At 68.1% G+C, this 46,891-nt stretch carries 44 protein-coding genes; 22 read left to right on the forward strand and 22 right to left on the reverse strand.

The genetic code is table 11. From position 1 onward, the window contains the following. The first annotated feature begins 20 nt into the window (after positions 1 to 20). The 4 genes from J3476_RS13635 (at position 21) to J3476_RS13650 (ending at position 4,673) form a co-directional block, all read left to right on the forward strand. A complete protein-coding gene (locus tag J3476_RS13635) occupies positions 21 to 1,487 on the forward strand; it encodes a glycine hydroxymethyltransferase (RefSeq protein ID WP_152518328.1) in 1,467 nt (488 codons plus the stop codon). Between the two features lie 63 nt (positions 1,488 to 1,550). Then, positions 1,551 to 2,378, forward strand: a complete 828-nt coding sequence (locus tag J3476_RS13640) for an acyl-ACP desaturase (protein WP_207066982.1) — start codon at positions 1,551 to 1,553, stop codon at positions 2,376 to 2,378. A 223-nt stretch (positions 2,379 to 2,601) separates the two neighbouring features. Continuing rightward, positions 2,602 to 3,900, forward strand: a complete 1,299-nt coding sequence (locus J3476_RS13645) for a PhoH family protein (RefSeq protein ID WP_207066983.1) — start codon at positions 2,602 to 2,604, stop codon at positions 3,898 to 3,900. 104 nt (positions 3,901 to 4,004) lie between these two features. Next, positions 4,005 to 4,673 carry a polysaccharide deacetylase family protein gene (locus J3476_RS13650; RefSeq protein ID WP_207067020.1) on the forward strand — a complete coding sequence of 223 codons (669 nt, stop codon included), beginning with the start codon at positions 4,005 to 4,007 and terminating at the stop codon, positions 4,671 to 4,673. A gap of 5 nt (positions 4,674 to 4,678) precedes the next feature. Here the strand turns inward: J3476_RS13650 and J3476_RS13655 are convergent, their stop codons facing one another. The 4 genes from J3476_RS13655 to glpX form a co-directional block, all read right to left on the reverse strand. After that, a complete protein-coding gene (locus J3476_RS13655) occupies positions 4,679 to 5,992 on the reverse strand; it encodes an Nramp family divalent metal transporter (protein ID WP_207066984.1) in 1,314 nt (437 codons plus the stop codon). Positions 5,993 to 6,208: 216 nt separating this feature from the next. After that, a complete protein-coding gene (locus J3476_RS13660) occupies positions 6,209 to 6,385 on the reverse strand; it encodes a hypothetical protein (RefSeq protein ID WP_207066985.1) in 177 nt (58 codons plus the stop codon). 221 nt (positions 6,386 to 6,606) lie between these two features. After that, on the reverse strand, positions 6,607 to 8,016 hold the full coding sequence (locus J3476_RS13665) for a class II fumarate hydratase (protein WP_207066986.1): 1,410 nt from the start codon (positions 8,014 to 8,016) through the stop codon (positions 6,607 to 6,609). Between the two features lie 82 nt (positions 8,017 to 8,098). Further along, positions 8,099 to 9,130 (reverse strand): class II fructose-bisphosphatase, encoded by a 1,032-nt coding sequence (gene glpX / locus J3476_RS13670; RefSeq protein WP_207066987.1) that lies wholly within the window; start codon positions 9,128 to 9,130, stop codon positions 8,099 to 8,101. A gap of 54 nt (positions 9,131 to 9,184) precedes the next feature. Between glpX and J3476_RS13675 the strand changes: the two genes are divergently transcribed. Next, entirely contained in the window at positions 9,185 to 9,919 is a 735-nt protein-coding gene (locus J3476_RS13675; RefSeq protein WP_207066988.1) for a DUF4245 domain-containing protein, read from the forward strand. A 22-nt stretch (positions 9,920 to 9,941) separates the two neighbouring features. Next, complete coding sequence (locus tag J3476_RS13680; protein WP_207066989.1) at positions 9,942 to 10,739, forward strand: dienelactone hydrolase family protein; 798 nt, start codon at positions 9,942 to 9,944, stop codon at positions 10,737 to 10,739. On the opposite strand, the gene J3476_RS13685 is transcribed toward J3476_RS13680, so the two are convergent. Genes J3476_RS13685 through J3476_RS13695 form a run of 3 tightly spaced genes read right to left on the reverse strand, consistent with a single transcriptional unit; the run spans position 10,720 to position 13,610 of the window. Continuing rightward, the gene (locus tag J3476_RS13685) at positions 10,720 to 11,970 is read right to left on the reverse strand and encodes an AI-2E family transporter (protein WP_207066990.1); all 1,251 of its coding nucleotides are present in this window, start codon (positions 11,968 to 11,970) and stop codon (positions 10,720 to 10,722) included. The two genes, J3476_RS13680 and J3476_RS13685, sit on opposite strands and share 20 nt — an antisense overlap. Positions 11,971 to 12,000: 30 nt before the next feature. Then, a complete protein-coding gene (locus J3476_RS13690; RefSeq protein ID WP_207066991.1) occupies positions 12,001 to 12,840 on the reverse strand; it encodes an SDR family oxidoreductase in 840 nt (279 codons plus the stop codon). Further along, entirely contained in the window at positions 12,837 to 13,610 is a 774-nt protein-coding gene (locus J3476_RS13695) for an SDR family NAD(P)-dependent oxidoreductase (protein WP_207066992.1), read from the reverse strand. The genes J3476_RS13690 and J3476_RS13695 overlap by 4 nt, the downstream gene beginning before the upstream one ends. Positions 13,611 to 13,728: 118 nt before the next feature. On the opposite strand from J3476_RS13695, the gene J3476_RS13700 reads away from it, so the two are divergent. Then, positions 13,729 to 14,193, forward strand: a complete 465-nt coding sequence (locus J3476_RS13700; protein ID WP_207066993.1) for an SRPBCC family protein — start codon at positions 13,729 to 13,731, stop codon at positions 14,191 to 14,193. 19 nt (positions 14,194 to 14,212) lie between these two features. On the opposite strand, the gene J3476_RS13705 is transcribed toward J3476_RS13700, so the two are convergent. The 3 genes from J3476_RS13705 to J3476_RS13715 form a co-directional block, all read right to left on the reverse strand. After that, positions 14,213 to 15,100 (reverse strand): formylglycine-generating enzyme family protein, encoded by an 888-nt coding sequence (locus J3476_RS13705; RefSeq protein WP_207066994.1) that lies wholly within the window; start codon positions 15,098 to 15,100, stop codon positions 14,213 to 14,215. An 86-nt stretch (positions 15,101 to 15,186) separates the two neighbouring features. After that, positions 15,187 to 16,092 (reverse strand): HAD family phosphatase, encoded by a 906-nt coding sequence (locus J3476_RS13710; RefSeq protein WP_207066995.1) that lies wholly within the window; start codon positions 16,090 to 16,092, stop codon positions 15,187 to 15,189. Positions 16,093 to 16,123: 31 nt separating this feature from the next. Beyond that, a complete protein-coding gene (locus J3476_RS13715) occupies positions 16,124 to 17,668 on the reverse strand; it encodes an arylsulfatase (RefSeq protein WP_207066996.1) in 1,545 nt (514 codons plus the stop codon). 274 nt (positions 17,669 to 17,942) lie between these two features. Here J3476_RS13715 and J3476_RS13720 point away from each other — a divergent pair, with 274 nt between their 5' ends. Further along, complete coding sequence (locus tag J3476_RS13720; protein ID WP_207066997.1) at positions 17,943 to 20,330, forward strand: arylsulfatase; 2,388 nt, start codon at positions 17,943 to 17,945, stop codon at positions 20,328 to 20,330. Between the two features lie 52 nt (positions 20,331 to 20,382). Beyond that, positions 20,383 to 22,749 (forward strand): arylsulfatase, encoded by a 2,367-nt coding sequence (locus J3476_RS13725; RefSeq protein ID WP_207066998.1) that lies wholly within the window; start codon positions 20,383 to 20,385, stop codon positions 22,747 to 22,749. A gap of 1 nt (position 22,750) precedes the next feature. Here J3476_RS13725 and J3476_RS13730 read toward each other — a convergent pair whose 3' ends face one another. From J3476_RS13730 to J3476_RS13745, 4 genes are all read right to left on the reverse strand, one after another. Beyond that, positions 22,751 to 23,863, reverse strand: a complete 1,113-nt coding sequence (locus J3476_RS13730) for an NAD-dependent epimerase/dehydratase family protein (RefSeq protein WP_207066999.1) — start codon at positions 23,861 to 23,863, stop codon at positions 22,751 to 22,753. Between the two features lie 64 nt (positions 23,864 to 23,927). Then, on the reverse strand, positions 23,928 to 24,140 hold the full coding sequence (locus J3476_RS13735; protein ID WP_163678137.1) for an exodeoxyribonuclease VII small subunit: 213 nt from the start codon (positions 24,138 to 24,140) through the stop codon (positions 23,928 to 23,930). Beyond that, complete coding sequence (gene xseA / locus J3476_RS13740; protein WP_207067000.1) at positions 24,127 to 25,395, reverse strand: exodeoxyribonuclease VII large subunit; 1,269 nt, start codon at positions 25,393 to 25,395, stop codon at positions 24,127 to 24,129. The genes J3476_RS13735 and xseA overlap by 14 nt, the downstream gene beginning before the upstream one ends. A 22-nt stretch (positions 25,396 to 25,417) precedes the next feature. Beyond that, a complete protein-coding gene (locus J3476_RS13745) occupies positions 25,418 to 25,990 on the reverse strand; it encodes a lipid droplet-associated protein (protein ID WP_207067001.1) in 573 nt (190 codons plus the stop codon). Positions 25,991 to 26,043: 53 nt separating this feature from the next. Here J3476_RS13745 and J3476_RS13750 point away from each other — a divergent pair, with 53 nt between their 5' ends. Then, a complete protein-coding gene (locus J3476_RS13750) occupies positions 26,044 to 27,060 on the forward strand; it encodes a 4-hydroxy-3-methylbut-2-enyl diphosphate reductase (RefSeq protein WP_207067002.1) in 1,017 nt (338 codons plus the stop codon). A gap of 100 nt (positions 27,061 to 27,160) precedes the next feature. Continuing rightward, positions 27,161 to 28,906: a penicillin-binding transpeptidase domain-containing protein gene (locus J3476_RS13755; protein WP_207067003.1), complete on the forward strand. Its 1,746-nt coding sequence runs from the start codon at positions 27,161 to 27,163 to the stop codon at positions 28,904 to 28,906. On the opposite strand, the gene J3476_RS13760 is transcribed toward J3476_RS13755, so the two are convergent. Then, on the reverse strand, positions 28,903 to 30,060 hold the full coding sequence (locus tag J3476_RS13760; protein WP_207067004.1) for a DUF6542 domain-containing protein: 1,158 nt from the start codon (positions 30,058 to 30,060) through the stop codon (positions 28,903 to 28,905). The genes J3476_RS13755 and J3476_RS13760 overlap by 4 nt on opposite strands. Positions 30,061 to 30,142: 82 nt before the next feature. On the opposite strand from J3476_RS13760, the gene ychF reads away from it, so the two are divergent. Next, positions 30,143 to 31,216 (forward strand): redox-regulated ATPase YchF, encoded by a 1,074-nt coding sequence (gene ychF / locus J3476_RS13765; protein ID WP_207067005.1) that lies wholly within the window; start codon positions 30,143 to 30,145, stop codon positions 31,214 to 31,216. 104 nt (positions 31,217 to 31,320) lie between these two features. Further along, complete coding sequence (locus J3476_RS13770) at positions 31,321 to 31,719, forward strand: VOC family protein (RefSeq protein ID WP_207067006.1); 399 nt, start codon at positions 31,321 to 31,323, stop codon at positions 31,717 to 31,719. A 126-nt stretch (positions 31,720 to 31,845) separates the two neighbouring features. Here the strand turns inward: J3476_RS13770 and J3476_RS13775 are convergent, their stop codons facing one another. From J3476_RS13775 to J3476_RS13785, 3 genes are all read right to left on the reverse strand, one after another. Next, positions 31,846 to 32,103, reverse strand: a complete 258-nt coding sequence (locus tag J3476_RS13775) for a hypothetical protein (RefSeq protein ID WP_207067007.1) — start codon at positions 32,101 to 32,103, stop codon at positions 31,846 to 31,848. Positions 32,104 to 32,159: 56 nt separating this feature from the next. Then, the gene (locus J3476_RS13780; RefSeq protein WP_207067008.1) at positions 32,160 to 32,792 is read right to left on the reverse strand and encodes a hypothetical protein; all 633 of its coding nucleotides are present in this window, start codon (positions 32,790 to 32,792) and stop codon (positions 32,160 to 32,162) included. Positions 32,793 to 32,907: 115 nt separating this feature from the next. Further along, positions 32,908 to 33,585 (reverse strand): guanylate cyclase, encoded by a 678-nt coding sequence (locus tag J3476_RS13785; RefSeq protein WP_207067021.1) that lies wholly within the window; start codon positions 33,583 to 33,585, stop codon positions 32,908 to 32,910. 41 nt (positions 33,586 to 33,626) lie between these two features. Between J3476_RS13785 and J3476_RS13790 the strand changes: the two genes are divergently transcribed. After that, the gene (locus J3476_RS13790; protein ID WP_207067009.1) at positions 33,627 to 33,800 is read left to right on the forward strand and encodes a hypothetical protein; all 174 of its coding nucleotides are present in this window, start codon (positions 33,627 to 33,629) and stop codon (positions 33,798 to 33,800) included. Here J3476_RS13790 and J3476_RS13795 read toward each other — a convergent pair. After that, a complete protein-coding gene (locus J3476_RS13795) occupies positions 33,797 to 34,579 on the reverse strand; it encodes an adenylate/guanylate cyclase domain-containing protein (protein WP_207067010.1) in 783 nt (260 codons plus the stop codon). The genes J3476_RS13790 and J3476_RS13795 overlap by 4 nt on opposite strands. Here J3476_RS13795 and J3476_RS13800 point away from each other — a divergent pair. After that, complete coding sequence (locus tag J3476_RS13800) at positions 34,578 to 35,543, forward strand: hypothetical protein (protein WP_207067011.1); 966 nt, start codon at positions 34,578 to 34,580, stop codon at positions 35,541 to 35,543. The two genes, J3476_RS13795 and J3476_RS13800, sit on opposite strands and share 2 nt — an antisense overlap. On the opposite strand, the gene J3476_RS13805 is transcribed toward J3476_RS13800, so the two are convergent. Then, positions 35,540 to 38,497: an aminotransferase gene (locus J3476_RS13805; RefSeq protein ID WP_207067012.1), complete on the reverse strand. Its 2,958-nt coding sequence runs from the start codon at positions 38,495 to 38,497 to the stop codon at positions 35,540 to 35,542. The genes J3476_RS13800 and J3476_RS13805 overlap by 4 nt on opposite strands. Continuing rightward, the gene (locus J3476_RS13810) at positions 38,494 to 39,360 is read right to left on the reverse strand and encodes an alpha/beta fold hydrolase (protein ID WP_207067013.1); all 867 of its coding nucleotides are present in this window, start codon (positions 39,358 to 39,360) and stop codon (positions 38,494 to 38,496) included. The genes J3476_RS13805 and J3476_RS13810 overlap by 4 nt, the downstream gene beginning before the upstream one ends. 100 nt (positions 39,361 to 39,460) lie before the next feature. On the opposite strand from J3476_RS13810, the gene J3476_RS13815 reads away from it, so the two are divergent. Then, on the forward strand, positions 39,461 to 40,066 hold the full coding sequence (locus J3476_RS13815; RefSeq protein ID WP_207067014.1) for a TetR/AcrR family transcriptional regulator: 606 nt from the start codon (positions 39,461 to 39,463) through the stop codon (positions 40,064 to 40,066). Between the two features lie 76 nt (positions 40,067 to 40,142). After that, positions 40,143 to 40,619 (forward strand): VOC family protein, encoded by a 477-nt coding sequence (locus J3476_RS13820; protein WP_207067015.1) that lies wholly within the window; start codon positions 40,143 to 40,145, stop codon positions 40,617 to 40,619. A gap of 12 nt (positions 40,620 to 40,631) precedes the next feature. On the opposite strand, the gene J3476_RS13825 is transcribed toward J3476_RS13820, so the two are convergent. Continuing rightward, the gene (locus J3476_RS13825; RefSeq protein ID WP_207067016.1) at positions 40,632 to 41,207 is read right to left on the reverse strand and encodes a TetR/AcrR family transcriptional regulator; all 576 of its coding nucleotides are present in this window, start codon (positions 41,205 to 41,207) and stop codon (positions 40,632 to 40,634) included. 302 nt (positions 41,208 to 41,509) lie between these two features. Here J3476_RS13825 and J3476_RS13830 point away from each other — a divergent pair, with 302 nt between their 5' ends. From J3476_RS13830 to J3476_RS13850, 5 genes are all read left to right on the forward strand, one after another. Then, the gene (locus tag J3476_RS13830) at positions 41,510 to 42,277 is read left to right on the forward strand and encodes an ABC transporter permease (protein ID WP_207067017.1); all 768 of its coding nucleotides are present in this window, start codon (positions 41,510 to 41,512) and stop codon (positions 42,275 to 42,277) included. Next, positions 42,274 to 43,128 (forward strand): ABC transporter permease, encoded by an 855-nt coding sequence (locus J3476_RS13835; protein ID WP_152518289.1) that lies wholly within the window; start codon positions 42,274 to 42,276, stop codon positions 43,126 to 43,128. Before J3476_RS13830 ends, J3476_RS13835 begins: the two co-directional genes overlap by 4 nt. Positions 43,129 to 43,131: 3 nt before the next feature. Further along, positions 43,132 to 44,595 (forward strand): MCE family protein, encoded by a 1,464-nt coding sequence (locus tag J3476_RS13840; protein ID WP_152518288.1) that lies wholly within the window; start codon positions 43,132 to 43,134, stop codon positions 44,593 to 44,595. A gap of 29 nt (positions 44,596 to 44,624) precedes the next feature. After that, entirely contained in the window at positions 44,625 to 45,656 is a 1,032-nt protein-coding gene (locus J3476_RS13845) for a virulence factor Mce family protein (protein ID WP_207067018.1), read from the forward strand. Then, positions 45,653 to 46,891, forward strand: a 1,239-nt coding sequence (locus tag J3476_RS13850) for an MCE family protein (RefSeq protein ID WP_207067019.1), incomplete at its 3' end; no start/stop codon positions are given. The genes J3476_RS13845 and J3476_RS13850, both read left to right, overlap by 4 nt.

Consider the following 46,891-nt stretch of genomic DNA (forward strand, 5'->3'; position numbering starts at 1 on the left):
CCCCGACTAGGCTCGAGGGCATGAGTGCTGAGTCCATCACCGCCGGTCTGGGTGCCGAGTACGCCGCCACCGCGAGCGAGGCCTACCGGGCTGCGCTGCAGGTCATCGAGAGCGTGGAACCGCGTATCGCCGACGCGACCCGCAAAGAGCTTGCCGACCAACGCGACTCACTGAAGCTGATCGCCAGCGAGAACTACGCCTCACCGGCCGTGCTGCTGACGATGGGGACCTGGTTCTCGGACAAGTACGCCGAGGGCACCATCGGTCACCGCTTCTATGCGGCCTGCCAGAACGTCGATACCGTCGAAGCGCTGGCCGCCGAGCATGCCCGCGAGCTGTTCGGCGCCCCGTACGCCTACGTGCAGCCACACTCGGGCATCGACGCCAACCTGGTCGCCTACTGGGCGATCCTGGCGACCCGGATCGAGGCTCCGGGCCTGGCCGAGATGGGCGCCAAGCACGTCAACGATCTGTCCGAAGCGGACTGGGAGACGCTGCGCAACTCGATGGGCAACCAGCGGCTGATGGGGATGTCGCTGGACACCGGCGGACATCTGACCCACGGATTCCGCCCGAACATCTCGGGCAAGATGTTCCATCAGCGCCAGTACGGAACGGACCCCACCACGGGGTTCATCGACTACGACGCGGTCGCCGCGGCAGTGCGCGAATTCAAGCCGCTGGTGCTGGTCGCGGGTTACTCGGCCTACCCCCGACGGGTCAACTTCGCCAAGATGCGTGAGATCGCCGACGAGGTGGGTGCCACCTTCATGGTCGACATGGCGCATTTCGCCGGTCTGGTCGCGGGCAAGGTGTTCACCGGCGACGAGGATCCGGTGCCGCACGCCCACGTCGTGACGACGACGACGCACAAGTCGCTGCGCGGCCCGCGGGGCGGTCTGGTGCTGGCCACCGAGGAGTACGCACCGGCGGTCGACAAGGGCTGCCCGATGGTGCTCGGCGGCCCGCTGTCGCACGTGATGGCCGCCAAGGCCGTCGCGCTGGCCGAAGCCCGCCAACCGGCCTTCCGGCAGTACGCCCAGGCCGTCGCCGACAACGCACAGGCTCTCGCCGACGGGTTCGTCAAGCGGGACGCCGGCCTGGTCACCGGCGGCACCGACAACCACATCGTGCTGCTGGACGTCACATCGTTCGGTCTCACCGGAAGGCAGGCCGAGTCGGCGCTGCTGGATTCGGGCATCGTCACCAACCGCAACGCCATCCCGGCCGACCCCAACGGCGCCTGGTACACCAGCGGCATCCGGTTCGGCTCGCCCGCGCTGACCACCCGCGGGTTCGGCGCTGACGAGTTCGATCGGGTCGCCGAGCTCGTCGTCGAGGTGCTGAGCAACACCCAGCCGGCGGCGGGGCCCAACGGCCCGTCCAAGGCGAAGTACATCCTGGGCGAGGGCACGGCCGATCGGGTGCGCGCCGCGGCGGCCGAGCTGCTCGACGCCAACCCGCTGTACCCCGGCCTGACCCTCTGAGGCGCGCCGCGACACGACTGCGGGAATTTTACGATTCCCACAGAATTGGGTTACTGTAACTGCATGGCACAGAAACCTGTCGCTAACGCGTTGACCCTGGAACTCGAGCCTGTCGTTCTGCAGGAGTTGCGGCGGCACCTCGACACCGAGGACATCTGGTACGCCCATGACTACGTGCCCTTCGACAAGGGCGAGAACTTCGCGTTCCTCGACGGCAAGGACTGGGACCCGTCCCAGGTCACGCTGCCCAAGCACGTCACCGACGCCCTCGAGATCCTGCTCATCACCAAGGACAACCTCGCCGGCTACCACCGCGAACTCGTCGAGCACTTCATCCTCGAGGACAAGTGGGGCCGCTGGCTGGGGCGCTGGACCGCCGAGGAGCACCTCCACGCCATCGCGTTGCGCAACTACCTGGTGGTGACCCGCGAGGTCGATCCGGCCGCCAACGAGGACGTGCGCGTGGAGCACGTGATGAAGGGCTACCGCGCGGACTCCTACAGCCAGATCGAGACTCTGGTCTTCATGGCCTACTACGAGCGCGCCCACGCGGTGTTCTGCCGCAACCTGCAGGCGCAGCTCTCCGAACCGGTGCTGGCGGGGCTGGTCGGGCGGATCGCCAAGGACGAGGAACGTCACGAGGAGTTCTTCGCCAACCTGGTCGCACACTGCCTGACCTACAGCCGGGACGAGACGATCGATGCCATCGCGGCGCGCGCCGCGGCGTTGGACGTCGTGGGCGGAGACATCGATGCCTACCGCGACAAGATCGAGGTCGTCGCCGAGGCCGGCATCTTCGACAAGGCGGCGCTGGCCCGCGTCATCGCCGACCGGATCGCTGCGTGGGGACTGGCCGACGAACCGCGTCTGGCACAGTTCATCAGCTCGTAACGCGCACGCCGTTTCGTCTCGGCGCGCCTGTCGGGCGCGGGTGACGCACCGGGAGTAGCGTCGGTTCCGATGGCTAGCGAAATGCTCTGCTGTCCGGGCGGTCCACATCGTTTCGACACGACTTCGACACGACAAGGGACCGGCCCCGGTCCTGAGGCCGCTGTGTGTCCACCGGATGAGTTCGTGTGGGGTCACATGAACATGGATGCCCCAGGAGCGTTCCGTGACTGATCGCCGGACCTATGTGCTCGATACCTCTGTGCTGCTGTCCGATCCCTGGGCAATCATGCGGTTCGCCGAACACGAGGTGGTGGTTCCGCTCGTCGTGATCAGCGAGCTCGAGGCCAAGCGGCACCATCACGAACTGGGCTGGTTCGCCCGGCAGGCGCTGCGGCTGTTCGACGACCTGCGCCTCGAGCACGGCCGTCTCGACCAGCCGATCCCGGTGGGGGACGACGGCGGCACCCTGCACGTCGAGCTCAACCACAGTGACCCCTCGGTGTTGCCTGCCGGCTTCCGCAACGAGACCAACGACTCGCGCATCCTGACCTGTGCGGCCAACCTGGCGGCCGAGGGTAAGCGGGTCACGTTGGTGAGCAAGGACATTCCGCTGCGCGTCAAGGCCGGCGCGGTGGGTCTGGCGGCTGACGAGTACCACGCTCAGGACGTCGTCACCTCCGGGTGGACCGGTATGGCCGAACTGGACGTCGCCAGCGAGGACATCGACGGGTTGTTCGCCGACGGCGACGTCGACCTCGAAGCCGCCCGCGATCTGCCTTGCCACACCGGAGTCCGGTTGTTGGGCACCAACTCTCACGCTCTGGGGCGTGTCAACGCCGACAAGCGCGTGCAGGTGGTCCGCGGTGACCGCGAAGCCTTCGGCCTGCGCGGGCGTTCCGCCGAGCAGCGGGTCGCGCTCGATCTGCTGCTGGACGAATCCGTGGGCATCGTGTCGCTGGGCGGCAAGGCCGGCACCGGCAAGTCGGCGCTGGCCTTGTGCGCCGGTCTCGAGGCGGTGCTGGAACGGCGCACTCAACGCAAGGTCGTCGTCTTCCGCCCGCTGTACGCCGTCGGCGGGCAGGACCTGGGCTACCTGCCCGGCAGTGAGAGCGACAAGATGGGGCCATGGGCCCAAGCCGTGTTCGACACCCTGGAAGGTCTGGCCAGCCCGGCGGTGCTGGAGGAGGTCCTGTCCCGCGGGATGCTCGAGGTATTGCCGCTGACCCACATCCGCGGTCGTTCGCTGCACGACTCGTTCGTCATCGTCGACGAAGCGCAGTCGCTGGAGCGCAACGTGCTGCTGACGGTGTTGTCGCGGCTGGGGACCGGTTCGCGCGTGGTGCTGACCCACGACGTGGCGCAGCGCGACAACCTGCGCGTGGGCCGGCACGACGGGGTGGCCGCGGTGATCGAGAAGCTCAAGGGGCACCCACTGTTCGCGCACATCACGCTGCTGCGCAGCGAGCGTTCGCCGATCGCGGCGCTGGTGACGGAGATGCTCGAGGAGATCGGGCTGCCCTGAGCGGCGAATCCGGCGCGAAACGCGACACCGTGGGTGCCTGGGCGCGCCGGATTCGCAGAGGGTTGCTCGCCGTGGCGCTCGCGGCGGCGGTCGCGCCGGCCCCGATGGCGGCGGCCCAGCCCGTCGACTGTGCGGCGGTCAAGTGTGTGGCGCTGACGTTCGACGACGGGCCGGGCCCCTACACCGACCGGTTGCTGCAGATCCTTGGCGAGCACCACGCTCGGGCGACGTTCTTCCTGATCGGGGACAAGGTGGCCGCCGATCCGGCCGCGGCGGCGCGGATCGCCGGGGCGGGGATGGAGATCGGCAACCACACCTGGTCGCACCCCGACATGACGACGTTGCCGCCGCAGGAGATCGCCGCGCAATTCGCGGGCACCAGCGACGCCATCGAGGCGACCACGGGGCAGCGGCCCACGCTGGCCCGCACCGGCGGCGGCACCACCGACGACGCGGTGCTCGCCGAGGCGAAACGGCAGGGGCTGGCCGTGATCAATTGGGACGTCGTGCCGTTCGACTGGATCAACGACGCCGATGTCTCAGCCACCCGCGAAGTCCTGCTGCGTCAGATCAGGCCCAACTCGGTGGTACTGCTGCACGACACGTTCGCCACCACGGTCGACGTGGTAGCCGAATTCCTCCCGGTTCTCGAGGCGAACGGCTACCACCTGGTGACGGTCACCGAGATGCTCGGTCCGCGCCCGCCGGGCAGCCTCTACGGGGGCCGGGACAACGGCCCGCCGGCCGACGAACTCGTCGACACCGCGGGCTAGCGCAGTCAGCCTGCGCCGGGAAGCAACGGTTTCACCCGGTTGACGAGCTCGTTGATCGACAGCGCCACAAACAGCAGCGCGCACAAGGCCAGCAGCGAGTTCGACAGCCAGCCGTTGCGCCAGCGGGCCGGCACCTCGGTGTGCGGCAGCGCACCGTCGCGGCGCTTGTTCAACAGCACCAGCAAGGTGATGGCGAGAAACGGCATGAACAGCGCGCCGAGAACGCCGTAGGTGATCACCAGCGCCTGCGGCTCGTCGAGGAACAGCAGCACCATCGGCGGGAACGTGAGCCACAGCAGGTAGGACTTGAACAGCTTTCCGCCCGTGCGGGTGTCGGGGTGGCCCGACGGCAGTCCCCGCAAATTGCCGACGAAGTCGGCGAACAGCAGGCTCACCCCGCTCCAGACCCCGATGAGCGACGAGAACGACGCCGACCAGAAGCCCAGCAGGAACACCTTGCCGAACCAGTCGCCGTAGCGGTCGTCGAGGACGTTGGCCAGGTCCAGCAGGCCGCGGTCGCCGGTGGCGACCGCGACGTTGGCCGAGTACAACAACTCGGCCCCCACGATGAGCATCGCGACCACGAAGATGCCGGTGACCAGGTAGGCCACGCCGTTGTCGATGCGCATCACCTTCATGAATCGTGGTGCATACCAGCCTTTTTCCCGCAGCCAGTAGCCGTAGGCGGCGAGCGTGATCGTGCCGCCCACGCCGCCGGCGAGCGCCAGCGCGTAGAGCACCGAACCCTCCGGAAGGATCGGGCGCAGCCCCAGCAGGATCTGACCGACGTTGGGCACCGCGACGATCGCCGCGCCGACGACGGTGACGAACATGACGCCGACCAGCACCGCGATGACCTTCTCGAAGGCCAGGTAGCTGCCGAACCACACCATCGCCAGACCGATGAGGCCCGAGATCATCGCGACCCAACGCAACTCCAGACCGGGGAACAGCGTGATGATCGGCAGCGCCGACGACGACATCGCGGTGGCGCCGTAGACGAACCCCCAGATGACGATGTACGGCGCGAAATACCAGGTGGTCCAGCGGCCCAGGCTGCGCCAGCCCTCGAAGATGCTGCGCTCGGTCGCCAGCGAGTAGCGGCCGGCCGCCTCGACGAGGATCACCTTGAGGATCGCCCCCAGGACCGCGACCCACAGCAGCGCGTAGCCGTAGCGGGCGCCGGCGACCAACGTCGCCACCAGGTCGGCGGCCCCCACACCGGTGGCGGCGACCACCAGCCCAGGGCCGACGAACCGCCACCTCGGTCGCACCTGTGCGTCGTCGGTAGCGACGTGCACCGGTTGGTCACCACCCATGGATCTGCCCCCCGCCCTCTGGTATCGCACCAAAGTAGCGGCTGGGGCCAGTCGTCCGGGTCAGGACGCTCAGACCGGACCCCGACCGCGACCCCGAACGGTCAGTGACACCGAACGGTCAGTGACACCGAACCGTCACTGGCGCGGAACGGTCAGTGACGCGAAACGGTCAATGACACCGGTCAGTGGCGCGGAACGGTCAATGGCGCGCAACGGTCAGTGGCGCCGGCGAGACTCGACCAGATACCAGCCCGCCGCCGCGGCCCCTGACATCGCCAGCACCCGGTCGGCGCCTGCTCCGTGTCTGCCCTTGGACAGGTCGAGCAGCGAAGCCAGCCCCAGCATCACGAACCCCGTGCGCAGCGCGGGCTGGCTGGTCGCAGTGGTGACCAATGCGCCAGAAGTCGCCGCTGTGCCAGAAGCGGCTGTTGCGGCGGATGTGGACGTTGTGGCAGCAATGTCGTGCGGAGCGGGCACCGAGCCTCCTCGAGCGATTCGGGACCACTCGACGCTAGGCCGCAAGGACCCCACGTCGAATCGGGTGTTTCCCTAATTCTGTTGCGGTCCCGGCGATCCGTCAGCCGTTTTGCGCGATTTGGCGAGGGCGATCCGCGTCAGCGGTGGTCGTCTTTCACCTTCGCCATCGCCAGCACGTCGAGACGTTTGTCGAGCTCCTCCTCGGAGAGCTTGTCGCCGATCAGGCCCCGGTCGATGACCGCCTGACGGATCGTCTTGCGGTCCTTCAGCGCCTCCTTGGCGACCTTGGCGGCCTCCTCGTAGCCGATCGCCGAGTTCAGCGGCGTGACGATCGAGGGGGAGGACTCGGCCAGTTCGCGCAGCCGCTGGTCATTGGCCACCAGCCCGTCGATGCACTTGGCGGCGAACAGCTTCGAGACGTTGGACAGCAGGGTGAACGACTCGAGCACGTTGCGCGCCATCATCGGGATGTAGACATTGAGCTCGAAAGCGCCTGACAGGCCACCTACGGTCACCGCGGCGTCGTTGCCGATCACCTGGGCGGCGACCTGCGTGACGGCCTCGGGGATGACGGGGTTGACCTTCCCGGGCATGATCGAGCTGCCGGGCTGCAGGTCGGGCAGCTGCAGTTCGCCCAGGCCGGTCAGCGGACCCGAGCCCATCCAGCGGATGTCGTTGGCGATCTTGGTCAGCGACACCGCGATCGTCTTCAGCGCGCCGGACGCCTCCACCAAGCCGTCGCGCGCCGCCTGGGCCTCGAAAGAGTCCACCGCGGTGCGCAGTTCGGCGATGCCGGTCTGGTCTTTGAGCACCTCCACGACCTTCTCGCCGAAGCCGTCGGGCGCGTTGAGACCGGTACCCACCGCCGTGCCGCCGATGGCCAGCTCGCCGAGCCGGGGCAGGGTGGCCTTGACTCGCTCGATGCCGGCCTGGATCTGGCGGGCGTACCCGCCGAACTCCTGGCCCAGCGTCACCGGCACCGCGTCCATCAGGTGGGTGCGCCCGGACTTCACCGCGGTGTGCCACTGCCCGGCCTTGGAGGTCAGCGACTCGTGCAGCGTCTCCAGCGCCGGAATCAGGTGACGCACAGCGGCTTCGGTGGCTGCGATGTGCGTCGCCGTCGGGAAGGTGTCGTTGGAGCTCTGCGACATGTTCACGTGGTCGTTGGGGTGCACGGTGACCCCGTTCGCCGCGCAGATCGAGGCGATGACCTCGTTGGTGTTCATGTTCGAACTGGTGCCCGAGCCGGTCTGGAACACATCGATCGGGAACTGGTCGTCATGCTGGCCGTCGGCGATCTCGGCGGCGGCGGCGATGATGGCGTCGGCCTTCTCCGCGTCGAGCAGGCCGAGGTCCTTGTTCACCTGCGCGCATGCCCCTTTGAGCAGCCCCAGGGCGCGGATCTGCGTGCGCTCCAAGGGCCGGAACGAGATCGGGAAGTTCTCCACCGCCCGCTGGGTCTGCGCGCGCCACAACGCGTTCTTGGGCACCCGCACCTCGCCCATCGTGTCGTGCTCGATCCGGTACTCGACGTCCTTGTCGGTCATGTGCTCCCTGTTCGTCTCGGTGGGGGTCGGTGACTGGGTCGGTCTCAGGGGTCCAGAGCTGAAGGGTCCAGAGCTGAGGGGTCTAGGGCAGGGGGTAGGCGGCGGAGATGTCGCCGGTGAAGTTGACTGCAGAATATTCGTTGAGCTTCGAGAGGCGGTGGTAGGCCTCGACCATCCGGACCGTGCCCGACTTCGATCGCATCACGATCGACTGCGTCGTACAACCACCGCCGAAGAAGCGCACCCCCTTGAGCAGGTCACCGTCGGTGACGCCGGTGGCGCAGAAGAACACGTTCTCGCCGGCCACCAGGTCCGTCGTGGTCAGTACCCGGCTCAGATCGTGGCCGCGATCGATCGCCTGCTGGCGCTCCTCGTCGTCCTTGGGCGCCAGGGTCGCTTGGATCTCCCCGCCCATGCAGCGGATCGCCGCGGCGGTGATGATGCCCTCGGGGGTGCCGCCGACGCCGGCGAGCATGTCGGTTCCCGAATCCGGCCGGCACGCCGCGATCGCCCCGGCGACGTCGCCGTCGGAGATCAGCCGGATGCGGGCGCCGGCCGCACGCACGTCGGCGATGAGTTGCTCGTGACGCGGGCGATCCAGGATGCACACCGTGATGTCGGAGACCGAGGCCTTGCGCACCTTGGCGATGCGCTGGATGTTGGCCGCGATCGGCGAGGTGATGTCGATGAAGTCGGCGACGTCGGGTCCGGCGGCGATCTTGTTCATGTAGAACACCGCCGACGGGTCGAACATCGCGCCGCGCTCGGCCACGGCGAGCACCGAGATCGCGTTGGGCATGCCCTTGCTCATCAGCGTGGTGCCGTCGATCGGGTCGACGGCGAAGTCGCACTCCGGGCCGTCCCCGTTGCCGACCTCCTCGCCGTTGTAGAGCATCGGCGCGTTGTCCTTCTCGCCCTCGCCGATCACCACGACGCCGCGCATCGACACCGAGTTGACCAGTTCGCGCATGGCATCGACGGCGGCCCCGTCGCCGCCTTCCTTGTCACCGCGGCCGACCCATCGGCCGGCGGCCATGGCTCCGGCCTCGGTGACCCGCACGAGTTCGAGAGCGAGGTTGCGGTCCGGGGCCTCCCGGCGCGAGGGCGTTGTCATGGCCAGATTGTCCCATTAGTGGGTTCGGGTCAGGGAGCTGGGATACTGGGGAACATGACGACGCCGCCCGAGCCGGGACCGCAGGTCGGCGGGGAGCCCGGCGGACAGACCGAACCCGCAGGTTCCGCCGGTGCCGAAGCCGGATATGCCCTTCCGGGCCCGCGCCCGCAGAAGCCCCGATTGCTGCAGGACGGCCGGGACATGTTCTGGTCGATGGCGCCGCTGGTGCTGGCCTGCGTGGTGCTCGCCGGCCTGCTCGGCATGTGCTCGTTCGCCCCGTCCGGCCCCGGCGCGGGCCCCGCCCCCGACTATGACGCCCGCGCGGCACTGCAGGCCGACGCCCGTGCGCTCGACGTCCCCATCCGCCTGCCCCAGCTGCCCGAGGGCTGGCAGGCCAACTCGGGCAGTCGCGAGGGCATCGAGGCCGGCCGCACCGACCCGGCGACCGGCCAGCAGGTTCGCGCGGTCGCCTCCAGGGTGGGTTACCTGGCGCCCAGCGGCATGTACCTCAGCCTGACCCAGAGCAACGCCGACGAGGACGCCCTGGTGGCCACGTTCGGTTCCGAGCTGGTGCCCACCGGGGTGCAGGACGTCGACGGCGTCACCTGGGTGGTCTACCAGGGTGGGGAGCGCGACGGTGGCCGACCGGCCGAGCCGGTGTGGACCGCGCGGGTGCCCGGGCCGACCGGGCCGGCGCAGCTTGCGATAACCGGCGCCGGCAGCGCCGAGGAATTCCGGACCCTTGCCGCGGCGACGCAATCCCAGCCACCATTGACCGCGACGCAGTGACCAGCCGGCGAACGGAGATGCCATGACGGCCCCTGAATCGGATCTGAGCGGCTGGACGGCGGCCCCGTTCACCGCCAACGGGCTGACCTACGACGTGTACCGCAAGGGCGAGGGACCCGGTGTGGTGTTGATCCCGGAGATGCCGGGCCTGCATCCCGGGGTGCTGGCGCTGGGGAACCACCTGGTGGACAACGGCTTCACCGTCGCGGCGCCGTCGCTGTTCGGCACCCCCGGAGCGCCGGCGCTGTCGCCGAAGGCGGTGCCCACGCTGCTGAAGGGGTGCGTCGCCAAGGAGTTCGCCGCGTTCGCCACCAACGCCGACCGGCCGATCGCGCACTACCTGCGCGCGCTGGCCCGCGACCTGAACGACCGGACCCCCGGCAAGGGCGTCGGCGTGATCGGGCAGTGTTTCACCGGGGGTTTCGCGCTGGCCGCCGCCGTCGACGACAGCGTGCTCGCCCCGGTGATGAGCCAGCCGTCGCTGCCGCTGCCGCTGACCCCGAAACAGCGACGTGACGCGGGTGTGTCCGACGCCGAACTGAAGGTCGTCGAGCAGCGCGCCGCGTCCGAGGGGCTGTGCGTGATGGGTCTGCGGTTCAGCGAAGACGCGATGTCCCCGCGTGACCGGTTCACCACGCTGAAGAGCCGGCTCGGTGACGCGTTCGAGGTCATCGAGATTGATTCCGGAAAAGGCAACCCGGACGGTATCGGGCGCATGGCCCACTCCGTGCTGACCGACCAGGTCCGTGAGGTCGACGGCCACCCGGCCTATGAGGCGCGCAAACGCGTCGTGGAGTTCCTCACTTCTCGGTTGACGTAGCGGCCTGGGGACCGGGCTCGGCAGTGGGTTCGGACGTGGACTCGGACTCGCGTTCGGGCTGGGGTTCGGCCGGGGTGCGCGGCTTTCCGGGCAGCATCCGGCGCCACCACGGCACCGAACGGGCCTCGTCGTCGTCGCCGGCGTCGGCCTGGGTGCCGGTGATCGACTCGGCCGGTGCGCCGCGGTAGACCACCAGGTACACGCTGACCGTCGTGACGATGACGATCATCAGCACCGGGCCCAGCACGATGCCCCAGAACCCGAACATCGACAGCCCGGCGAACACCGCGAGCAGCATCAGCGCCGGATGCAGGTGGGCGCTCTTGGGCACCAGCAGCGGGCGCAGCACGTTGTCGATGTTGGTGGTGACGACGAGATGGAACACCACCACGAAGACGCCACCGAACACGTTGCCGAACAAGGCCATTCCGATGCCCAGTGGGATGGCGAGGATTCCGCTGCCGAGCGGGATGAATGCCAGTGCGGTCAAGAAGATGACGAACATGAAGAACGCGTCGTGGATGCCGCCCAGGTAGATCGACACTGCGCCGGCCACACCCTGGCAGACCGCGATGATGAACTGCCCCTTGACCGACGCCGAGACCATCGCGCCGATCTTGGCGAGATAGATGTCGGAGATGTTGTCACCCAACGGGTTGAGGTCGCGGAACAGATCGAGGACGCGGTCACCCTTGGTCAGCAGGGCCACGAACACGTACAGGAAGATGACCGCCGAGGTCACCAGCGACGCGATGCTGCCGACGGACTCCTGCAGGAAACTCAGCGCGTACTCGCCGCCGTTCTGCCCCAGCGTCGCCATCGCGTCGCGCACCGAGTCCTGGGTCAGCGTGACGTCCAGGAACGGGATGCGGGCCAGCACCTCGTTGGCCGAGTCGAGCAGCCGCTGAGCCAGTGCGGTGAAATCCGTTTCCGAAACCCACCGGCTGATCGAGTCGACCATCTGGCTGATCTGCATGAAGGCGAGGATGCCGACACCGGTCAGCGGTATCGCGACAATCAGGATCGCCGTCAGCAGCGTCACCGTCGCGGAGAGACCGACGTTCATCCTCGACCGCAGCCGGCTGTACAGCGGGTTGAACAGGTAGGCCAGCACGGCCGCGATGGCGATCAGCAGGACGTAGGACCGCAGAAAGTAGGCCCCGAAGCCGAGCGCGATGACCGTCATCACCACCAGCGCACGCTTCTGGGTAAGCGTCAATTCGTCGCGCATGCGCCCTCCCGTCGGCCGCCGAGCGCAACCTTAACCCGAGCCGGGGCGCCCGGACGCCTCTCCGAGCGTCTGGCGGGACCGCTGTCCGGTGACAAACCGCATGGCCAAACGGTTCATCAGCGTCGGCGTCAGCCGTGCGAACAGCCATTGCGCGTGTGCGACAGCCGGTTTGACGAGGATCGCCTTGTTGCGCTCGATCGCGCGCAAGGTGTCGCGGGCCAGGCGGTCGGCGTCGTAGGCCCTGCCGCCCTGGTTCTGCAGGAAGTAGTCGCGACCGACGAAACCGCCGACGGCGCCTTTGTCGAGGATCGGCGTCTCGACGGCGGCGGGGCAGACGACCGTGACGCCGACCCCGCGGGGTACCGCTTCCGTCCGCAGCGCCAGCGACAACCCGACGACCGCGTGTTTGGTCGCCACATAACTGGTGATCTGGCCGGCGGCGCTCAGACCGGCCATCGAGGCGGTGTTGACGATGTGGCCGTGGCCCTGGCGCAGCATCTGCGGGTAGGCCGCCGCGACGCCGTGCACGACACCGCGCAGGTTGACATCGATGATGGCGTTCCACTGGTCGAGGGTGAGCCGTTCGGTGTCGCCGCCCCAGACGATCCCGGCGTTGTTGAACATCAGGTCCAATCGACCCGCGCGGGCCACCACGTCGTCGACGGCAGCTTGCACCGCGGTGGCGTCGGTGACGTCCAGCCGGGCCGCCCGGGCGTGCGCACTCAACTCGGCCGCGGTGGCCGCGGCGGCGTGTTCGTCGATGTCGGTGCACACCACGTGCGCGCCGGCGCCGTCGAGTGCGCGGCACAGCGCGGCGCCGATACCGGATCCGGCGCCGGTGACCAACGCCTGCTTGCCGGCGACGCTCACGCCTGTTCCATCAGTTTCATGACGTGGCCCATCACGTCGGGATAGCGCTTGAGATGGGCGCCGCCGTTGATGTCGAGTACCTCGCCGGTCAGCCACGACGATCCAGGAGCGCACAGATAGAGCACCGCCTCGGCGATGTCCTCAGGTGTGCCCGCCCGTCCGAGCGCGGTGTTGCCGACGTAGTCCTCGACGACGCCCGGGACCGCTGCGGCAGCCGCGGTGAGCGGGGTGTGCACGAAGCCCGGCGCCACGGCGTTGACCCGGATGCCGCGCGGTCCCATCTCGAGGGCCGCGACCTGGGTCAGCATCGACAGACCGGCCTTCGCGGCGCAGTAGGCGCTCATCCCGGCGGCCGGCTGCCTGCCGTTGAGCGAGCTGATGTGGATCAGCGAGCCACCTTCGCGCAGGTGCCGGCCGGCGTGTTTGGACACGATGAACGCGCCGTTGAGACAGACGTCGATGACGGCGCGGAACTCCTCGGCGGGCATGTCGGTGATGAGACCGACGTTGCTGAAACCCGCGCAGTTGACGGCGATGTCGAGGGTGCCGTGACCATCGAACAGGCTCTGCACCGAGGTCTCGTCGGTGACGTCGACCGCTGCGGCGGAGTGAGGGCCGCCGAGCTCGGCGGCACGCTCACGCGCGGCATCGCCGTTCACATCGGCTATCACCACCCGGCACCCGTGCGCTGCCAGCGCACGGGCGCTCGCCCATCCGATGCCGGAGGCCCCGCCGACGACCACCGCCAGACGCTCGCCACTGTTGCTCATCCGGTCGGCCTTTCGACAGTGAAGTAGAACGTGTTCCAACTTCACATCCGGGCGGGCAATGCGCAAGAGGGGGGACCGATTCCGGCGCCGGCAGACCGGCACTGGCACACTCGGGGGCGTGACCGAACTGAACAGATCGGAGTCGATCACGGTGGCCGTGCCGCCTGACGAGCTCTACGCACTGGTGTCCGACGTGACGAGGATGGGTGAGTTCAGTCCCGTCTGTCGCGCCTGCTGGTGGGACGAGGGCGCCGGCCCTCAGGTGGGTGCCTGGTTCACCGGCCGTAACGAGGACGCAGGTCGCACCTGGGAGACGCGCAGCCAGGTGGTCGCCGCCGAGCCCGGCCGCAAGTTCGCCTGGGAGGTCAACGACGGCTGGGTGTATTGGGGCTTCACCCTGGAACCGGCAGGCGAGGGCACCGAGCTGACCCAGTGGTGGGAGTTTCTGCCCAAGGGCGTCGACGGGTTCCGCCAAGCTTTCGGCGTCACAGCCGAGGCCGAGATCGCCAAGCGCAGCGACGCCGCGCGCGAAGGGATGCCGGTCACGCTCGCCGCGATCAAGAAGACCGCCGAAACCGCTTGAGGCGACACAATCGCGGCGCTCAGCTGGTCGCGCTGCGTTTGACACACCGAAAGCCGAGGTGGCTCATCCCGGTGTCGACCTGCTGCGGGCGGCGGGCGGCCGGCCGGTACCGCATGCAGTAGCTGTCCGCGCAGAGGAACGAGCCGCCTTTGATGACGCGGCGGGCGACCTGGACCGGCTGGTCGGGGTCGTAGGTGTCTTCGGCGCAGCAGGGCTGGTCGTCGCGGGCCGGTCCGTACCAGTCGGTGGTCCACTCCCACACGTTGCCGGCCATGTCGGACAGGCCGTACCCGTTGGGCGGGAAGCTGCCCACGGGCGCCGTCTGGCCGTACCCGGTGTCGGGAAGGTAGGGGAACTCGCCGTGCCAGTAGTTGGCCAGTCGCTGCCCGGGCTTCTCCGGCTCATCGCCCCACGTGTAGGTCGCATGCGGCAGACCGCCCCGGGCCGCGACCTCCCATTCGGCCTCGGTGGGCAACGCCAGCCCGGCCCAGTCTGCATAAGCTTGCGCATCCTCGAACGCGACGTGCACGACGGGATGGTCGTCGCGGTTACGCAGCCCGGACCGCGGGCCCCGGGGGTGGTTCCAGCACGCGCCGGGCGTCCAGGTCCACCACTGGCTGAGATGCCTCAGGTCGACCGGTCCCGTCGTGCGACGGAACACCATCGAGCCCGGGTACAGGTTCTCCGGCGGCGCGCCCGGATAGTCGGCAGGGTCGAGCGGCCGCTCGGCCACGGTGAGATAGCCGGTGGACGTGACGAATTCGGCGAACTCGGCGTTGGTCACCTGGTGTGCCATGATCGCGAAGCCGTCGACGGTGACCTCGCGCGCCGGCGCCTCCTCCGGGTAGTGGTGGTCGGATCCCAGCATCGCGGTCTGCGTCGGCACCCACAGCAACTCGTCAGACACGTCGAGACCGCGCTGGCGGCGGGAAAGTGCGAGTAGCGGCCACCGCTGACACAGTCTCGACGAGGTTTGGCATCGACGTCACGTGCTCACGCCCCATCGAACACGGTTGTCCAGTCGTTGCGCATGCTCGCGACGGTCCAGCCGTTCGCTTCGGCGAGCTGCAGCGACTTCTCCGCCCCGGCAACATAATCGAACTCGCGCTCGCCGTCGTCGTGACGCACCAGCAGCGCCAGCGAGGGGTGCGGCGCGGCGGTCGCGTATTCCATCATCGCGATGTCACCGTTGGAGTTGCCGGCCGCGAAGATCGGCCGCCGTCCCACCCGGCCCCAGATGCGCACCGCCTTGACCGGTCCGTCGTTGAGGAACTCCGGGGTCGAGGTGGTTTTCAGGTGGCCGTCGACGAAGTCGAGCCCGACCGAACTTCCGATCACCCGCTCGGGCGGAACGCCGTACATCGGCGTGGTGATCGGGCGCATGAAGTCGCGGCCGCCGCCGGAGGCGATGTAATTGGTGAACCCGTGGTCCTCGAGATACCGCAGCAACTCCACCATCGGACGGTAACCGCATGCGGTGTAGGGAACCCCGAGCGTCGGGTGTGTCGCGTCGGCGAAGAACGCAGTGACCCGTTCGGCGTGCTCTTCGACGGTGAGACCGGCATAGGCCGACAACACCGCGCCGGCAAGCACTTTCAACGCCGAGTCATCACCGTTGTAGTGCTGGGTGACCGCATCGCCGAACCACGCGAGATCGCCCGAGGCGGCCGCGCGGTAGGCCGGGTTGTCGGTCAGTGACGGGTCCGCCGCGACCTGTTCGGCCAGCCGGCGGACCAGGAAGTCCAGCTGGATGTAGGCCGGCTTCTCACACCACAGCGTTCCGTCGTTGTCGAACACCGCGACGCGCTCCTGCGGTGCGACGTCGCGCACGGCACGACCGACGAAGTCGACGATCGCCGCCTTCGCCGCACAGTCGTGCCAGGACTCGAGTCCCGCCACGCTACCTCCCGTCGCTTCGCTCGCCGAGTTGTCAGCCGCCGATGGTCTCGAGGTAGTTGTTGAGCTTCTCGACGGCGTTGGTGATCGTGAACGACGCCGGTTCCTTGCGCGGCGGGAACTCCTTGAAGGTTTCCAGGAATTCCAGCACCAGGGCATTGGCCATGAACGCGATGTAGTCGTGGTCGAGGAACCAGTCCCAGTACGTGTTCGACGTGACATCGGCGTGCTCGAACGGGTCGGTGCGCAGGTTGAAGATCTTGGGCGCCCGCAGCTCGGTGAACGGCTCGAACCAGATCTGCAGCGTGCCCTGGCAACGCTGCTCCATGAACACGACCTTCCAGTTGTCCAGCCGGATGCCGAGCACGTCGCAGTCGTCGGAGAAGTAGATCAGGCCGCGGCGCGGGCTCTTGTCCACCTCGCCGGTCAGATACGGCAACAGGTCGTACCCGTCGATGTGCACGTGGTAGGTCTTGTCGTCGATCGTGTGCCCCTGCTTGAGTTTCTCCACGATCGAGGACTCGCCGGCGGCGGCCAGGAAGGTCGGCAGCCAGTCATGGTGCTGGACGATCTCGTTGGACACCACTCCGGCCGGGATCTTGCCGGGCCAGCGGATCATCTCCGGCACCCGGAACGCGCCCTCCCATCCGGTGTTCTTCTCACTGCGGAACGGCGTGGTCGCCCCGTCGGGCCAGGTGTTGGCGTGCGGGCCGTTGTCGGTGGAGTACACGACGATGGTGTCCTCGGCGATGCCGAGTTCGTCGAGGCAGTCCAGCAGCAGGCCGACGTGCTTGTCGTGGTCGACCATCGTGTCGTGGTACGGCGACTGCCAGCGGCCCGCCTGACCCAGGCTCTCCGGTTTGGTGTGCGTCCGGAAATGCATGTGGGTGGTGTTCATCCAGACGAAGAACGGGGTGTCGGCCTCGTGCTGACGCTTCATGAAGTCGATGGCCGCGGAGGTGGTCTCGTCGTCGACGGTCTCCATCCGCTTCTTGGTCAGCGGTCCGGTGTCCTCGACGCGCTGTTTGCCCAGCGGGCCGAAGCGCTCGTCGACCTCGTCGGACGCCTCGTCGGTTGCCCACGACTTGATGACGCCACGGGGGAGGAGGGCTTTTCGCAGCCGCGGCGCTTCCTCCTCGGTCGGGTAGTCCGGGTGCTCCGGTTCCTCCTCGGCGTTGAGGTGATACAGGTTGCCGAAGAACTCGTCGAAACCGTGCGCGGTGGGCAGATACTTGTTCAGATCCCCGAGATGGTTCTTGCCGAACTGGCCGGTGGCATAGCCCAGCGGCTTGAGCAGCGTGGCGATGGTGGGGTCCTCCGGGGACAGGCCCATGTCGACGCCCGGCATCCCGACCTTGGACAGACCGGTGCGGTACACGCTCTGGCCGGTGATGAACGACGAGCGGCCGGCCGTGCAGCTCTGTTCGCCGTACGAGTCGGTGAACCGCATGCCCTCGGCGGCGATGCGGTCGATGTTGGGGGTGCGATAGCCCATCAGCCCGTCGCTGTAGCAGCTGAGGTTGGTGATCCCGATGTCGTCGCCCCAGATCACCAGGATGTTGGGTTTCCCGTTCGGCATGAGTGTGCCTCGCTTCCGGCCTCGGTGTCTGAAGTCGTGATCGCCTGGAAGCCTAGCCATCGGGGCTCGGTGCGGCAGCGGATCGGCGCGCAGAGTCGTCGGCGATTTTCTGCGCTGTTCGTGCCTGCAATTTCGGTAGAGAATCAGCTATTACGCTTCGCATCGCTGACGTGAGCCGGGCTGCCTGCCCCGGGAGCTGTTCAACCGTACGGTTTTTGACCAGTCCCCCGTCGGACGTCACCAATTGTTCATGCGAGTTCCACCACGAGCGCAGATGCTGTGTAAAGCTTGCGCACACGGGTGCTACCGGAGCGCGGGACGGGGTGTCGACGTGAACGAGGACTTTGCCGGAAAGATCGAACTGGATGTCCGTGACTCGGTGGCCGATTGGTCCCCCTATGTGCTGAAGCGCGCGCCGGAAGGTTCGCCCAACATTCTCGTGGTGCTGTATGACGACACCGGGCTGGCGGCGTGGTCGCCCTACGGCGGTCGCATCGAGATGCCGGTGATGCAACGGCTGGCAGACAACGGTCTGACGTATTCGCAGTGGCACACGACCGCACTGTGCTCGCCGACGAGGTCGTGCTTCCTCACCGGACGCAACCACCACGTCAACCGCTCCTCGGCGATCACCGAAGCGTCGAACGGCTTTCCCGGTTCGGCCGCCCGGCTTCCGGCGGAATGTGCGACCGTCGCGCAGGTGCTGCAGGACAACGGCTACAGCACCTTCTGGGTCGGCAAGAACCACAACGTGCCCGAAGAGGATGTCGCCAGCGGCGGCAGCCGCTCGGAGTGGCCGCTGCAGAAGGGCTTCGACCGGTTCTACGGTTTTCTGGGCGGCGAGACAAACCAATGGTATCCGGACCTGGTGGAGGACAACCGGTTCATCGAGCAGCCCTACGGCCCCGAGGATGGCTACCACCTGTCGAAGGACATGGCCGATCAGGCGCTGAGGATGCTGCGTGACCAGCAGGCCACCAACCCGTCCAAACCCTGGTACATGTGGTTCTGCCCGGGAGCCAACCACGCGCCCCACCATTCCCCGGCCGAGTACGCCGACAAATACAAAGGCATGTTCGACGACGGATACGAGGCCTACCGCGAATGGGTGCTGGCCCGCATGGTGGACAAGGGCATTCTGCCCGAGGGCACGCAGCTGACCCCGCTCAACCCGATGCCCGACGACATTGCCGTGGATGCCGACCAGGTCCGGCCGTGGGATTCGCTCAACGACGACGAGAAGAGGCTCTTCGCGCGGATGGCAGAGGTGTTCGCGGGCTTCTCGGAATACTCCGACGCGCAGGTGGGGCGGGTCGTCGACTACCTCGAGCAGACCGGCCAACTGGACGACACGCTGATCTTCTACTGCGCCGACAACGGGGCCTCGGGCGAGGGCTCACCGAACGGGTCGGTCAACGAGAACAAGTTCTTCAACGGCTACCCCGACGAGCTGGCCGAGAACATGAAGTATCTGGAAACCCTCGGCGGCCCGGACACCTACAATCACTATCCGACCGGGTGGGCCGTCGCCTTCTCGACGCCGTTCCAGATGTTCAAGCGCTACTCGCAGTTCTCCGGGGGCACCTGCGACCCGATGGTGATCCACTGGCCGGCCGGCATCAAGGCCAAGGGCGAGGTGCGGCACCAGTACCACCACGCCACCGACGTGGTCGCCACCATCCTCGACGCCGTCGGCCTGGAGATGCCGACCACCTACCGTGGGGTCGACCAGTACCCGCTGAACGGGGTGTCGATGCGGTACAGCTTCGACGACGCCGACGCACCGACCACCAGGAAGCGCCAGTACTACACGATGCTGGGGACCCGGGGGATCTGGGAGAACGGCTGGAAGGCCTCGGCGATCCACGCCCCGCTGAGCGGGGCGGGCCACTTCGACGAGGACCGTTGGGAGCTCTACCACGTCGACGAAGACCGTTCGGAATCGAAGGACCTCGCCGACGAACACCCCGACAAGCTGCAGGAGCTGATCAAGACCTGGTTCGCCGAAGCCGACGCCAACTTTGTGCTGCCCCTCGACGACCGCTCGGCCACCGAGCTGCTCACCACCGAACGGCCCCAGTCCGAGCCGACCCGCAACCGCTACGTCTACTACCCGGGCACTGCGCCGGTGCCCGAGGGCGTCGCGGTCAACATCCGCGGCCGGTCGTACAAGATCATCGCCGACATTGACATCACTGACATCACCGACGGTGCGGAAGGCGTGATCTTCGCGCACGGTTCACGTTTCGGCGGCCACGCGTTGTTCATCAAAGATTGCAAACTGCATTATGTGTACAACTTCCTGGGCATCAAGCCCGAGCAGGAGTTCGTCTCCGAGGAGCTCCCTCCCGGCAAGCACTCCCTCGGAATGGAGTTCATTCGGGAAAGTGCGGGTGAGTACGGCGAATCGCACGGCACCACAACGCTGTACGTCGACGACAAGGTCGCGGCCAAGGGGCCGATGCGCGCGCAGGTCGGAAAGTTCACCCTGTCCGGTGACGGGCTGTGCGTCGGTTACGACAGCGGCGACAACGTCTCCAGCCTGTACCGATCGCCCGGAACCTTCACCGGGGGAACGATTCTGGGAGTGGGGATCGACGTCAGCGATGAGGCGTACCTCGACCTCGAAAAGGAAGCAGCCGCAGCGTTCGCCCGGGACTGATGGTGCCCCCAGCGGGCACGTCACCGACCTGCGGAGCCGAAGGGAGCGCAAGATGTCCGACTCAGCCAAGGCACAGCCGCATCTGGCCCGAGAGCACCTGCCGATACCCGACCCTCGGCATGTGGGGCTGACCACCTATGACGCCAAGGACCCCAACACCACGTACCCCCCGATCACCGAGCTGCGCCCGCCGAAGGGTGCGCCCAACGTGTTGATCGTGCTGATCGACGACGTCGGATTCGGTGCGTCGTCGGCGTTCGGCGGCCCCTGCGACACCCCGGTTGCCGAGAGGCTGGCCGCCAACGGTGTGAAGCTGAACCGGTTCCACACCACCGCGCTGTGCTCGCCGACCCGACAGGCGATGCTGACCGGCCGCAACCACCACTCGGTGGGCATGGGCGCGATCACCGAGATGGCCACCTCGGCGCCGGGCAACAACAGCATCCGACCCAAGGACAAGGCACCGGTGGCCGAGACGCTGAAGCTCAACGGCTACTCCACCGCCCAGTTCGGCAAGTGTCACGAAGTGCCCGGCTGGGAGGTCACTCCCGTCGGCCCCTTCCACCAGTGGCCGACCGGCTCTGGCTTCGAGTACTTCTACGGCTTCGTCGGCGGCGAGGCCAACCAGTACTACCCGGGTCTCTACGAGGGCACCACCGCTGTCGAACCGCCGCGAACACCGGAGCAGGGTTACACACTCACCGATGACCTTGCCGACCACGCGATCACCTGGGTGCGCCAGCAGAAGGCGCTGATGCCGGACAAGCCGTTCTTCATGTACTTCGCACCGGGCGCCACGCACGCCCCGCACCACGTGCCCAAGCAGTGGTCGGACAAGTACCGCGGCAGGTTCGACGACGGGTGGGATGCGCTGCGCGAGCGAATTCTCGCTCGGCAGAAAGAACTCCGCGTGGTTCCGCCGGATGCGGAGCTGACCGCCCGGCACGACGAGATCCCGGCGTGGGACGACATGCCCGACGATCTCAAACCGGTGCTGGCCAAGCAGATGGAGATCTACGCCGGATTCCTGGAGCAGACCGACCACGCGGTGGGACGGGTCGTCGACGCCATCTCCGATCTCGGCGTGCTCGACGACACGTTGATCTACTACATCATCGGCGACAACGGTGCCTCCGCGGAGGGCACCGTCAACGGTTGCTACAACGAGATGACCACGCTCAACGGCCTTCCCGGCATCGAGACCACCGAGTTCCTGTTGTCCAAGATCGACGCATTCGGCACTCCGGAGGCGTACAACCACTACGCGGTCGGGTGGGCGCACGCGCTGTGCGCGCCCTATCAGTGGACCAAGCAGGTCGCTTCGCACTGGGGCGGCACCCGCAACGGCACGATCGTGTCATGGCCGAACGGGTTGCCCGACAAGGGCGCCACGCGCGACCAGTTCCACCACGTCATCGACGTCGTGCCCACGATCCTGGAGGCCGCCGGCCTGCCCGCGCCCCACTCGGTCAACGGCACCACGCAGGCGCCCTTGGAAGGTGTCAGCATGATGGCGACCCTGCGCGATGCTGCGGTCCCCGAAACCCACCAGGTGCAGTACTTCGAGATGATGGGCAACCGGGGCATCTACTTCCAGGGCTGGACGGCCGTCACCAAGCATCGCACCCCGTGGAAGGCCGATGTCCCACCCCCGTTCGACGATGACGTCTGGGAGCTCTACGAGCCCGGGGACTGGACCCAGGCCCACGATGTGGCCTCCGAGAACCCGGCGAAACTCGCGGAACTGCAGCGGCTCTGGCTGATCGAAGCGACCAAGTACAACGTCGTCCCGCTCGACGACCGCGGCTTCGAACGCATCAACCCGGATATCGCCGGACGCCCCCAGCTCATCCGCGGAAAAAGTCAGCTGCTGTTCGACGGCATGCGGGTCAGCGAGTGGTGCGTGCTGAACCTGAAGAACCAGTCACACTCGGTGACCGCGAACCTCGACGTACCCGAGGCCGGCGCCGCCGGGGTCATCGTCACCCAAGGCGGCAGCGTCGGCGGGTGGACGCTGTATGCGCACGAGAACACACTGAAGTACTGCTACAACTACTTCGGGATCGACTACTTCGTCACTGCGGCAATCGAAGAGATTCCGGCGGGAAAACACCAGGTGCGCATGGAGTTCGGCTACGACGGTGACGGCTTGGGCAAGGGTGGTGACGTGACCCTGTATTACGACGGCCGCGAGGTGGGCCGGGGGCGGGTGGAGCGGACCCAGCCGATGGCGTTCTCCGCCGACGAGGCCTGCGACGTCGGGTGCGACACCGGTTCACCGGCCTCTCCGGACTACGGACCCACCGGCAACCGGTTCACCGGCACCATCGAATGGGTGCAGATCGACCTCGGCGGCGACGGCCAGAACCATCTCATCAAGCCGGAAGACCGTTTCAACATCGCGATGGCCAAGCAGTAGATCAGCCCTTCGGGGGTGTCGGTGCGGCGGCGTGTACGACGGGTTCGCCCGCCGCGGCCTTCATCTGCTCGAACAGCTCGACGTAATACGGAAGGCAGTGCTCGAGCGCCTGCTCGGTGGTGTACAGCGCTTGGTAACCCAGGTCACGCTGCGCCTTCGCGATCGAGAAGTAGTTGTCCAGGTAGATCCGCTCCACTGCAAGCGGTTCCAGCAGTGGTTTGGGAAGTCCGAGCTTGAAGTGCAGGAACTGCCATACCCGCATGGCCAGCCACACCAGTCGGCCCGGAACCCGGAATGTGGGGAGCCGCTCGCCGCACGCCTCGACGACCGGCCGGGAGAACTCGAACATGTTGATCGGCTCGCCGTCGTTGATGAAGTACGCCTGGCCGGGCGCGGTGCCGCCGGGCACGAGATGCTGCGCGGCGAGGATGAATCCGTGAACCAGGTTGTGCACGTAGGAGTTGTCGAGCTTGACCTCCTTGCTGCCGACCAGGACCTTGACGTGGCCGGCGAGGACGCTTTCGAACACCTTGCGGAACATCGTCTGATCGCCGCGGCCCCAGATGCCGCTGGGCCGGATCGAGCAGGTCAGCATCCCCTGCTCCCCGTTCTGGCCCAGCACGAACTTCTCGGCCGCCACCTTGGTCTCGGTGTACAGGTCGGCGAACCGGTCGGTGTAGGGCAGGGTTTCGTCGCCGCCGGAGATCTCCTGGCCACCCATAACCACGCTGTTGGAGGCGGTGTAGACGAAACGCTGCACACCGGCCTTCTGGGCGGCGTGCACCAGGTTCTCGGTGCCGGTGACGTTGACCGCGAAGCTGCGCTTGCGTGCCTCTCCGGAGGGGGAGCCGCCGCCCATCAGGTCGATGATCGCGGCGGTGTGGAACACGGTGTCGATCCCGTCGACCGCGGCGGCGACGTCGTCGGTGTCGGTGATGTCCCCCTCGAGCACCTCGAGGCGGGGATGCTCGGGCAACCGGGACGCGACCCGGTCGAAGGCGCGGACCTCCAGGCCCCGCTCCAGCAGCTCGGTCACCAGGTTGGCGCCGACGAAACCCGAACCCCCGGTGACCAGAACCCGGCCCAGATCAGTCTGCAGCGTCGCATCAGCCATGCCGGGCAGCCTAACTGAAACGTGTTCCAATTTGCCAGACCGAGGCAGCTGGATGCTTCCGCTGTCAACCTTCGTCGTCGTCTTTGGCGGCCAGCGCCTGCTCCACCCGCTTACGCGCACCGGCCAGGTGCTCTTCACAGCATTTGGCCAGTTCTTCGCCTCTTTCCCAGAGCGCCAGAGAAGCGTCCAGGTCGAGGCCGCCATGCTCGAGGCGCTGGACGACATCGATCAGTTCGTCGCGGGCCTCTTCGTATCCGAGTTCACTAATAGGCTTCATCGGCGCCTCTCTGCTCGTCGTCGATTGCGCCTTCACTGAGCGCTGTGAGCGCCCCGTCGGCCACCCGGATACGCAGCCGGGCGCCCGCGGGGGCGTCGTTCACCGACTGCAGCACAAGCGGCGGCCCGTCGGTGGGCAGTCCCTGCACGACGGCGTAACCGCGGGCCAGCGTGGCCGCCGGGCCGAGCGTGGCCAGCCGCGCGGCCAGGTGCCCGACCCGATCCGACTCGGCTGCCAGCAGCCGGGTGATGTCGCGCCGGGCGGTGCGCCGCGCGCGGTGGATCTCCTCGCCGCGTGCGTCGATCGCCTCGAGCGGACGGGCCAGCACGGGTCTGCTGCGCAGCTGCGTCACGACGTGCTGTTCCCGGTTGACCCAGTTGCGCAGCGCCCGTGCGCTGCGTGAGCGCAAATCCTTGACCAGTGCCTGCTCGGCGCCGGTGTCCGGGACGATCCGCTTGGCAGCGTCGGTCGGCGTCGCTGCCCGGACATCGGCGACCAGATCACACAGCGGGTTGTCCGGTTCGTGGCCGATCGCGCTGACCACCGGCGTCCTACAGCGCGCGATCTCGCGGCACAACGTCTCGTCGGAGAACGGCAGCAGATCCTCGACGCTGCCGCCGCCACGGGCGAGGACGATGACGTCGACGGCCGGGTCGGCGTCGAGGCCCCGGAGCGCCTCGACGATCTGCGGCACCGCATTGGGCCCCTGCACCACCGTGTGGCGCACCGAAAACCGCACCGCCGGCCAGCGGCCGGTGGTGACAGCCATGATGTCGTGCTCGGCGGCCGACGCGCGGCCGGTGATCAGCCCGATGGTGTCGGGCAGGAACGGCAACGGGCGCTTGAGCCGCGGATCGAACAGGCCCTCGGCGTCGAGCAGCCGGCGCAGCCGCTCGATGCGCGCGAGCAGTTCACCGATCCCGACGGCCCGGATCTCGCTGACGCGCAAGGAGAACGTGCCGCGTCCGGTGTAGAAATTCGGCTTGCCGAACACGATCACCTGGGTGCCGTCGGTCATCCGCACCGGGGCATTGACCACCAGGTCCCGTGGGCAGGTCAGCGACAGCGACATGTCTGCGGCCGGGTCACGCAACGTGATGAACGCCGTGTTGGAGTTCGGCCGCAGCGTCAGCTGGGCGATCTGGCCCTCGACCCACACCGCGCCGAGCTTGTCGATCCACCCCGCGACACGGATGGCGACGCCGCGGACCGGAAAGGGGTTGTCTGCCGACTGCCCCTGCGGCGGCTCCGTCATCGGGCCGAGCCCGCCGGGGCGCTCACTTCGCGGAGGCGCGGGTGATCCTGTTGGCCAGCAGCGTCTGGAACGGCGCGCGAGCCTTGGTCGCTTCCTCGTAGGACAGCAGTGCCTCCAGATCGCCGATGCGCAGCGACGTCAACCGGGCCCGCAACTGCGCCAGGGTCAGCGATTCGTACTCGAGCTCGGTGACGATCTCGGGCACGTCCGCAGGGGTGGGCTGTTCGGGCGCGGCCTCGCTGGGGGCCTCGGGCTCGCTGCTGAACAGCGCATACCGGCCCTCGGTCATGCGGGCGCCCTCGCGCACCGGCAGATCCACCACGTCGCCCCCCTCGGCGGAACCGCCGGGCAGATCGTCGTCGAACGTGGCCCATTCCGGTTGCTCGTCCTTGGGCGGGAAGAACGTCTCCAGCGTCTCGTCACCCTTGATCACCAGGACGGCGACATCCTGCTGCACCTTCATCACCAGCGACGCCACCTGGCTGGCCAGAGTCATCGGATACATCAAGATGGTCTGGGGGAGCTTGCGGGTTTCCTCGATGGCGGTCGCCGCCGCCCCGACGAGCAGCCGGACCCCATACGGTGCAGTTGCCATGGCCACAGCCTACGGCTGGGCGGCGACCGGGTGCGGTCAGTACCCTGGAACCCATGCCACCGACTGTCAACATGGGGATCCCCGGATCCAGCCAGAGTGCGCTGGGCTCGGTCGCCGGTGGCGTCACGGGCAAGCGGGTGCTGCTGGCCGAACCTCGCGGATACTGCGCCGGTGTCGACCGGGCCGTGGAAACCGTCGAGCGGGCGCTGGAGAAGCATGGCGCGCCGGTGTACGTCCGCCACGAGATCGTGCACAACCGCCACGTCGTCGAGACCCTCGCCGCGGCCGGTGCGGTGTTCGTCGACGAGACCGACGAGGTGCCCGAGGGCGCGATCGTGGTGTTCTCGGCGCACGGCGTCGCGCCGACGGTGCACGTCAACGCCAAGGAGCGCGACCTGCAGGTCATCGACGCCACCTGCCCGCTGGTCACCAAGGTCCACAACGAGGCCAAGCGATTCGCCCGCGACGACTACGACATCCTGCTGATCGGCCACGAAGGCCACGAGGAAGTGGTCGGCACCGCCGGTGAAGCGCCTGACCATGTGCAGGTGGTCGACAATCCCGACGCCGTCGACGGCGTCACCGTGCGTGACCCGGACAAGGTGATCTGGCTCTCGCAGACCACCCTGTCGGTCGACGAGACGATGGAGACGGTGCGCCGGCTGCGGGAGAAGTTCCCGACGCTGCAGGATCCGCCCAGCGACGACATCTGCTACGCGACCCAGAACCGTCAGGTGGCGGTCAAGGCGATGGCCCCGGAATGCGAACTGGTCATCGTCGTCGGCTCGCGCAATTCCTCGAACTCGGTGCGGCTGGTCGAGGTGGCCCTCGGTGCCGGCGCGGACGCCTCGTACCTGGTGGATTACGCCGACGACGTCGATCCGGCCTGGTTCGACGGCGTGACCACCGTCGGCGTCACCTCGGGTGCCTCGGTGCCCGAGATCCTGGTTCGCGGTGTTCTCGAGCGCCTCGCCGAACACGGCTACGACGTCGTGCAGCCGGTGACCACCGCCAACGAGACGCTGGTGTTCGCTCTGCCCCGTGAGATCCGGCCGGCGCGCAGTAACTAGTCAGTGAGCGCGGGTACGTTCGTCGAACGTGAGACCCGCCCACCGAACACATCAGAGAAGAGCGCGTCTGCGACACGTCGGGGCGGCCGCGCGCTGGCCGATGTCGTTCCTCCTCGCGCTGACCATGGTGCTCGCGGGCTGCAGCGACGCCGAGGACCGCCTCGACGCGACGGTGCGCTCCTTCGCCGAGGCGCTGAGCCGCGGTGACGCCGACGCCGCCGCCGACCTGACGTCCGACCCGGCAGCCGCGTCGGCCACGCTGGGCGAGTTGTTCGCCAGTCTCGGCAGCGACGTCTCGTTCCGGCCCGATCGGGTGCGTGCGGTGGACTCCGAAGGCGGGTTCGCGCTCGGCGCGACGTGGACGTTCGGGCCCGACGACGCCCACGAGTGGACCTACACCACCGATGGCGAGGCAACCGCCGACGGTCAGGAGTGGAAGATCCGGTGGGATCCGGCGGTTGTCGCGCCCGGGTTGGACGCCGGGCCGCTGGCTTACTCGACGCTGGTGCCGCAACCGGCTGCCCGCGTGCTGGACCGTACCGGTGCCGAACTGCTGACCCAGCATGTCGTCACGCTGGTCGACCTGGCACCCGATGCCGACGTCGCCGCGGTTGCCGCGTTGCTGAACCCGATCGCCCCGACCATCACCGCCGAGTCCCTGGCTGCCGATGTGGGGGCCGCCGCGGGTGCACCCGTCACGGCCGTCACGTTGCGTGAGGAGGACCTCACCCCGATCGAGGCCGCACTGACGGCACTGCGCGGCGTGACGTTGCGGCCCCAGCTGCGGCTGCTGGCCACCGACCGCGCGCTGACCTCACCCACGCTGACGGGGCTGGCCGACCTGTGGCAGCAACGCACCGACGCCGCGGCCGGGTGGGCCGTCACCGCCCAGACCTCCGCCGGTCCGCAGAGAGTGGGCGGGCAGGACGCCAAACCCGTCGGCGACATCGCCAGCACCCTCGACATCGGCATGCAGCGGGCCGCCGAGGACGCGCTGGCGCCGCTGGGCACCCCGGCTGCCATCGTGGCCATCCAGCCGTCGACCGGGAACCTGCTGGCCGTCGGGCAGAACGCGCCGGCCGATGCGCAGGGGCCGATCGCCCTGACCGGGCTCTACCCGCCCGGGTCGACGTTCAAGACGGTGACCGTCTCGGCGGCGCTGCAGGCCGGGCAGGTCACGCCGGACACGATCGTCAACTGTCCCGGCACCGAGAACATCGAGGGCAGGCAGATTCCCAACGACGACGAGTTCGACCTCGGCGAGGTGCCGCTGCACACCGCGTTCGCCCGGTCCTGCAACACCACGATGGGCCGGCTCGCGGTGAACCTCCCGCCGGACGCGCTCACCGATGCCGCAGCGCAGCTCGGCCTGGGCATCGACTATGTGGCACCGGGAATGACCACCGTCACCGGTTCGGTGCCCGTCGCGGACTCGTCGGCGCTGCGCGTCGAGGAGGGCATCGGCCAGGGGCAGGTCACGGCGTCGCCGTTCGGCATGGCGCTGGTGGCCGCGACCCTGGCGCACGGCTCGGTACCGGCACCGGCCATCGTCGAGGGACAACCCGGGGTCGCCGACCGCACCCCGCAACCGCTGCCCGCGACGATCGACGACCAGGTGCAGGCGATGATGCGCGAGACGATCACCGACGGCACCGCCAGTCAGCTCCAGGACATCCCCGGGCTGCTCGGCAAGACCGGAACCGCGGAATACATCGACGATCAGCACGCGCATGGCTGGTTCGTCGGCATCGCCGGCGACCTCGCGCTCGCGGTGTTCGTCAGCGACGCCGGCAGCTCGGCGCCGGCGGTCGACGCCGCGGGACGGTTCCTGCGGACCGTCGCCTAGATGTCGTACTCCCAGCGGTCGGCGTCGTTCTCGCGGGCACGGCGACGGTGTTCGACGCGTTCGTCGGCGTCGTCCGAGCCCCGGTAGCGCACCCGCGACACCGGGTGGTGGGTGCCGTTGCCCCGCTGCTGGGGAGGTTCACGGCGAGGTTCGTAGCCGAGGTCGGGGCGGTCATAGCGGTCATAACCGCCGAACGTCTCGTACCCCTCGTAGCCGTTGTAGCGGCTGCGCCGCTGCGGCGGACGCTCACGGTCGCCTCGCTCGCCGCGGTCGTACGGCACCCGACGGTCGCTGTTCGGCGCGGCCCGGCGGGGCTCGCGGGCCGAGTCGCTCCTGGCCCGGCGCCGCTGATCGCGCGGCGGCGCGTCCTCGGGACGTGGCCGGCGCCGGCGCGGACGGTCGGTGGCCACCTGATCGATGATGTCGGTCTCGTCGGGCCGGGGTCGGCGGGCGGCGGGCTTGGAGCGCTGGCGATCGCCGCGCGCCGACCGGGATGCGGAGCGTTGCGCTGAGGCGGAGCGACGGTCCTGCTGGCGGCGGCGCGGCGGTGCCCCGCCTCCGGCGTTCTCGGCTGTGGCGGCCGTCGTTGTCGCGGCGGTCTTGGCGGACCGGCCGGCGAACAATGCGGCGACCATCGCCGGCAGGCGCCCCGCCTTGGCCGTCGCGCCACGCTCGGACCGGCCGGCGGTGGCGGTGTCGTCGCGGCCGGCCGACTGGCCAGACGCCTGGCCGAGGTACCAGCGGGCCAGGCCGATCAGCAGCACCGCGGCGGAGGTGAAGAACATCAGCGGGAACCGCTCGATCAGCGGGTAACCGCAGTTGATCAGGATGTCCTTGAGACCTTCGATCGAGTCGTGGTGCATCAGGAAGTAGGCGCCGGGCACCATCACGAACAAGATCAGCGGCGGCTGGATGACGGCGGTGAACAGCCCGTTGCGCCGCACCGCGAGCACCGCGGCCAGGCAGCCGAGCACGAACAGCGTGGCGAACACCGCAGTCAGTTCCCCATTGCCCGAACCGGCGTCGACGGCGAATCCGGCGGCGGACGCGACGACGGCGATCAGGACGGCACCCCACCACGGAACACCCGGGATGTTGGGGTGCGCAGACCGGTTGTCGGCCGCCGCCGACGGCCGCGCGCGCTGTCCTGACACACGTCGACCGTACCGGCTCGGGCAATCAGACGCTGCCAGCGCACGGGGGCGTGGCGATCACATCTGGCAGACTGTGGACTCCGTGGGCTTGAATCTGGGAATCGTCGGACTACCCAACGTCGGAAAATCGACGTTGTTCAATGCGCTGACCCGTAACGAGGTGCTGGCGGCGAACTACCCGTTCGCGACCATCGAACCCAACGAGGGGGTGGTCGCGCTGCCCGATCCCCGCCTGGACGAGCTGGCCAAGATCTTCGGCTCGGAAAAGATCGTGCCCGCGCCGGTGACGTTCGTCGACATCGCCGGGATCGTCAAGGGCGCCTCCGAGGGTGCGGGCCTGGGCAACAAGTTCCTGGCCAACATCCGCGAGAGCGACGCCATCTGCCAGGTGGTGCGGGTGTTCGCCGACGACGATGTGGTGCACGTCGACGGCAAGGTCGATCCCAAGTCCGACATCGAGATCATCGAGACCGAACTGATCCTGGCGGACATGCAGACCCTGGAGCGGGCGGTGCCGCGGTTGGAGAAGGAGGCCCGCACCCACAAGGACCGCAGGCCCGTCCACGACGCGGCGGTCGCCGCCCAAGAGGTCCTCAACAGCGGCAAGACGTTGTTCTCCGCCGGCGCGGACGTCTCGCTGCTGCGGGAACTGAATCTGTTGACCTCCAAGCCGTTCCTGTATGTGTTCAACGCCGACGAGTCGGTGCTCACCGACGAGGCCAAGGTCGCCGAGCTGCGCGAGCTGGTCGCGCCGGCGGATGCGGTGTTCCTCGACGCCAAGATCGAAGCGGAGTTGCAGGAGCTCGACGACGAGTCCGCCGCCGAACTGCTGGAGTCGATCGGTCAGACCGAGCGCGGGCTGGATGCGTTGGCGCGCGCCGGTTTTCACACCTTGAAGCTGCAGACCTATCTGACCGCCGGCCCGAAAGAGGCGCGCGCGTGGACGATTCACCAGGGCGACACCGCGCCCAAAGCCGCCGGGGTCATTCATTCCGACTTCGAGAAGGGCTTCATCAAGGCCGAGATCGTGTCCTTCGACGACCTGGTGGCCGCCGGGTCGATGGCCGCCGCCAAGGCCGCGGGCAAGGTGCGCATGGAAGGCAAGGACTACGTGATGGCCGACGGGGACGTGGTGGAGTTCCGGTTCAACGTGTAGCGAACGAAGGAATCCACGGGGACGACTTGTCGGGGTGCGCACCTACCATTCGGCTCGCTGAGGCCAGCCGCCGATTATCCGGTGTCACCCCGAGGAGAGTCCCGATGAGATTGGTTTCGATCCGCATCATCACTGCCGATGTGAAGCGATTGGTCGCCTTCTACGAGATGGTCACCGGCGTCACCGCCATCTGGGGTAACGAACTCTTCGCCGAGATTCCGACAGCCGTCGGAGCGCTGGCCATCGGGAGCGACAAAACCGTCGCCTTGTTTGGGCAAGGATCTGCTGAGCCGGCTGCCAACCGGACCGCAATTGTCGAGTTCATCGTCGACGACGTCGATGCTGAGTACGAACGCCTTCGCGAACAGATCTCTGATGTGGTCACCGAGCCAACGACGATGCCGTGGGGAAACCGTGCATTGTTGTTCAGGGATCCCGATGGGAACCTCGTCAACCTGTTCACCCCGGTGACTGACGCGGCGCGCGCCAAGTTCGGTATGTGACTTTGACCGGCGACGTGATTCGGTTCACCGGCTGCTCGACCGCAATGTCGGTCTGAGAGTGTCATCACGGACATATATCCATCACGGAGCTGTCAGGCTGACATTGCGTAGCGTTCGGGGCGCCGCTCAGCGACGGGCCAACCGGCGCAGCCGGCTGACGGAGCTCGCCGGCGCGCGGCGCATCGCGGGCCGCAGCCGCCGCTGCGTCGACCGCTCGACCTGGCTGACGGCCATCAACAGCGCCAGGACCAGCGCCTGACGCCCCAGCACCGTCCGGCTGGTGCGCTGCTGCCACGTCGGGACGCGCGGATTGGAGCGGCGCCCGACCAGATAGCCGACCCCGAGAGCCGCCACCAGCAGCACGACGATCCCGACCGCAGACATGCCGTGAGCCTTCCCGGTGCTGATCGCGAGCAGATCACGAACCAGCGTCGGTGACCCTACGGTCTGGCCTCCCGGTACTCCACGACCGGGTCGCGGCTGAACAGCGTCTCACCGTCGATGACGACCAGCTCCGTGGCCGACAGCCGGTAGGTGGTCGCCCCGTTGCGCGCTTCGAACCCGGCCGGGATCGTGCGTACGTCGTCCAGGCGCAGAGATGCGCCGTCGCTGAGGCGCACGCCCTGATAGACGTAGTCGCCCTGCTCGTCGCGGCAGATCACCACCGCCGCCGTCTCGGTGCGGGCGATCGCCACTGCCTGCTCGTCGTCAGTGCAGCGCGCCTCGGAATCGACGAAACCGAGCTCGTCGATGACCGGCGCCGCGCTGGGCGCCGCAGTGGGCACCGAACTGGGTGCCGCCGGCGGCGGCGCCGCTTGCGGGGGAGGGATGTCGAGGCGCGTCTGCGGCACCGGCGGCTGCGACTGGGGGGAGAACGTCTGCGGCTGTGCAGGAACGGAACGCACCTCGCCGGACTGTTCGTTCGACGAGTTCAGCATCACGAACAGGATCACCAGCGTCGCGATCGACGCCAAGACGATGGCGATCGCCGACCATCTGGTACTACGCATCTTCGGCTCCGCGAGATCCCCGGACGTGTCCTGGCCGGGTGGTTGATCGGTGGTCGTCGGCATGCCTGCACTCCCTCGTTGCGCTGCCGAATGCGGGCGCCGTCTCAGCAAACCACTACGACCTGCACGATCGGGTGATCTCGCGCGGCGTTTCGCGAGGTGGCCGGCGCGGGCTCGCTCATAACAGCACCGCGATCTCGGCGCCCAGCCGGTAACCCTCTCGAAGCGGCAACGTGTCACCGCTCCAAAACGACCCCGGGTCGAACCAGTTGTAGTGCTTCTCGGTCTGCAAGAGGCCCATCTCCTCATAGGTGATGGCGACGGTCTCTGCACAGTAAGCGGTCTCCAGCCCGGTCTTGGACTGTTGTTGCTTGCGCCGATCCGCCGACTCGCGAACTTTTCTGTGCACGAACGGGATTCCGCGAGTGAAGTCGCTGACGGTGGGTAGCCTGCCCCGCATCCAGCGGCCGGTCAGCCGTGCGGTGGACGGGAACGGGGTGCCGTCCATGCGGGCGATCACCCGCAGCATCCGGTCCTCCTGCTCTGTGCTGGCGTAGGGGGAGAGCTGGCGCAGCCAGCAACGCTGCCCGTAGCTGTGCACCCAACGCTCGACCGCTTCGCGCAGATCGTTGAGCTGGACACCGCGGTGATGGGTGCCCGTCCACATGTCCACCAGCTTGTCGCCGAGTTCGGCATGCCAGATCAGCGGCGGCAGGTCGTCGAGCGCAACGGTCATCCCCACGTGGTTGACCGGGCTGTTCGTCATCGACTGAATTGCCCGGTCGGGTCCGGAGCGTCCGCGGAACAGCCAGATGTCACCGGTGCGGGTTTCCTCCAGCGCGCGCTGCAGCGACACCGTGCTTGGCTTCACCCCCGCAGCTTATGCAGACTGGCGGCATGCGTGGGATCTGGAAGTGGGTCGGGCTGGCAGGTGTCGCGGGTGTCGTGGCCGGTGGGGCGCTGGTGGCACGCGACCAGCGCCGACGGAACTCCTACACCCCCGACGACATCCGGGCGCGTCTGCACCAGCGGTTGACCGAGGCCGAGGCGGCCGGGCACAAGCGCGATTAGACCTCGACCGGAAAGAGCCGGTGCGTGCCGGAGAACCCTTTGAGCTCCACGTCCCGGCCGGCGCCGAAGGCGGTGTCCCCGTCATCGAGTGCGTCGTGCACCGCCTGGCTCACCAGGATCTCGCCGCCCCCGGCCTGCCCGGCGACGCGGGCGGCCATCGCCACGTTGCGGCCGAACAGGTCGTCGCCGCGCAGCACCGACTTTCCGCTGTGGACCCCGATTCGCACCCGAATGTGATTGGGCCGCTTGCTCAGTGACCGCTGGATGTCGCAGGCGCAGCGGACCGCCTGACCGGGGTGGGCGAAGGCCATCATGAAGCCGTCGCCCTGGCTCTTGACCACATATCCGTCATGATGCTCGACGAGGCGTCGCACGGCCTTGTCGTGCTTGCCGATCAACCGCACCCAGGCCCGGTCACCGATCCGCTCGTTGAGCGCGGTGGAGTCCTCGATGTCGGAGAACATGATCGCGACCCGGCCGCCCGGCGCCAGCCGGGCCAGGTCCGGGCGCTCCACCTCGGCCCAGTCGGCCAGTTCCTCGATCGAGGACCGCACCGCCGCGCCGAGTCCGTCGCGGCGCAGGATGTTGGCCGTCTGCCACACCGTCTTGACGGCCTTGCTTCCCCCGGTGAGCAGCATGTTGCGGGTGTCGAGGCGGCGGCGTAGCTCGTCGGCCTCGTGTTCGGCGGCCCTCCACTGTCGCACCACGACGGCCAGCGCGATGGCCTCACCGACGACGAGCACCGCCAGCACCCATGCTGCGATCTGCGCAACGGTCATGGCCCCAGTATTGGATGCTGGACCCGTGATCGTCCGCAAGGCCCCCTTCTACGAGAGTCGCTTCCTTCGCGCCGACGCAGCCGGTGGCCGGCGAGCACTGTGGCTGCGCGAGACGTTGTTGATGCCGACGGTCGGTGAGTCCTGCGCCGACGTCTGGGTGATGGTGTTCGATCCGTCGGGTCACCGAGCGATCAGGCAGTCGTATCCGATCGAGGCGGCGGACTTCGCCGACGAGCCCTGGACCGCGCAACTGGCCGGAACGGAACTCGACGACTCCCACGCCCAGGGGGTGCTGCCCGACGGCACCCGCTGGGATCTGTCGATCACGCCCGGCGGGCAGCCCGGGGTGCGGGTCCTGCCGGAGCGGTCCTACCGGGCCCGGTTCCCGACCGCCAAGACTCAGGTACGACATCCGCTGGCCCGCTTCGACGGTCGGCTGCAGTTACCGGATCTCGACATCGACCTGGACGGTTGGATCGGCAGTGTCAACCACAACTGGGGCAGCAGGCACACTCCCGCCTACGCCTACGGGCAGGTATGCGGATTCGACGAAGCGCCGGAATCCACACTCGAGATCGTCACGGCGCGAGCCGGGGTGGGGCCGGTCCTGTTGCCCGGCGTGACACTGTTCGTCTTCCGCCACGCCGGCCTCGAGTTCGCCGTGCGCTCGGTCGTGGGCAGCATGCAGACCCACGGCCGGTACCGCCCGTTCAGCTGGACGTTCGGTGCGCGGGTGGGGGAGCAGATGATCGAAGGTGAGATCAGCACCGTCGCAGGCGACGTGATCGGTCTGACCTATCCCGACACCCACGGCGGGGTGAAGTACTGCTACAACTCGGCGCTCGCGAGCTGCCGAGTCCAGGTGGCGGGCAAAGCTTTCCAGCGAGCCGAACTGAGTAGTAACCGGGCGATGTTCGAGATCCTCACCGACGACACCGTCGCAGGGGTGCCGCTGCTCGGTTAACCCGACACGCCGAACTGCAGCTCGGACAACGCCCGGTCGAGGGTGTCGACGTAGAAGTCGGCGGCCTCGACGTCGATGCACAGCGGCGGCTTGGTCTTGAGGATGTTCGAATGGTCGCCCGTCGGTTGGATGATGACCCCGAGTTCGAGCATGCGATCGCAGACCGCCCGGGTTTCCCGCGTGGCCGGCTCCAATGTCGCTGTATCGCGGATCATCTCGACACCGAGGTACAGCCCGAAGCCGTGCACGGTGCCGATGATCGGGTGCCGGTCGCCCAGCGCCTCGAGCCTGGTCTTCAGGTGCCCCCCGACATGACGGGCGTTGTCCTGTAGCGCTTCGTCACCGAGTACGTCGAGCACCGTCATCCCGAGCGCGCACGGCAGCGGACTGCCTCCGGTGGAGGAGAAGAAGTACCCCTGCCCGGCGAACGCCTCGGCGACGGCGCGGCTGGTGATCACCGCCCCCAACGGATAACCGTTGCCGACCGACTTGGCCACCGACACGATGTCGGGCACTGTGTCCTGCTGCTGGAATCCCCAGAACCATTCGCCCAGCCGGCCGTAACCGACCTGGACCTCGTCGGAGATCGCCAGCCCGCCGCTCGCGCGGACCGCGGCGTAGACCTGCTGCAGATACCCCTCTGGTAGCGCCATGCCGCCGGCGTTGCCGTAGACGCTCTCGCAGATGAACGCCGCCGGTGCCCGGCCCTCGGCGGCCAACGCCTGGATCTGTGCCACCGCGTCGGTGGCGTAGCGGTTGGCCTCGGCCCCGCGATACGTGCCACGGAAGCTGTTCGGCGATTCCACGGTGTGCACCCAGTCGGGTCGGGTGGCCAGCGCGTTCGGGTTGTCCGCGGTCGAGGTGGACACCGCGTCGGTACCGTAGGTCCACCCGTGGTAGGCCTCCCGGACCGCGACGACATCGCGCCGTCCGGTCGCGGCCGTCGCCAGCCGGATCGCCAGATCGCTTGCCTCGGAACCGGAATTGACCAGGAACACGGTGTCCAACGGGTCGGGCAGCAGCGCGGCCAGGCGCTCGCTGAATTCCACGACAGCCGAATAGTTGAACCGCGAATTGGTGTTGAGTTTGCGCAGCTGGCGCGCCGCGGTGTCGGCGATCCGTGGATGGGCATGTCCCAGCACGGTGACGTTGTTGACCATGTCCAGATAGCTGCGGGCCGCCGTCGACATCAGGAAATGCCGCCGGCCACGTTCGATCTGCGGCGGTGTGCGGTAGTAGAACTCCTGCACGGGAGCGAAACTCGCGTCGCGACGGGCCAGCAGGTCGCCGCCGTCAGCCCCGTCGACGGGGGGCAGCCCGAGCAGCGGCCGCGGATCACGGGTCAGTGCCGACCATCCGGGCCACAACTCGGCGGAGGTGAACGCGGGAGACGAAGGCGCGCCGACGGGGCGCGCGGTGATCTCCACCCGGCCGCCCACCCGCGCGAGCTGCCGGCCGCGGCCGACCGCGCCGAGCGTGACGTCGGTGACCCCGGCCAGCGTCAGCTCCACGCGGTCGGTGTGCAGTGTGACCGCGCCCGGCCCGGCTTCGCGGGCCTCCCCGTCCCACGGAGCGTTCAACACCGTGCCGGGGGTCGTCCAGAGGCTGACCCCGGTGGCCACCACCGATGGGGCGTCCTGGCTCAGCCGGGGTGCCCTGCTCAGGCGGGCCTCGCCGTACCGGCTGACGACGACGCGCGCACCGTCGTGCAGTGCGGCCGTGGCGAAGTCGTCCTCGGCGCCGGCTCGCAGTGCCCCGGTGTCGTCGAAGGCGTCGTCGTAGAGATCCGACGTGGTGGACAGGTCCAGCGTGTGCACCCGCGCTGGGTCCTCGGAAATGAGCGGCGCCGCCGGGGGTAGCGGTGCCGGCGCTGACGCCAGCCCGAGATCGGCGGCGATGAGTGCGCTCATCACTTGTGGCGCAACCGAGGTGGCGAGCTCGAACATCTGCCGCTCGGCGTCAGCCTGCTCGGTGAGGTAGTCGTTGTCCGGATCGAGCACCGCCTGTTGGGCGCCGCTGACGATCAGGACGACGGTGCGCAGCACCAGCATCGGCCACAACGCTGCCGCCTCGACGGGCGAGAGCGGGCGCACAGCGTGGAAGGCGCGGACCGCCGGCAGGATCGACGTGACGGTCGCGCCGGGGTGTCCCAGCACCGAGGACGCCGTGATCGCCAGCTCCGAGACGGCCCAGGTGCGGCACAGGTCGCCGAAGTCGATGATCCCGTCCGGCCGCGGGTCGTCGGCCGTGCATGGGGCGGCGCCGAGCACGACGTTCGCGTCGGTCAAGTCGATGTGCGCGGCCTGGCGGGGGAGCGCGTCATCCAGCGGAGCCAGGTGGTCCCACGCCTCTCGGGCAGCGGTCTGCAGCCGCTGCCGCAGTCCGGTGTCGCCGACGTGTTCGATCAGCGCGTCGACGACATGCATGCCGAAGCGCAGGTCCCACTGCAGGACCCGGTCCAGACCGGGATGGTCGAAGTCGCGAAGAGCCCGGCTCACCCGGCCTGCAACGTCGCCGAGCCCGGCGACGAGCTCGGGTGCCAGGTATCCGGCGGTGTCCAGCGTTCCGCCGTCGAGGTGGCGCAGCAGACGCACGTAGGCCGTGCCGGCCAGCATGCCGTCGACCGCGGTGCACGCCGCGCCGGCCGTGTTGGGCAGCGGCACCGCGATCCGCAACTGCGGCTCGGCTTCGGCGATGTGGCGGGCGGCGCGGTCCTGGGCTTCGATCTCGACGGCGCCGAACACCGGGTTGGCGATCTTCAGCACCCCCAGAACGCTGCCGTCGGCGCCGCGGGCCAGGAAGTTCTTGTCCTGCTGGCTGCCCAGCGATTGGACGGCGGCCTGCAGGCCGTAGTGCTCGGCGAGGATCGTGCTCGCTTGAGCGTCGCTGACCGCGGGAGCGGGCAGCTCGGGATGTTCGAGGAAGTTGAAGCCCCCGGGCCCGGATGTGCTCACTGCAGCACGAATTCGACGACGGCGTCGGAGAATGCGTCGTTGTCGTCGCCGGCGGCGGTGTGGCCGGCACCGGACAACTCGACGAATTCCGCGGTGGGCACCTTGTCGAGGAAGTCGGCCACCGCCTCCTCGCTGACCACGTCGGAGAGCTTGCCGCGGATCAGCAGGATCGGGATGCCCAACTCGACGGCGGCCTGCTCGAGAAGCTCGACGCGCACGAACGGGTCTTCGTTCGGCTTGGTCAGAAACGCGGGATCCCAGTGCCAGTACCAGCGTCCGTTGCGGTGTCGCAGGTTCTTCTTCAGCCCCTCCGGACTTCTGGGCCGGGCGCGGTGCGGCAGGTAGGCGGCGACGGCATCGGCGGCCTGCTCCAGCGAGTCGAAGCCGTGGACGTGGCTGAACATGAACTCGCGGATGCGGGCGCTGCCGTCCTTCTCGTAGCGCGGCACCACGTCGACGAGCACGAGTTTTGTGACCAGCTGCGATCCGGCCTGACGCGCAGCCAGGATGCCGGTGAGCCCGCCCATGCTGGCTCCGATCAGCACGACCGGCCGGCCGATCTGCTCGATCACCCGCAGCGTGTCTGCGCACAGCGCCTCGATGGTGTACTTCGCGTCGGGGGAGCGGTCGCTGTCGCCGTGCCCACGGCTGTCCAGCGCGACCACATGCAGTCCTCGCGACGCCAGAATCTGGCCGGTCTTCTTCCAGGAGAACCGGTTCTGGCCGCCGCCGTGCAGCATCAGCACCGAAGGTCCGGAGCGCTGCGCCGCCGACCCGGCGCCGTTCCACTCGTCGGCGACCAGGGTGAGCCCGTCGGAGCCGTGAAACCGCCTGGCCGTCGGCTCAAGCTGACCTGTGTTCATCGACGTTCCTCTCGGCCTGCCCCGACGGTCAGGTTACCGAGCGGGGTATTTGCCGCCATCCGGGGTCCCACACGGCACCGGTTCCCTAGAATTCTGCTCCGTGCAGCCCGCTGCAGACCACAGCGACGACCGCCGCCGCATCATCGAGGCGGCGTATCGGTGTCTGTCCGATCCGCATCCCGGGCCCATCCTGATGTCGGAGATCCTGCGTCGGGCGCAGGTCTCGACCCGGGCGTTCTACCGCCACTTCGAATCCAAGGACGACCTGTTCCTGGCCCTGTTGCGCCAGGAATGCGACGCGTTGGTCGCCGACGTGGACCGCGTCGCCGCGGCGGCTCTCGGTACTCCTGCCGAGCAGTTGGCCGCCTGGATCGGGGAGATGTTCGACATGTGCGCCGATTCGCAGCGCCGCCTGCAGCTGACGGTGATCGACTCCGACGAGGTGCGAGCGGCCAAGGGCTACCGGGAAACCAGGGCGCGGGCCCAGGCCGACCGGGAACGCTCGTTGACCACGATCCTGTGCCGGGGCCGTGCCGACGGCTCCTTCCCGCTGACCGAGCCCGACATCGACGCGGTCGCGGTCAGTTCGCTGGCCTCGCGGGTGCTGGCCGGTCAGGACCCCGACGATGCGCACGCGCTCAAGCAGGCTCAAGCCCGCGTCCTGGACTTCGCGCTGCGCGCAGTAGGTGCCGTCACCGCGGGTTGAGCCACGCGGCGATGAGAACCGAGGCCGGTTGGGGTCTCAACGGGGACAGCCCGTGACGCCGCGACAAGGAGGCCCCATGCCCGCCATCACCCCCTCGCTCTGGTTCGACAACGACCTCGAGGACGCCATCGCGTTCTATACGGCGATCTTCCCGAACTCGTCGGTCGACCGAGTCGACCGGTTCACCGACGCCGGGCCCGGGGCTCCCGGCGAGGTGGTGTCCGCGACGTTCACCTTGGACGGGCAGCAGTTCATCGCCATCAACGGCGGACCTCAGTTTCCCTTCACCGAGGCGGTGTCGTTCACGGTGCACTGCCGCGATCAGGCAGAGGTGGACCATTACTGGCAGCGACTGCTCGCCGGCGGCGGCCAGGAGTCGCAGTGCGGCTGGCTCAAGGACCGCTTCGGGCTGAGCTGGCAGATCGTGCCCGAGCGGCTCGACGAACTGCTGCGTGACCCCGACCCGCTTCGTGCCGAAGCGGCGGCGCGGGCGATGCTGGGGATGAGCAGGATCGTCGTCGCCGACCTCGAGACCGCGGTCGCCCTTGTATGACGGTGCGGTCCCTCACCGAACGAGGCGGTCGATCGCCTCGATCGTCGCGTCGCTGATCAGCGCGACGTCGGCCTCGTCGTCGCAGAGGATCACCAACGACGACGCCTCGGCCAGAATGGCGCCCAGCATCCGTAGCAGCAGCTGACCCTGCGGTGACGGATCCGCCGCCACCTCGGGAGTCCAGCGCCGCAGGGCGTCGCACAAGCGGCGTTCGCGCAGGCGGGCGAACCCGGCAGGACCGTCGTCGGAACTGAACACGACCGCCACGCCGCGGTGTAGCCACAGCGCTCCCAGGTAGGCGCGGGTCGCGGCCGCGAACCTCGCCGGGTCGTCGCCGCGGCTCGTGTCGGTGGCGGCCGCGACGTCCCGGTCGATGTCGGCGACCAGCCGGTCGAAGGCCGCCACGAAGAGATCGCGCATGCCGCCGAACTGACGGTGGATGCTGCCGATGCCGGCCCCACACCCGTCGACGACGTCGGCCATCGTGGCCCCGGTGAACCCGCGTGCGGCGAAGGCCGCCGTTGCTGCATTCAGGATGCGCTGCGGCATTGCCTCGGTGGTGGTCAAGCGTCGGATCGGGATCGACATCGCCGTCCACGCTAGTCCTGCTGGGCCGAGGCGGCGACTGGTAGGCCGAGTCGGCGCGCGCAGCGGCCGCCCCGGGCCGCCGATCCACGACGTCGCCGACTTTGCCGGCTCCACCCAGAACACGGGGAGATGCTGGGGCCGGTGCTGGTCAGCGCACGCAACCGGTCTCGTGTTGCTCGGTCAGAATTTGTTGATATACGGTTTCCCGGCGTCTCCGCAGATGTAGCCTCAGCCACAGCCAGGCACGGCGGTCGGTCGGAGGGCCAATGGCGTTGTGGTGTAGACGAGGGAGGACCTGCTAGATGGTCGCTCCCGACGCTATTGCCAAACCCGTGCGCGCAGTCGGCGGGTTCTACTCGATGGCGCTGGACACGTTCGTGGCGATGTTCAGGCCACCGTTCGCGTGGCGCGAGTTCATCAGCCAGTCCTGGTTCGTCGCGCGCGTGTCGATCCTGCCGACGCTGATGCTCACGATCCCGTACACGGTCTTGCTGACCTTCACGTTCAACATCCTGCTGCGCGAATTCGGTGCCGCGGACTTCTCCGGTACCGGCGCTGCGCTGGGCACCGTCCGCCAGATCGGACCGATCGTCACGGTTCTGGTGGTCGCCGGCGCGGGCGCGACAGCCATGTGTGCCGACCTCGGCGCCAGGACCATCCGCGAGGAACTCGACGCACTGCGCGTGATGGGGGTCAATCCCATTCAGGCTCTTGTCGTTCCACGGGTGCTTGCCGCGATGTTGGTGTCGCTGGCCTTGTCGGCGACGGTGATCCTGGTCGGCCTGGCGGGCGCGTACTTCTTCACCGTGTACATCCAGAACGTCTCCCCGGGCGCCTTCGCGGCTGGGCTGACGCTGATCATCGGTGCGCTCGACGTCACGATCGCGCTGATCAAGGCCGCACTGTTCGGGCTTTCTGCTGGCCTGATCGCCTGCTACAAGGGCATTTCGGTCGGTGGCGGCCCGGCGGGCGTCGGCAACGCCGTCAACGAGACGGTGGTGTTCACCTTCATGGCGCTGTTCGCGATCAACATCGTGGCCACCGCCGTCGCGGTCAAGGTGACGATGTGACGGTTTCGCGGCCCCATTCCCAATTCCCCTGGCTCAAGGCCCGGTTCCGCAGTGTGGCCGACCCCTGGAACAGCGTCGGTGTGCAGGCGAAGTTCTACGGCCGCACGCTGCGCTCGATCGGCCTGGTCCTCAAGGACTACCGGATCGAGCTGATCCGGCTGATCGCCCAGATGGGCCTGGGCGCCGGGGCGTTGATCGTCATCGGCGGCACCGTCGCCATCGTCGGCTTCCTGACCGTGACGACCGGTGCGCTGGTGGCGGTGCAGGGCTACACCGACTTCGCCGAGATCGGTGTCGAAGCGCTCACCGGTTTCGCCTCGGCGTTCTTCAACGTGCGGCTGATCGCGCCGGCGACCACGGCGGTGGCGTTGTCGGCCACCATCGGCGCCGGCGCCACCGCGCAGCTGGGCGCGATGCGGATCAACGAGGAGATCGACGCGCTCGAGGTGATGGGCATCCGCAGCATCGCCTACCTGGCATCCACGAGGGTGTTGGCCGGCCTGCTCGTGGTCATCCCGCTCTACTGCGTGGGTGTGCTGGCGTCGTTCTGGGCGGCGCGGTTCGGCACCACCGTGCTCTACGGTCAGTCGACCGGCGTCTACGACCATTATTTCCGGACGTTCCTGAACCCGATCGACCTGTTCTGGTCGTTCATCCAGTGTGTGGCGCTCGCGGTGGTGATCATGCTGGTGCACACCTATTACGGTTTCAGTGCGCGCGGCGGCCCGGCGGGTGTCGGCGAGGCCGTCGGCCGCGCGGTGCGTACGTCTCTGATCGTGTCTGCGTTCGTGCTGGTGATGATTTCGCTTGCGGTGTACGGACAATCCGGCAACTTCAACCTGGCGGGCTGAGGGATGGACGACGACGGTCTGGCTCCCGGGTGGTGGACACTGATCTTGGTTGCGGTGCTCGCCGGCGCCATCTGGTTGACATATGCGCTGTTCACCGGGTCGCTGCGGTCCACAACTCCGGTCACCCTGACCTCCGACCGGGCAGGTCTGGTGATGGAGAAGAACGCCGATGTCAAGCTGCGTGGCGTGCCGGTCGGGCGGGTCGCCGACATCGGGGTCACGGGTGAATCGAGTTCGCCGGTGGCGCTGCGCCTGGAGATCGACGACGATCAATTGCAGTACATCCCCGCCAATGTCGAGGCGCAGATCCGCGCCACCACGGTGTTCGGGGCCAAGTTCGTCGACCTGGTGATGCCCGGCGATCCGAGCAGCCAACGCCTCGAAGCCGGACAGGTGCTGCAGTCACGCAACGTGACCACCGAGGTCAACACCGTCTTCGAGAACCTCGTCGAGGTGCTCGACCAGGTCGACGTGGCCAAGCTCAACAGCACTCTGTCGGCGCTGTCCGACGGCGTTCGCGGCCAGGGTGAACGGATCGGCGAGGCCACCACAGCGGCCAACCAGGTTCTGCTGGAGCTCAATCCGCGTAACGAGACCATCCGGGCCGACCTGCAGGCGCTCACCTCGTTCAACCGGACGTTCAGTGCTGCGGCGCAGAACATCCTGTCCACCTTGGATGCGGCGAGTACGACCAGCGCCACGGTGGTCAGCAAGTCCGACCAGCTCGATGCGCTGCTGCTCTCGACGCTCGGACTGTCCAACAGCGGTATCAACCTGTTGGCGCCCAACCAGGCCAACCTGGTCAAGGCGATCAACGTGCTGGAGCCCACGACCGAGCTGCTCTACAAGTACAACCCCGAATACACCTGCCTGCTGGTCGGCGCCAAGCACCTGCTCGACAACGGCGGTTACGAATCGCCCGGCGGAAACGGCCGCAGCATCGTGTTCGACACCGGCCTGTCGTTCGGCGACGACCCGTACCGCTACCCCAACCACCTGCCGATCATCGGCGCCAAGGGTGGTCCCGGCGGCAAGCCGGGCTGCGGCTCACTGCCCGTGGTGGCCGACAACTGGCCGGTCCGCCAGCTGGTGACCCACACCGGGTTCGGCAGTGGTCTGGACTGGCGCCCCAACCCGGGCATCGCGTTCCCGACCTACGCCAACTACCTGCCGGTGACCCGCGCGGTGCCGGAGCCGCCGAGCATCCGGAATCTGTTCGGCGGTCCGGCGATCGGGCCGGTCCCGTATCCGGGCGCCCCCGCGTACGGTGCGCAGTTGTACGCGCCCGACGGCACCCCGCTGTGGCCCGGGCTGCCGCCGGCGCCGCCGCCGGGCGCGCCGCGCGACCCGGGACCGCGACCCGGCACGGAGCCGTTCATCGTCGAACATCCGATGCAGTTGCAGCCCACCGCGGTGCCGTATCCGTATGTGCCGCCGCCGGTGCCGGCGGCACCCGGCCCGCCCTGAACCGTCCCACCGACCGAGAGAGGTAACCGATGACAGCCAACATCCGACGCGACGCAGTGCGTCTCGGTGTGTTCCTGGCTGTCTGCCTGCTCGGTGTGTTCGGGCTCTACGCGGTGTTCGGCCAGCTACGTTTCGGTGAGGAGCGCACGAGCTATCGCGCCGAGTTCGTCAACGTGACCGGTTTGGAGACAAACGATTTCGTGCGTATCGCCGGCGTCGAGGTGGGCAAGATCAAGAACGTCGAAATCCAGCCCGACACGACGGCGCTGGTCGAGTTCGACGCCGACCGCTCCGTGGTGCTCACCGAGGGCAGCCGGGCGGTCATCCGCTACGACGATCTGATCGGTGGTCGCTACCTGGCGCTGGAAGAGGGCGTGGGCGGCACCGAGCGGTTGGCCGGGGGCGAGACGATCCCGCTGGCCCGCACCTCGCCGGCGCTGGACCTCGACGCGCTGATCGGCGGGTTCCGGCCGCTGTTCCAGGCCCTGGACCCCGACCAGGTCAATGCGCTGTCCGGGCAGTTGATCTCGGCGCTGCAGGGGCAGGGCGGCACGATCAACTCGTTCCTGGCCCAGACCGCGGCGTTGACCAGCACGCTGGCCGACCGCGACCAGCTGATCGGCGACGTCATCGTCAACCTGAACACGGTGCTCGGTTCGCTCGGCGACCAGAGCGAGCAGTTCGGCAAGGCGGTGACGGCCCTGTCGGAGTTGGTCGAAGGCCTCGAGGCCCGCGGGACCGAGATCGCCAACGGTCTGGCCTACACCAACGCGGCTGCCAGCACCATTGCCGACCTGCTCGCCGAAGCCCGCCCGCCGCTGAAGAAGACGATCGACGAGACCGACCGGACCGCCGGGATCGTGGTCGCCGACAACGAGTACTTCGACAATCTGCTCAACACGCTGCCCGATGCCTACCAGGTGCTGGCGCGCCAAGGCATCTACGGTGACTTCTTCAGCTTCTACCTCTGCGATCTCGTGCTCAAGCTGAACGGCAAGGGCGGCCAGCCGGTCTACGTGAAGGTCGCCGGGCAGTCCTCGGGGAGGTGCGCGCCACGATGAAGCCCTTCGCTGAACGCAACCAGCTGCTCATCGGCGGCATCGGCCTCGGCCTCACCGCCGCGATCGTGCTGGGCTCCCTGAACTACGAGCGGTTGCCCTTCGTCGACACCGGCCGGGAGTACACCGCGTACTTCGCCGAAGCCGGCGGACTGAACACCGATGCAGCGGTTCAGGTCTCGGGCTTCCGGGTGGGCCAGGTCAGATCCATCGAACTCGACGGCCCGCGCGTGCTGGTCACCTTCACCGTCGACAGCGACATCCGCCTCGGTGAACGCACCGAGGCCGCGATCAAGACCAAAGGCCTGCTGGGCACCAAGATCCTCGAGGTGGTCGCACGCGGGGACGGGCAACAGGACGGGACGATCCCACTGGACCGCACGCGGTCGCCGTACCAGCTGCCCGACGCGCTGGGCGAATTGGCCACCACGATCAGCGGTTTGAACACCGACCAGCTCTCCGAGTCGCTGCGGGTGCTGTCGGCGACGTTTGCCGACACTCCTCCCCAGCTGCGGATCGCGGTGGAAGGTGTCGCGCGGTTCTCCGACACCCTCAACAAGCGCGACGAGCAGTTGCGCAGCCTGCTGGACAACGCCGACGAGGCCACCACGGTGCTGGCCGAACGCAGCGATCAGGTGGTCAGCCTGGTCGCCAACACCAACGCCTTGCTGGCCGAGCTGCAGACCCAGAGTGCGGCCGTCGATGAGATCTCGGCGAACATCTCGGCGCTGAGCGCCCAACTGCAAGGCTTCATCGGCGAGAACCGCGCGACCCTGCGGCCCGCGCTGGACAAGCTCAACGGCGTGCTGACGATTCTGGACAACCGTAAAGAGCGGCTGCAGAAGTCGCTGAGCCTGCTGAACTCGTACTCGATGTCACTGGGCGAGTCGGTGTCGGCGGGACCGTTCTTCAAGACCTACGTCGCCAACCTGCTGCCGGGGCAGTTCCTGCAGCCGTTCATCGACGTGGCGTTCTCGGATCTGGGGCTGGACCCCAACGTGCTGTTGCCCTCGGAGCGCAGCGACCCACAGGTGGGCCAGCCGGGCACACCGGCGATGCCGGTGCCGTACCCGCGCACCGGCCAGGGCGGCGACCCGCATCTGACGTTGCCGGACGCCATCACCGGCAATCCGGGCGATCAGGGGTGCGGCCCGCCCGGTCTGCCGCTGCCCGGCCCGACGGGCTGCTACCCCTACCGTGAGCCCGAGCCGGCACCCCCGCCGGGCGGACCCCCGCCC

Source organism: Mycobacterium sp. PO1 (assembly GCF_017312405.1).
Lineage (GTDB): Bacteria > Actinomycetota > Actinomycetes > Mycobacteriales > Mycobacteriaceae > Mycobacterium.

What these genes read in the sequence shown, in the direction of transcription:
- J3476_RS13635 (WP_152518328.1), top strand. Translation starts at nt 21, where the DNA reads ATGAGTGCTGAGTCCATCACCGCCGGTCTGGGTGCCGAGTACGCCGCC.
- J3476_RS13640 (WP_207066982.1), top strand. Translation starts at nt 1,551, where the DNA reads ATGGCACAGAAACCTGTCGCTAACGCGTTGACCCTGGAACTCGAGCCT.
- J3476_RS13650 (WP_207067020.1), top strand. Translation starts at nt 4,005, where the DNA reads ATGGCGGCGGCCCAGCCCGTCGACTGTGCGGCGGTCAAGTGTGTGGCG.
- J3476_RS13655 (WP_207066984.1), bottom strand. Translation starts at nt 5,992, where the DNA reads ATGGGTGGTGACCAACCGGTGCACGTCGCTACCGACGACGCACAGGTG.
- J3476_RS13665 (WP_207066986.1), bottom strand. Translation starts at nt 8,016, where the DNA reads ATGACCGACAAGGACGTCGAGTACCGGATCGAGCACGACACGATGGGC.
- glpX (WP_207066987.1), bottom strand. Translation starts at nt 9,130, where the DNA reads ATGACAACGCCCTCGCGCCGGGAGGCCCCGGACCGCAACCTCGCTCTC.
- J3476_RS13675 (WP_207066988.1), top strand. Translation starts at nt 9,185, where the DNA reads ATGACGACGCCGCCCGAGCCGGGACCGCAGGTCGGCGGGGAGCCCGGC.
- J3476_RS13680 (WP_207066989.1), top strand. Translation starts at nt 9,942, where the DNA reads ATGACGGCCCCTGAATCGGATCTGAGCGGCTGGACGGCGGCCCCGTTC.
- J3476_RS13685 (WP_207066990.1), bottom strand. Translation starts at nt 11,970, where the DNA reads ATGCGCGACGAATTGACGCTTACCCAGAAGCGTGCGCTGGTGGTGATG.
- J3476_RS13695 (WP_207066992.1), bottom strand. Translation starts at nt 13,610, where the DNA reads ATGAGCAACAGTGGCGAGCGTCTGGCGGTGGTCGTCGGCGGGGCCTCC.
- J3476_RS13715 (WP_207066996.1), bottom strand. Translation starts at nt 17,668, where the DNA reads ATGCCGAACGGGAAACCCAACATCCTGGTGATCTGGGGCGACGACATC.
- J3476_RS13720 (WP_207066997.1), top strand. Translation starts at nt 17,943, where the DNA reads ATGCTGTGTAAAGCTTGCGCACACGGGTGCTACCGGAGCGCGGGACGG.
- J3476_RS13725 (WP_207066998.1), top strand. Translation starts at nt 20,383, where the DNA reads ATGTCCGACTCAGCCAAGGCACAGCCGCATCTGGCCCGAGAGCACCTG.
- J3476_RS13730 (WP_207066999.1), bottom strand. Translation starts at nt 23,863, where the DNA reads ATGGCTGATGCGACGCTGCAGACTGATCTGGGCCGGGTTCTGGTCACC.
- J3476_RS13735 (WP_163678137.1), bottom strand. Translation starts at nt 24,140, where the DNA reads ATGAAGCCTATTAGTGAACTCGGATACGAAGAGGCCCGCGACGAACTG.
- xseA (WP_207067000.1), bottom strand. Translation starts at nt 25,395, where the DNA reads ATGACGGAGCCGCCGCAGGGGCAGTCGGCAGACAACCCCTTTCCGGTC.
- J3476_RS13745 (WP_207067001.1), bottom strand. Translation starts at nt 25,990, where the DNA reads ATGGCAACTGCACCGTATGGGGTCCGGCTGCTCGTCGGGGCGGCGGCG.
- J3476_RS13750 (WP_207067002.1), top strand. Translation starts at nt 26,044, where the DNA reads ATGCCACCGACTGTCAACATGGGGATCCCCGGATCCAGCCAGAGTGCG.
- J3476_RS13755 (WP_207067003.1), top strand. Translation starts at nt 27,161, where the DNA reads ATGTCGTTCCTCCTCGCGCTGACCATGGTGCTCGCGGGCTGCAGCGAC.
- J3476_RS13770 (WP_207067006.1), top strand. Translation starts at nt 31,321, where the DNA reads ATGAGATTGGTTTCGATCCGCATCATCACTGCCGATGTGAAGCGATTG.
- J3476_RS13775 (WP_207067007.1), bottom strand. Translation starts at nt 32,103, where the DNA reads ATGTCTGCGGTCGGGATCGTCGTGCTGCTGGTGGCGGCTCTCGGGGTC.
- J3476_RS13780 (WP_207067008.1), bottom strand. Translation starts at nt 32,792, where the DNA reads ATGCCGACGACCACCGATCAACCACCCGGCCAGGACACGTCCGGGGAT.
- J3476_RS13790 (WP_207067009.1), top strand. Translation starts at nt 33,627, where the DNA reads ATGCGTGGGATCTGGAAGTGGGTCGGGCTGGCAGGTGTCGCGGGTGTC.
- J3476_RS13800 (WP_207067011.1), top strand. Translation starts at nt 34,578, where the DNA reads ATGGCCCCAGTATTGGATGCTGGACCCGTGATCGTCCGCAAGGCCCCC.
- J3476_RS13795 (WP_207067010.1), bottom strand. Translation starts at nt 34,579, where the DNA reads ATGACCGTTGCGCAGATCGCAGCATGGGTGCTGGCGGTGCTCGTCGTC.
- J3476_RS13810 (WP_207067013.1), bottom strand. Translation starts at nt 39,360, where the DNA reads ATGAACACAGGTCAGCTTGAGCCGACGGCCAGGCGGTTTCACGGCTCC.
- J3476_RS13820 (WP_207067015.1), top strand. Translation starts at nt 40,143, where the DNA reads ATGCCCGCCATCACCCCCTCGCTCTGGTTCGACAACGACCTCGAGGAC.
- J3476_RS13825 (WP_207067016.1), bottom strand. Translation starts at nt 41,207, where the DNA reads ATGTCGATCCCGATCCGACGCTTGACCACCACCGAGGCAATGCCGCAG.
- J3476_RS13830 (WP_207067017.1), top strand. Translation starts at nt 41,510, where the DNA reads ATGGTCGCTCCCGACGCTATTGCCAAACCCGTGCGCGCAGTCGGCGGG.
- J3476_RS13840 (WP_152518288.1), top strand. Translation starts at nt 43,132, where the DNA reads ATGGACGACGACGGTCTGGCTCCCGGGTGGTGGACACTGATCTTGGTT.
- J3476_RS13845 (WP_207067018.1), top strand. Translation starts at nt 44,625, where the DNA reads ATGACAGCCAACATCCGACGCGACGCAGTGCGTCTCGGTGTGTTCCTG.